This is a genomic window from Caballeronia sordidicola (assembly GCF_002220365.1).
GTDB classification, from domain to species: domain Bacteria; phylum Pseudomonadota; class Gammaproteobacteria; order Burkholderiales; family Burkholderiaceae; genus Caballeronia; species Caballeronia sordidicola_C.
The window spans coordinates 57,672-115,342 of sequence record NZ_MTHB01000032.1 but is presented as its reverse complement, the minus strand read 5'-3'; the positions used below and the strand labels follow the sequence as shown (position 1 = coordinate 115,342).

Genomic DNA, 57,671 nt, shown 5'->3' with positions numbered 1-57,671 from the left:
CGATCACCCGCGCGCTCGCGCCGGATGGCAAGCCTATACTGCCGATCCGCCGTTTTTCAATCTCATATGGATTACTGAATACTGGAGCAGCGGTCTCTGTCATCCCCATCGTTTCAATCACGCCAACACCGAAACGCGTCTCGAATGCCCGGTGATGCTCGACCGGAAGCGCCGCCGACGCACTGCGGCAGAACTTGAGCGCGGACAGGTCGAAGGTGTGATCGTCCTGCTGGTTGAGCAGATAAGCGACGATCGTCGGCACGACGTTGATCCAGGTGCAGCCGTGCCGCGTGACATCGCGCCAAAACGTTCGGGCGGAAAACCGCGGTGCTACGACGACGGAGCCGCCGTGATGCAACGGGGCCAGAAGCGTCACCACCAAGCCGTTGATGTGAAAAAGGGGCAACGAAGCGAGCACGCGATCGTCGGCAGTGAGCCGGTGCTCGGCTGTGATCGTGCGCGCGTTCACCACCAGGTTGTGATGCGTGAGGAGCACGCCTTTAGGCAGACCGGTCGTGCCGGAGGTGTACATCAGAAGCGCGACGTCTTCCGCACGCGGCGGATTTTCACTGACGGTAGCCAACTGCGAAGTAATAGGCCGCGTTGAAGGCTGCGTTGCAGCATCGGCGAGCGCGAGTTCCGGTGGTGCGAACACCGGTGCTTGAAGCGCGTCAGGCTCGGCGGTGATCACCAGGATCTCGCGGTTGAAACCTTCGTCGCGCAGCGCTGCAATGGCAGACGTAATCGCAGCTCGCGATTCCTCCGAGACAAATATTGCCCGAGTGTCGGAATGCTCGACGATATATCGCACCTGCGATGGCTGACACAGCAGGTTCAGGGGGTTCGCTACGAGCCCGCTGTACATCGCGGCGAGCAGCAGCGTGGCCGTCTGGATGCCGTTGCTCATGAAAACCGAGACCACATCGCCCGGCTTCAGCCCCACTTCGCGCAAGCGAACATCGAGCATCTGGCAAGCGTCACGCAATTCTCCGAACGTCAGCACGCCGGCGCGGCCAGCGTTAGAAGTTGTATTAGCGTCGTCGTCAGCGGGCGCAAGGAGGAAGGGTTTGTCGGGGAACTGAGCGGCGCGTTCGTCTATCAATGCGCGCAGTGTGGCGGGGGTGTTCATCGGCCGTACCTCCTGAAGAAATCGCCGAGCAGGTCGTCCATCTCCGGAACGCGCTCTTCGATGGGGTACGCAACCCGCGTGATGTTCAGGTAGTGTCGAAAGCCGAGGTTGTCTGAGAAATTATTGCGGCCCCAGGTGCCGCAACCCATCGACAGCGAAAAAGGCAGGCCGTTGTCGAAATTGCCCCCCGTTGCAAGGCAATGCGCCTGATTGGAGATAACGCGGGCAACCGGCAAGTTCATGCCGAGTTGAACGGCCTCGGCGGGATCGGCCGAATGCAGACCGACCGAGTGACCCGCGCCCATGTACGCGTAGATGCGCTGCACGACAGCGCCAGCGTCGTCGAAATCCCTCGCGCGGTAAACGGTCAGCACAGGTGAGAGCTTTTCGCCCGAGAACGGATGCTCCTCGCCGAATCCATCTTCCTCGACCATCAGGAAAGCGGGCGCCTTGGCCGCGACGTCGTCGAGACCTGCCAATCGCGCGATCTCAACTGCCGACTTCGCCGTGCAGTGCGCAGAGAGCTTGCCCCCCGTCCACATTGCCGCTTGCAGCCGTTCCTTTTGAGCAGCGTCGAGCAACACTCCGCCGTTTTCAGCGAGCGCTTTGAGTGCGCTCCGATACACCGCATCCACAATCACGACACTGTTTTCAGACGAACAACTGGTGGCGTTATCGAAGGTCTTGGAGAGACGGATTTTCCGCGCCGCATCATTCAGATCCGCCGATGCAGCAACAATCGACGCCACGTTGCCCGCACCTACGCCGAACGCGGGCGTGCCGCTCGTGTAAGCCATCCGAACGTTGGCCTGCGATCCCGTCGCGACCACGAGATCACACTGCCGCAAGAGCGCAGCCGTCGCCGCCTTGGTGATCGGCGGCGGCAGTACCTGAACGAGATCGGGGGACAAACCCGCCTTGGCGAATTGCGCGTGGATAAATTCGATCAGCAACGCGCACGACGAATACCCCTTCGGCGATGGCGCAACGATTACTGCGTTGCCGCATTTCAGCGCATTGATGATCTTGTTGGCTGGCGTGGCGGCCGGATTGGTCGAAGGCGTAATCGCCGCGACCACGCCCACCGCCCGCGCGATCTCGACAATCCCTGTGGCTGAATCCTCGCTGATCACACCGCAGGTTTTGGCATCGTGCAGATCGCGCAAGAGACCGAGCGTCTTCCGATAGTTCTTGCGGAACTTGTCGTCGGCGTTGCCTAGCCGCGTGTCGCGTACGGCGAGATCCGCGAGTTGCCGGTTGCGCCCCGGCTCCATGATCGCCCACGCCGCCGCAGCGGCCGCCGCGTCCAGCACTTCCTGTCCCGCGTGTCCGAAGCCCTTCTGGGCCTCGCGCGCCCGTGCAACCCGTTCCGCCACGTCGTGCTCAACGCTACTGGCGACGGCGGCCGCCTCCACTTCTGCTGCCCTCATGTGTCCATTCATTACGCGTCGCTCCGGCTAAAATAATCACGATGATTTGCAATTTACTCAGCCACGCGCACGGCGAAGTCCCGTTTTCCGATCTATCGCTCGCTACCCCTCCCACAGCCGGGAAAAATGCAGTTTTCGGGACGTTTCGTAGTCCCGAAAAGCGATAAAATCGATACAGTTTCTTCATAAAAAATTTACGGCGTTCAGGAGACGGAATGTCGACGTCCAATCAATCCAACGCAGCCGCCGTGCGTGCGTTTCGGGTACTCGAAACCCTGGCCCAGGCGGGCCGCCCTCTTTCGATGACCGATCTCGTCGATGCACTCGCGCTGCCCAAGCAGACCGTGCATCGCATCCTGGTGCAGCTGACGGATGCATACCTCATCACGCGCGGCGCGGGCGATCGGTTGTATGAATGTTCGCCGCGCGTGCGCATGCTCGCGGTCAACGTGCTGATGCATGCCGGTCCCGCAGCAGCACGCCATGCGCTACTCGAACAACTGGTGGAAAAGATCGGGGAGACGTGCAACCTGACAATGTTGTCGGGTAACGACGTGGTCTATGTCGACCGCGTGGAGACGGAGTGGCCGTTGCGCATGCATTTGCAGCCGGGTTCGCACGTGCCCCTGCACTGCTCGGCAAGCGGCAAGCTGCTGCTGAGCTTCATGCCCCGCGAACGGCGCGAGCGGATGATCGAGACACTGCCGTTACGCGCCTACTCGGAGCGGACCATTATTGACCGCGACGCTTTGCGTAAGGAACTGAGCACGACGCGCCGGCGCCTGCTCGCGATCAACAACCAGGAGCACTTGCAGGGACTGATCGCCATCGCGGTGCCGGTGATGCTTGATCGCAATCGAGCATGCGCTGCCATTGCCGTGCAGGCGCCAATCGGCCGGGTCGCGCTCGACGACCTGCTCGCGTTCGTGCCCGACCTGCGTCTCGCCGCAGAAGAAACGGCGAAGACATTCCATGATTGATTGACGTTGACTAACAACCCCGGACCCCGGACCCCGTGCGCCAAAAGCGACGCGCGGGCTACCGTGGATCATTCAGACGCTCAGTGTGCTCGAGTGACCGCGTCGAAGGTGTCCGCACGCGGTTCCATCTTGTGCGCGCACCACGCCGACAACAGCGCGGACAGCACTACATAGGCGCATACGGCCCAAGGCTTGCCATCGTTCAGACGCAGGAGCGCGGTTGCGATGATCGGCGTGAGGCCGCTCGCGAAGATTCCCGAGAACTGATACACGAACGAGATACCGGTGTAGCGGACTTCGGCATCGAACAACTCAGCAAACAGCGCCGCTTCCGGACCGTAGACCATTGCATAAAAGATACCGAACGGGATCACGATCGCGAGCCAGATGATCGTCGTGTTGCCAGCTTGATTTTCCATCAGCCAGAATGCCGGCAGCACTGAGAGGCCGCAAATCAGGGAGCCCCACCGGTACACGCGCGTGCGGCCCAGCAGGTCCGACATCTTGCCGAACAGCGGGATGAAAAAGCACATCACGATGGCGGCCATCATGACGCCCGTGAGCGCCTCAGTCCGACTCATTGCAAGATGCTGCGTGAGATAGCCGATCATGAACACGGCGAAGATGTTGAAGAAGACGCCGTCAATCCAGCGTGCGCCCATGCCGAGCAGCACAGAACGGCGATACCGCGTGATCATGTCAATGAACGGAACCTTCACGTCGCGCCGGGTACGCTTGAGCGCCAGGAATTCAGGTGTCTCCATGACTTTGACGCGGATATACAGGCCGATCACCACCAGCGCGAGCGACATGGCAAACGCGAGCCGCCAGCCCCACGAGAGAAACGCGCTCTCCGGCAGCAACTTCGAGATGGCGGCAACCACACCCGACGCGAGGCACAAACCAATCGACAAACCAATCTGCGGCAGGCTCGCGTAGAGCCCGCGCCGATTAGGCGGCGCATATTCATAAGCCATCAGCACGGCCCCGCCCCACTCTCCGCCAAGCCCGATGCCCTGCAGCACGCGCAAAGCGAGCAGCAGGATCGGTGCCCAGATGCCTATCTGCGCGTATGTCGGCACGAAGGCCACGCCCGCGGTCGAGACGCCCATGATGATGAGCGTGCAGATGAGCGCGGATTTGCGACCGACCTTGTCGCCGAAGTGGCCGAAAATAATGCCGCCGAGCGGTCGCGTGACGAAGCCGACAGCGAACGTGCCGTAGGCAAGCATGGTAGAGACGAGCGGGTCGTGTGCCGGAAAATACAGCTTGTTGAATACGATGCCTGCCACGACGCCGTACAGGAAAAAATCGTACCACTCGACGGTGGCTCCGATGACGCTCGCGAATGCAACGCGGCGGATGACCTTGTTATCGACTGCCATTCTGTCTTCTCCGATGGATGGTCGAGCGGCGACCTCAGCGTGTCGCCCGACGCAATGCCCCAAAACCTGTCTCCTGCGGGGCACGAATTACCCGGTATGCATGCTGTGTTATCAACTTTGTATCAGCGATGCGGACCGGGCTCGTTTTTACTTCTGATGCAACAACGGATCACACCGTTCACTGCAGCTTCAATGCGGCGCCAAGGCTTCTTCGAGAGGCGCGGTCCTGGAACGGTCGTCGGCGCGGGCATCGGCGAGAATCATGTCCGATGCCTTTTCGGCGACCATCACGATCGGCACGTTGGTGTTGCCCGAGACCAGCGTCGGCATGATCGAGCAGTCGATCACGCGCAACCCGCGTGTGCCGTAGACGCGCAGCCGCTCGTCGACCACGGCAAGCGGATCGCTCGCCACGCCCATCTTGGCCGTCCCCGACGGATGAAAGATCGTCTGGCCGTATTCGCGGCAAAACTGCAGTAGTTCGTCGTCGGTCTGCGCATCGGCGCCGGGACGCACTTCGCGTTTCATGAGCGATGCCATCGGCTGCGCGGCGGCAATCCGGCGCGCGAAGCGCACGCCTGCAACAGTCGTGCGGCGGTCGAGATCCGTCGAGAGATAGTTCGGCTGCATCGACGGCGCGTCGCGCATGTCGTTCGTGCGAATGCGCAAGACGCCTCGAGACTCCGGCCGCAGCTGACAGATTGAATACGTGCAGCCGGGAAACGAGTGAACGTCGCCGCCGGCGGAGTCGGCGGAGAGCGTTGAAAAATGGAACTGGATGTCGGGGGTCTTAGCCTCGTCGGGCAACGCACGGCAGAACAAACCACCCTGGTTGATGCCAACAGCAAGCGGCCCTTCGCGAAACAACGCCCATTGCAGGCCCATCTTCGCGCGGCCTCGCCAGGAATGCAGCAGGTTGTTGGTCGAGATCGGCCGCGTGACTTCGTAGATCAGCCGCACTTGCAGATGATCCTGAAGATTCTCGCCGACACCCGGCCGGTTCGCGACCACCGGAATGCCGAACTCGCCGAGCAGCTTGGCCGGCCCCACGCCCGAGACCTGCAGCAATTGCGGTGATTGAAGCGCACCGGCCGCAAGCAGCACCTCGCGGTTGGCGCGCACCTCTTGCATCTGGCCATGCTGCAAGTAGCGGATGCCGGCGGCACGCGTGCCTTCGAAAATGATCTTCGAAGCAAGTGCGTCGGTTTCCACGTGCAGGTTCGGACGCCGCCGCGCCGGCTTCAAGTAGGCCACCGCGGTCGAGCAACGCCAGCCCTTTCTCGTCGTCAGTTGGTAGTAACCAACCCCTTCTTGATCCCCGCTATTGAAATCATCGACGGTGGGCACGCCGGTCTTGTTCGATGCAGCAATGAACGCGTCCACGAGCTCGTGACGCTGCTTGATCGTGGAGGCCCATAGCGGTCCGTCTACGCCGCGAGTCGGCGACGCCCCCAACTCATTGTGTTCAAGGCGCCGGAAGTACGGCAGGCACTCCTGCCAGCTCCAGCCCCGGTTTCCCAGCGCACTCCAGTGGTCGTAGTCATTCTTCTGACCACGCACGTAGATCAGCCCGTTGATCGAACTGCTGCCCCCAAGTGTGCGTCCACGCGGCCAGTACAACTGACGATCATTCATGTTCGGGTCGGGGTCAGTCTTGAAGCCCCAGTTGTAGACCGGATGAAACATGGTCTTGCCGTAGCCGATGGGAATATGAATCCAAAGATACCGGTCAGGCGGACCGGCTTCAAGCAGGCACACCGAGTAGCGGCCGTTTTCCGAGAGGCGGTTGGCGAGGACACAGCCGGCCGATCCGGCGCCGACGATGACATAGTCAAAACTCCGTGCCATTACTGATGCCTCCCTTGTTTTCGTCTTTTGAATTTTTCGGTACGTTTCGTTGAAATTTATTGATAGTTCGTTCCGCCTTCAAGGAAATCCGGATACGATCGATGAAACCGGTTCAAAAAGAACCTTTTTGTTCCACTTTAAGGGCTGCGTTCAAGTGTTTATTCGGGTTCTCCCCGACCCGATTGCTCGCGTCGAACACCCTTCAGTCTTAATCAGAGGTGCCAATGAAAGACACCGTGAGCCCCGCGTCAAATGCTGCTCCAGATGCCCGGTCAATGACGGCTTCAAACGCCGCCTCCCATGCTGCCATGCAACAGGAACAGCCTCCCGAGGACACTCGCGTTTTGCGGGCGCTCATTGTGGTCGAGCACCTTGCCGCGGCCGGACAACCGTTTTCACTGTCGCAACTGTCTGCGCGCCTGCATATCCCGAAGGCGACCTTGACGCGCATGATCGAGTCGCTGGAAGCACTGGGCTATGTCACACACATACCGGATTCGCGCGGTGCGGACCGAGGCATAACGCTCGGTCCGCGCGCCACCCAGCTCGCACTGACCATGCTCGCGAACAGCACGTTTACCCGCTCCTGCCGCGCGTTGCTGCGCGGACTGGTCGATGTGCTCGGAGAGAGCTGCAACCTGACCGTGCTCGACGGCGACGCCGTGCTCTACGTCGAGCGTGTGGAGACGAATGAACCCCTGCGCCTGCACATGCAGCCCGGCATGTGCGTGCCGCTGCATTGCACGGCGAGCGGCAAGCTGTTCCTGTCGCAGATGGCGCCCGGCGAACGCGCGCGCATCCTCGCCCGGATGCAACTCAAGGCGCACACGTATCGCACGTTCACCGACTCGACCCTGCTCGGTGCGGAACTTGACCGGCTGGCTTCACGGGGTCTGGGTATCGATAATGAGGAATTCGTACGAGGGATGGTCGCGGTCGCCGTGCCCGTGCGCGAGCCCGGCGGTAGAGGCGTGTTGGCTTCGCTTGCCGTGCATGCGCCGACCGCACGGGCAAGCCTCGACGACCTGCTCAAGAACGTGCCGAAACTCAAGGAAACTGCGGCGCGCCTCGCCCCCTTGCTTCATGCGGACGCAACGCCGCAACGGTAGCGGCATGACGATGAAGCACGCTCCATGAGCGCCGTCCCTGCCACTGCTGCGCTAAGACCGGAATGGGGCGATATCGAAAACCGGAATGGTTCCAGTCAGGAATTGCACCCTGAAATCAAGCTGGGCCATCCCGTAGGGCGTTTCTGTACAATGGTCATCATCTATTTTTCGGAACGGCTGCGATGACTACTGCTGATACACCGACATTGCGTGCCTTCGCGCTGCTCGAGCATCTTGTCAATGCGGAAGGTCCCGTGTCGCTGGCTGACATCGCGCAAGATGTCGATCTGCCGAAGCCATCGCTGCACCGCATGCTGGCGTCCCTGGAAGCGGGCGGCCTCGTGATCCGCGATCCGGGCCACAAGAACGCCTATGTGATCGGGCCGCGCCTGGCGCAGCTCGGCTTGGGCGTTGTCATGCACTCCGGCGCACGGCGCCTGCGGCACGCCATTCTCGGGCGGCTGGTGGCGGACCTTGGGGAAACCTGCAATCTCACGATGCTGCACGAAACCGAAGTGCTGTATCTGGACCGCATGGAAGCGCCCTGGCCGCTGCGGCTCGACCTCAAACCCGGATCGAAAGTGCCGGCGTATTGCACTGCCAGCGGCAAATTGCTGCTGGCCATGATGCTCTCGCGCGAGCAGCGTTCGGCGCTCGTGCGCGCGCTCAAGATCGAACGCTTCACGCCGAACACCATCACCGACCCCGAAATGCTCGAGGCCGAACTCGACCGCACCGCGCACAAGCGCGTTGGCATCGACAACGAGGAATTTCTCGCGGGCATAGCCTGCGTCGCGGTGCCCGTGATGAACAAGGACGGCATGAGCATTGCCGCCATCGCCGTGCATGCGCCGGTCTCCCGTGCGCCGCTGTCCCGCTCGCTCGAATTCGTGCCGCGTTTGCAGGAAGCGGCGCGGGAACTGGCAAACACGTTCTAGGCGGCTCGTCGATACAACAGGCGCCCGAAGGCCGTCGTACCAGCCGGAGGCCCGCCTGAACCGCGTGCGGCACGCCATTGCCGCCCGTTGCCGCCCATCGGCGCGCTCAGGCGGTCTGCTTTGGGCGTTCCTTGCGAAACGCGCGTTTTACCGCAATCAGGCCGTCGCGGAACTCGAAGAGATCGCAGCCTTCGGCCTCAATCCGCCAGCCCTCTGCATGCGTACCCGTAAAGACCCATTCCGATACACCCCGTTCACCCGCTACGTAGTGTCGGCCGTGTCCCCAATGAGCATCGGGGAAAGTCTTGAAGACCGCTTCAAAGGCCGCTCGCACGGCTGCGCGGCCTTTGAAGCGAGTGCCGTGGATATCGTTTCCACCGGCGGCATCGAAGACGCAGTCTTCAGTCATGAAGCCCATCAGCGCAGCAGCGTCGTGACGGTTGAAGGCATCGGAAAAGGCCGCAAGCGTGTCGGCCGTCACTTCGGATCTCGCGGTGAGCGTGTCTGTCATACGTGTCTCCTGTCAGATAACTGGCGTTGCCGCACGCCAATGATGAAATCGGCAATGACTGCGGCAAGTTTCATCGACACGTTAAATAACTCTCGCGCCCCGCGGTAGCGCCAGTCGAGCAGACTCGCTTGGGCCAGCGCCCGCCCCAAGCGCTCACGCCTGCGGACATTGCGCACGCACGAGCTCCGCCAGCGCGCGCACACCGGGTTCGATCTTTTCGATCTTGATCGCCGAAAAACCCATCCGGAAGCATTGGCGCTGCTCCAGCCCCTCCATGAAAAACACGCTGCCCAGTTCGATCAGGATGCCGTGCGCCTCGGCTTCAGCCGCGAGACGCGTTGCGTCAAGCCACGGCGGACCTTCGACCCAGCACGAGGAGCCACCTGTAATCCGCGCGTGCCGGACTTCCGGCAGATGGGTGTCGAGCGCAGCCTTGAGCGCCTCTGCACGCTCCTTGTAGGCGAAGGCGAGCCGCCGCAGCAACGCATCGTGATGACCCAGCGAAAGGAAGGTCGCGAACGCGCGCTGAATATACGCAGCCGGATGACGCACCATCAGCCGCCGCAACGCCCGCAACTCACGAATCAGGTCACGCGGACCCACCACGTAACCAAGCCGCAAGCCCGGGGCGAAACTCTTCGACAAACTGCCCACGTAGAGCACGCGGTCGGCGGTATCGAGGCTCTTGAGCGCAGGATGCGGTCCACCGGAGAAATTATTCTCGCTCTCGTAGTCGTCCTCGATCACAACAAAGTCATGCTTCTGCGCCAATTCGAGGAGCGCGTGCCTGCGTTCGAGCGGCAAGGTCGCCGTGGTCGGGCACTGATGGCTCGGCGTCACGTACACGTAGTCGCATTGCGCAAGCAGATGGGCATCGGCGACCGGACGCACGCCGCCTTCATCGAGCGGCAACGGCAGCAGCGGCGCGTTGCGATTCAGGAAAATATTGCGTGCATCCGGATAGCCGGGGTTCTCGAAACCAATCGTCGTGCGCTCGTTCGCCAGCAAGTCGGCGATCAGATAGAGCGCCTGCTGTGCGCCCATCGTGACGACAATTTCGTCGGGCATCGCAAAGACACCGCGCCGCGGCAGCACCCGCGTACGAATCTGCTGGATCAGCGTGTCGTCGTCGCGTTCGATCAGGTCCGGCGCCCAGTTGCGGATCTCCATGACGGAGAGCGCCTTCATGCAGCACTCGCGCCAGTCGCTCGTTGGAAAGAGTGTTTGATCGAACTGGCCGTAAATAAAAGGAAACTCGTAGTTCTGCCAACTCGCCTGCTTGACGATATTGCGCTGCAGGGACGGCAAGCGCGCAATGCGCTGGGTCCAGTCGGGTCTTCCCACCGCTTCGTTCGCCGCAACGGTTTGCGGCGGCACAAAGCCGTGCCGGCCTTCGAGCATGGCCGGATTGACGAAGTGCCCGCTGCGCTCGCGTGAGATCAGGTAACCCTCTTCCACCAACTGCTGATAGGCGAGCACGACCGTATTGCGGGCCACGCTCAACTGATCGGCCAGTTCGCGACTCGACGGCAACGCGGTATCGACGGACATCTGCCCGTCGAGAATGGCGGCCACCAGCATCTGCCGAATCTGCCCTTGCAGGCTGATATTGGATTCAGCCGAACGCTGGAACCGCTGCGACCACATTGCCGACGACATCCGGCTAGCCATATTTCCTCCCAGATTGATTAATGCAATTTAGCGCGACGAATGTGGACTCAACGATCGGCTGCGTCTGGTACTAACTCGCCCTATTTTTAGTTGACGATACTCGATTCGACCGTGTTCCCGCGATCGGGACATGCCCCGGTCGATCCGACAAGACTTGCGTGCATTGCACGCTGCCCGCCAGGAGATCCGCCATGCAACACGATAAACGATCAAAACAGTCACAACTTTCGCGGCGGTGGTTGGCCCGCCCGATGCATCGCGTCATTGCCGCCGCAACCGTGCTGGCGGCGTTCGTCACCATCGTGGTGCAACCCGCGCGGGCCGAGGACAAGGACAAGGAGGTCACCATCGCGTACCAGCAGATCGTCGATCCGTGGGTCGTGGCGATCGCCAATGGGTCCATCGAAAAGGAGACCGGCTACAAGATCAACTGGCGGCAGTTCGAGTCCGGCGCCAAGGTGGCGACAGCAATGGCATCGGGCGATGTGAAGGTTGGCGTTATCGGATCCAGCCCGCTTGCAGCCGCCGTGAGCCAGGGCGTCGATCTGCAGCTTTTCTGGATCCTCGACAATATCAACCAGGCCGAAGCAATGGTCGTGCGCAAAGGCTCCGGCGTGACGAAGCCAGCCGACCTGAAGGGCAAGACGATCGGGGTCCCGTTCGTTTCGACGACCCACTATCACACGATGTTCGCGCTTCAACACTGGGGCATCAACCCGTCGGACGTGAAAATCCTCAACATGCAGCCGAACCAGATCGTCGCGGCGTGGGAACGGGGCGACATAGACGCGGCGTATGTATGGAATCCGGCACTCGCGGAGTTGAAGAAAAGCGGCAAGGTGCTGATCACGTCGGGGGATCTGTCGAAGCTCGGCAAACCGACGTTTGACGGTATCGCGGTCGATCGCAAATGGGGTGAGGAACATAAGGACTTCATGGCAAAACTGGTGAAGGCAATTGCTGATGCCGACGATCAATATCGTAGCAATGCCGCGCAATGGAACGCGGGTTCACCGCAGGCGGCAGCCATTGCGAAGATGATCGGCGGGACGCCCGGCGACGTGCCCGAATCGCTCTCGCTCTATGCGTTCCCCTCGCTTGCCGACCAGGTGTCCGCGCAGTGGCTCGGCGGCGGAAATTCGGGTCGCGCGACGCTCGCGCTGAAGGACACGTCGACGTTCCTCAAGGACCAAAAGCGCATTGACGCAGTTGCTTCCGATTACTCGGGCTTTGTCACGCCCGAGTATGCGCAAGCCGCAATGAAGCTCAAGTGAACAACGTCATGGTCGTCGACCAGGGGGATACATGGAAAGCATGAAGATCACGAATGTCAGCGTCACGTTCCCAGGACGGCGTGCGGGCGAGAGCGTGCACGCGCTGGACAACATCAACCTGAAGATCGATTCGGGTGACCTGGTGGTCGCGCTGGGCGCGTCGGGTTGTGGCAAGACGACCTTGCTGTCGCTGATGGCAGGGTTCATCGCACCGACAACCGGAGAACTGCTGCTCGGGGGTGAGACTATCGCCGGGCCCGGAGCCGATCGCGGAGTGGTGTTTCAGAAACACGCATTGCTGCCGTGGCTGAACGTGATTGATAACGCGGAATTCGGGTTGAAGCTGCAGGGGGTTGCGAAGGCCAAGCGTCGCGAGATCGCCGTGCGCAATCTCGCACTCGTCGGGTTGCAGGACTTCCACAAGCATATGATCTATCAGTTATCCGGAGGAATGCAGCAGCGTGTGGGTATTGCCCGTGCCCTGACCTGCGACCCCGCCATGCTGTTGATGGATGAACCCATGGCCGCACTCGATGCACTCACCCGCGAGACCATCCAGGAGCTATTGCTCGACGTCTGGAAGAAGACCAACAAAATGTTCTTCTTCATCACCCATAGCGTGGAGGAAGCACTCTTTCTCGCCAGCCGCCTGATCGTCATGTCGCCGCGACCGGGGCGTATCACGCATACTTACGAGCTCGACTTCAACCGCCGGTTTCTCGACACCCGCGACGCCCGGGCTGTCAAATCGAGCCCTGACTTCATCGACATGCGCGAGCGCATACTCAGCATCATCTACGGCGACGAAAAAGCTCACGGCGCGGCGGCGGAGGTGGCTCATGTCTAGTTCGAAGTCGATTGACGCGCTACCTCGCCGCGACGTGACCATGAGATCCGACACTTCAGCCGAACCGCCGCAACGGCCGCGCCGCCGTGCACGTATTCTCGCCAAAAAGCCTGTCAAGCCCGGCGACTCGTTTGGTGTGCCAGGACAAGGCAGCAGCCTTGCCGCAAGCATGTTCAGCATCCTCGCGCTGTTCGGACTGTGGTTCGCAGTGACGAACCTGCACATGATCAAGCCGCTCTTCCTGCCTTCGCCACAGGCCGTTTATGCAAAATTCATCCTGGTGGCAACGGACGGCTTCGCCAACTCTACCCTGGCGCAACATACCGGCATCAGCCTGTTGCGCGTGTTCGGCGCCTTCGCGCTGGCGTGCCTGAGCGCCATACCCGTGGGGGTGATGATGGGTGTGTCACGGATTGCGCGCGGCCTGTTCGATCCGCCGATCGAGTTCTATCGTCCTCTGCCGCCGCTTGCCTACTTGCCGCTCATCATCATCTGGTTCGGCATTGGTGAATTCTCGAAGGTGTTCCTGATCTACCTCGCGATCTTCGCGCCACTGGCCATTGCGGCGCGAGCCGGGGTGCGTTCAGTGTCGATCGAGCAGATTCATGCGGCTTATTCGATGGGGGCATCGCGCACGCAAGTGGTGCTTTACGTGATTCTCAAATCCGCCATGCCGGAGATATTCACGGGCATGCGCATTGGCATTGGCGTAGGCTGGACCACGCTGGTCGCCGCCGAGATGGTGGCATCCACAAGCGGGCTGGGTTTCATGGTGCTCAATGCCGCCGAGTTTCTCGCAAGCGATGTCGTCATCATGGGCATTATCGTGATCGGATTCTTCGCGCTGTGTTTCGACATGCTGATGCGTTATGTAGAGCAGGTGCTCGTGCCCTGGAAGGGCAAGGTTTAGTCCTCGAACATGCCGCCGCTTCCGAGCGGTGGCATGTGGACTTAGCGATTTACCGGCACTGGTACTACTCGCCCTTATTTATGGCTTGCCATACTGGGTTCGTGCTGTTTGCGCTTACCGCGCACGCGATTCAACTGCGGATTGCCCGCACGCCACGCGAAGGGTTGTATCCAGAAAAGCCCGCCCGGGAATCCGCAACAAACGGGCAACATACGGGAGACGACATGCTCAAGCTTTTCATCGGGATCGGTATTCCCTATATAGGCGTCATCGGCCTGCTGCCGTGGGTTGCATCGGTCGACATGACCGTGCTGGGCGTGCCTTTCATCTACGCCTGGATCTTCGGATGGTTCGTGCTGACCTCGGGCTGCCTGATGCTCTGCTGGCGTCTGTTCGACTGCCATTTCGACGATGCACATCCCGACAACAACTGAAGGAGGATGACGGATGGCTACCGCCGTATTTCTAGGCTTCATCGTCTTTTCGCTCTACCTGGCGATCCGATCCAAATCAGGCCGCGGCCCGCAAAGCGTGCACGATTTCTTTGTTGCGTCGCGGCAGTTCGGCGCGTACCTCGTGTTCTTTCTCGCCGCGGGTGAGATCTACAGCATCGGCACGATGGTCGGCTTTCCCGGCGGTATCTACGCCAAGGGACCAACCTACGGCGTCTGGTTCCTCGGCTATATCCTGCTGGCGTATCCGGTCGGCTATTTTATTGGGCCAAAGATCTGGCAAGCGGGCAAACGCTATAACGCGATCACCCTGCCCGACCTGTTCAAAGGACATTTCCAGAGCCGCACGCTTGAACTCGTCGTGGCCGCGTCCGCCATTCTGTTCTTGCTGCCCTGGGGCCAATTGCAATTCACCGGGCTAGTGGCCGCGCTCAAGGGCCTCGGCTGGAATTTCCAGCCGTTCTATCTGATCCTGATATCGGCCATGCTTGCGTTCACGTACATCGCGATTGCGGGCGTGCGGGCATCGGCTTACATAGCCGTGTTGAAAGATATTCTCATGGTTGCCGCCATTGTTATCACTGGGGTCGCGGTCTCGGCGGAAGTCGGCGTCACCGAAGTCTTCCACGCAGCAAGCCTGCACGTCAGCAACCGAATGGACGCGCATCAGTTGACGTTCTCGATGAGCACCATGCTGTTCCAGTCACTCGGCTTCTATGTCATGCCCTTCGCGGTGCAGAATTTCTTCACGGCAAAAAGCGCGAACACGATCCGGCGTACGCAGGTCGCCATGCCGCTCTACATGCTGATGTATCCGTTTCTCGTGGTCGCCTCCTACTATGCGATCAGCCAGAACCTGCATCTTGCTTCGCCCAACGAGGCGTTCTTCGCAGCCGCGATCCGTTTGCTGCCGGGCTGGTTGCTGGGCCTTGTGGCCGCCGGCGCATCGCTGTCCGGACTGCTCGTGCTGGCCGGCATCTGCCTGTCCATTGGCCCGATCGTCACGCGCAACTTGCTGCCGAACATGCCCGAGAACAAGCAGAAAGCGAGTGCGAAAGTCGTGATCGTCATCTACCTGATCGTGTCGATCGTGATGACACTGCTGACGCCGAACCTCATGCTCACGCTCATCAACACCACGTACTACGGCGTCACCCAGTTCTTCCCCGGTGTTATCGCGATTCTGTTCGGACTTCGCGTACGGCCGGCCGCAATAGCTGCCGGCATGCTTACCGGACAAATCCTGGCGATCATCCTGTATGTTTTGCAGGTTGACCTGGGCGGCTTGAACCTGGGCCTTGGTTGCCTCGCCGTCAACGTTGCCGTGCTCGCTGTGGTACATCTGGCGATGAAGCGGCCTCACGTGCACGCTCTGTCCTGAGCGGCGCATCAACTGCCAATTTAACCAACGAGCACTCATGAACGATGCAGCAAGAAATCCCGTCCAGGTTCTGGTCGCCAAGAAAATCCTCACGATGAACCCGGCGCAACCGTACGCCACCCATGTCGCGATTCGCGATGGCAGGATCCTGTCTGTCGGAAGTCGTGACGACGTGAAACAGTGGGGCGATGCGGACATCGACGACACGTTCAAAGACAAAGTGCTGATGCCAGGGTTGGTGGAAGGCCATTGCCATCTGATGGAAGGTGCGATGTGGGACGCGGTTTATGTCGGCTATCACGATCGCCGTGGCCCCGATGGCGTTCGTCGTCCCGGTTTGCAAACCCTCGACGCGGTGATCGACCGGCTCAGGGCCGCCCACGATCTGATGAAGGACGAGCAGGCACCTCTTCTCGCCTGGGGTTTCGATCCGATTTTCTTCGGCACGAAGCGCTTGTCGGTGAAGGAACTCGATACCGTCTGCACCGGGCGGCCCATCGTCGTACTCCATGCCAGCGTGCACCTCATGAACGTCAATTCGTCAATGCTGGCGCTCGCGGGCATTGATAGCGAGACGGACATCGACGGAATCGGCAAGGATGCCGACGGCGAACCGACCGGCGAACTGCAGGAATTCGCCGCCATGTTCCCCGTGTACCGATTGATCGGTGGCGGACTTTCTATTGCGGCCAGCGAGAAGAAGGAAGCCATCTGGAATTTCGGCCGGGTCGCCCAACTGGCTGGTGTCACAACCGCGACCGACCTGGTCAACGACTTCTCTGAACGGGGCAATCAGAACCTGAGAGACATTACGAACGATCCGGCCTACCCACTTAGGATCGTTCCCGCATTTGCGCCGCAGCGCTGCCCCAAAGGCGGCCCGCAGCGCGTGTTGTCGGCTATCGGCGACAACACGGACAAGCTGCGCTTCGGGCCGGTCAAATTCATCGTTGACGGATCGATTCAGGGCTTCACCGCCCGCCTCAAGTGGCCCGGATATCTGAACGGCAAACCGAATGGACTGTGGCTGATTCCGCCAAGCCAGTTCGTCGATGTATTTTCGCCGTTCCATGAAGCCGGGCTGCAACTGCATATTCATACGAACGGCGATGAGGCAACCGAACTGGTCCTCGATGCGCTCGAAAAAATTCTCGACAGCCACCCTCGCCACGATCACCGGCATACGCTGCAGCACTGCCAGATGGCCGACGCAAGTCAGCTCGCACGAGCGGCGAAACTGGGTCTGTGCATCAATTTCTTCTCGAACCATCTCTACTACTGGGGCGATGCGCACTATGAGCAGACCATGGGCGCCGATCGGGCGAATCGCATGGACGCCGCTGAATCGGCGCGGCGCCTGGGTATTGCGTTCGCCTTTCATTCCGATGCGCCAATCACGCCATTGAATCCCTTGTTCACGGCGTGGTGTGCTTCGCAACGCGAGACATCTTCGGGGCGAGTGCTGGGCGCAAGCGAGCGTGTTCCAGTGGCGGACGCGTTGCGGGCAATCACACTGGGTGCGGCCTATACGCTCAAGATGGAGCATCTTGTTGGCAGTATCGAGGTGGGCAAGTTCGCCGACTTCGCCGTCCTGGAGGATGATCCAGGTGAGGTCGCGCCCGAGCGGTTGAAGGATCTGCAAGTGTGGGGAACCGTGCTCGGTGGCCGCATCTTCCAGGGGCCGGCAGGATGACAGCAAGCGGCGTCAGGAAGCCAATTCCGCTGATCGTCGTCGGTGGCTATCTGGGCGCGGGCAAGACGACGCTGCTCAATCATGTGCTGGCGAATGCCGGACAGCGCCGCATCACCGTGCTCGTCAACGACTTTGGTGCGATCAATATCGATGCTGCCCTGATCAGGGAGCGCACTGACGATGTCATCAACCTGGAGAACGGTTGCGTCTGCTGTTCGATTGGCGGGCGGCTCGTCGACGCATTACTCGCGATCAGCAACCGGCCCGATCCGCCCGACTTCCTGATTATCGAGGCGAGCGGCGTATCGGATCCCGTGCGCATCGCGCAGATTGGACTGCTCGATCGCGCGTACCGCTTGTATGGAATCATCGTTGCGGTGGATTTGGCGTGCATCACGCAGACACTGCTGGACCCGTATGTAGGCGATATTGCGCGGCAACAGGTCGCCGGGGCGACAGCAATACTCCTGACCAAAACAGACTTGATCGACGAGCAGAAAAAAGCCGTTATTGTCGCGGAACTAGCGACGGTGGCTCACACCGGGATCATGCTGGAAACGACTAACGGCGCGGTTCCCCTCGAACTCTTCTTCGATGACAACATCACGGGCCAGCCTCGCGTCGGCCGGCCGCGCCCGCTGACCGATTCAAACCCGACACTGCCGGTGGACTTCTGCAGCTTTCTCTTTCGAACCGACACACCCCTGGATCGCAAGAAGCTCAAGGACGCATTGCGAAGTGTGTCCGGTCAACTATTGCGAGCGAAAGGCCTGATCCTGCTGAAAGGTGAAGCCGGGACACAAGAGCTTCATGTGGCGGGTGGCCGAATCCTTATCACACGATTTCCCGGAGCAGTCGTCACGGAGTCCGTGATCGTTCTTATCGGCATCTTCGACAATGAAACAAAACAGGCAACGCTCGACGTGCTCACTGCAGCAACATCGACGCCACGCTGACGCCAGAGATTGCCGCTTAACGACGCCGACGGATCAGTCGAACCGCAGCGAGCATTGGCCAGGCTTCCAAGCTAAGCGCGCGCAAGTCGCGCATAAGTCGTTCCGCGCGCTCTGATCATGGCTTCTCATCGCGCCTGAAATACAACTGATAGAGCATCCGTTGCCCCATCCGGCGGAACGGCGCGAACGGGTGGCCGGGTAACGGCGACGTGAAAATCGGCAATGTGTGCTTCCCTCCCTTCCCTGCTATCTGCTCGGCCAACCGCCGGCCCGCCTGCTGCGAATACGATACGCCGTTGCCACCGTAACCCAGCGCGTAATAGACCGATTGCTTCGGATCCGGCTGACAGATGCGCGGCATCATGTCGTGAGCGACATCGACCCAGCCCCACCACGAGTAATCAATCGCAACGCCGCGCAACGCGGGGAACTTGCGAACCATGCCTTCCACGAGCAAGTCGTAGTGGCGAGAATTCGGCGCATCGGCGCCTGTGATTGCGCTGCGGCTGCCAATCTGCAGCCGGTTGTCCGGCAAGAAGCGGTAGTAGAAGCGCAGGGTACGCGTGTCGGTTAGCACCTGTGTCGTGCGGAAGTTGCATGCTGCAATTTCCTGCTGCGTGAGCGGGCGCGTCACCATCGAATTGGACAGGATCGGCATGACACGGCTCGTCAACGACGGATGAAGATCAGGGGCCGTATAGGCACCCGTCGCAATGCCAACCGATCGCGCCCGCACAATGCCACCAGGCGTACGCAGATGGTGGACCCCGTTGATGGTTTCCCACCCGATCACCGGACTTGCAGGATGCACCCGTGCTCCCGCCTCGCGGGCAAGCCGCAAGTAGCCGAATGCGAGCTTCAACGCATGGATACCGATGCCCTCGGGTTCATGGAGCGCGCCGGCCGCTTCAGCGTCGTTCACATACTCGCGACGAAACGTTTCCTGATCGAGCAACTCGGACGGGTAACCGAAAACGCTCTTCCATACCTTCGCCTCGGCGGCGAGCTTTTCCATCATACGAGGACGATGCGCAATCAGGAAGTGACCACCCGGCTGCGGATCGCAATCGATTTCGGCCACCAGCGACTTGAAATTCTGAAAACCTTCCAGGATCTCATCGTGCATTTTCAGGGCGACATCTTTGCCCCATCGCTCGATCCATTGGGAACGCGACAGGCGCCCGGAAGCGTTCTGTCCTTGACCACCGTTGCGACTGCTGCAGCCCCAGCTCGTCTTGTTGGCCTCGAGTACTACTGCCTTGATGCCATGCTCGCGTGCCAGGCACAGCGCCGTGGCGAGGCCTGTGTAACCCCCGCCGATGATCGCCACGTCCACGTCGATGTCCTGGGTGATCGGCCCGTCGTCGGGCGGCGGAGCGCCGGCAGTGGCGACCCAGTAGGTAGGTGCATATTGCTTGCCATGACCCGGGCCGGGGGAAACCAGCGGGTCGTACATAGGATCGTATTGCGTAGCGCTGCTTCGTTCAGCAGACACGCTCGGCGCAACCCGTTCGATTGCACTGTGCTCCATTCGACACTCCTCGTCGGGATCAAAAGTTCTGCTTTGGACGTTCATTGAGGAACGCACGTTGGAAGGCCATGAGTCGTAGCGAAACTCGAAGCGCTGGCACCCTTCTGCTTCGAGGCGTTCGCTATAGGGATCTGTGCTCTACAAGCCTGATGACGTCGCCCCGACCGCCGATTCACTTGTGAAGATTGTAGAAAGACCACGTAGCCGACGGTAGGTCCAGTCAGTTGCTTTCGTTTGGTGCAAGCGAGGAGGTGGGGATGGTCAGAAAGATGTGTTGCGCAAGGGGGGCGAGCTGTTGGCGAGCTGTTTTGCGATGTGCGCAGAACCGACGGGTTACTGATTCATTCGGCTCACCTCAACTGCGTTGATACGCTGCGCGACTTCTATCGGGTTTCTGCCGCATATCGGCACCTGGGTAAAACGCAATTTAACGGCGACACGGTTTGAGACGCGAGCCACAACCGTCAATTGGACTACCTGGTCATCTGTTTGCCGCAGACAATAGCCGGATGAGAGACCGGGAAAATTGCCGGAGCAAACCCTTCGCAATCTAAGCTTTCGGTCAGAAAGCGCTAGCGAGAGTCCGGGACAATGCGCTCGCCTCTTCGGAGGACCTGACATTGGTGAATCCGGTCAACAGTCCTTGTTTTGATGCTGCTCCGGCGTACCAGGTCGACAACGCCTGCACCGATAGTCCAAGGCGTCGCGCGCGCAAAGCAATCGCACCATCATCCAACCCGTTTTCGAGCATTGCAAGAAGATGCATGCCGCCGGCTTGCAAACGAATTTGCGCACGCTTACCCAATGCTGCACTCAGCGCATCCGCGAGCATCGCCCGGCGATCCGCGTAGACGCTCCGCATTTTAGTAATATGCCGTGCGAAATAGCCTTCTTCGATGAACCTTGTCAGGGTCGCCTGAAGCAAACGCGGACACTGATTCTGCATCCGATCAGCGGTTTCAACGAACCGGGCTACCTGCTCTTGCGGCACTACCAAATACGATAGACGCAACCCCGGCGCGAGCACCTTGCTAAAGGTGCCCGTGTACAGCACTCTCCCTGGCCCGCCTGTATCAAGACTTTTCAACGCAGGAAGTGGCCGCCCTCGATACCGGTATTCACTGTCGTAATCATCCTCAATGATCCAGCGGTCACCCGCTCTCGCCCAATCCAGTAATGCGTATCTGCGTGAAAGGGATAACGACACGCCCAGCGGACTTTGGTGACTGGGAGTAACCAACGCAAAACGCGCATTTGCGTCCATTGTGATACCGGCCTCGACATCCAGACCGTCGTCATCGACTGGGACCGCCAGCAATTTCATTCCCGCATTGCTCAGGAAGCGCCGCGCCATGAGATAGCCGGGATCTTCAAACCAGCATGCATCTCCACTGCGCAATACACTGCGACAGATCAAATCCAGGCTCGCACGATATCCGGCACAAATAAAAACCTGATCCGGCGAGCAGGCAACGCCTCGCGATACGCCCAAGTACCCGGCAATGGCCGCACGCAGCGGCGGATGACCCCGGGGATCGGGATAAATCAGGTCGTGAAGACCGCTTTGTCGCATCTCACGCGCCGCCAGGCGGTTCCAGACCTTGCTTGGGAAAGCATCCAGCGCGGGAAGGCCAATCTGCAGAGGCAGCGGCATCGAACCGGTATGTTCCGACCACGGCACGGTCTCCGGCACGACGACGGCCCGCCCACCCGACTCGGGCAATTTGATCTGTGGTGAGACCACCGTACCGGCCGGCCCACGGGCGATCAGATAGCCCTCACCGATCAAGAGCTGATAAGCCGATTCAACAGTCCCGCGTGCCAGATTCAATTCCGACGCCAGTCCCCGCACCGATGGCACGCGGTCTCCCGGTTTCAACACCCCGTCCGCAATGGATTGGCGAATACGCAGATAGATCTGGCGATAAAGCGGGCCGTCTGTCGCGGCATTGATGGGGCTGAATGGCAAAGTCATGTCTCACTCGTCGCGTTACTCTTCATGTTACTCGTCATGTCCCACTCGAATTCACGTTTCTTGGCTCTACAGTGTATGACATCAATCGCTTAAAGTGCGTCAACGATGACAAACAAAGAGGTACAGCGATGACACCGGCCACGAAACTTCGAGAATTGGACAACCCTATGCTGCAGCGGGCAGGCTTCTCGCTGATGCGCGAACTGCGCCCTCACCTGACCGACGAGGCCGCGTTCGGCGAACAGATCGCACGTCAGTACGCGCACGGATACCGGCTGCTTGGCGCATATATGGGCGAGCGAATCGTGGGCCTGATCGGTTATCGCGCAATGGAAAACACGCTGTATGGCCGCTTCGTCTATGTCGACGATCTGGTCGTCGACACCGGCGAGCGTCAGCAAGGACTCGGTGCAATCCTGATCACGGCGGTGCGCAACGAAGCGACACGCCTCGCATGTCAGCATCTTGTCCTGGATACCGGCCTGCATATGGCATTGGCACAGCGCTTTTATTTCCGTCAGGGCTTGTTGGCGCGCGGCATGCATTTTGTCCAGCCGTTGACGCAACACCAGCGGGATGCGAAATGAACAAAATAAACGACTTTCTATTCTTGAGCGCGAGCCCGAATCAGCAAGCTTCGCACGCATACCGTTTTGCCGATGCGTTGCTCAAAACGCTTGGCGAAAGACACCCGGCAATGAGCGTGAATCGACGCGACCTCGCGGCGAATCCACTGCCGCCGCTGAGCGCCGCATACGGGGCGGCGCTGACCAAACGCACCCCCTTCGATGACCCCGCCTTTCGGCAATCGGAGCAGTTGATCGATGAGTTGGAGCAGAGCCGCCACCTCTTGATTGCCACCCCGATGCATAACTTCACCGTGCCGGCAACGCTGAAGTTGTGGATCGATCACGTGCTTCGGATTGGACGCTCTTTTTCGTCGGGGCCCGAAGGCAAGGTCGGCCTGTTAGCTGATCGTCCTACCTACATCATCGTGAGTTCCGGCGGATTTCATCACGGGCCGCAAGCGCGACAACCTGATTGTTTGTCCGACTACTTGAAACTTGTACTGCGGACAATCGGCATTGGTAACACTCACTTCGTCTATCTGCAGGGGCTGGTGGGTGGTGCAGAGGCGGTGAGCTCCGCATTCTCCAGCGCGCGCCAGCAGTTATCGCAAACGCCACTCTTTGCCACGGTCGAACCAGAGTCGACCCCGTCTGTGCCATCGGCATGAACTTTTTGCCTCACGTCTTTTCGCGCTTTTCTACCAGCTTTTTTTACCACCTTTTCTACTATTCAAGAGTCCGATCATGAGCCAACTTCGCCTTCCTTTTACGACACTATCTCCGGCCGCGTACCACGGGCTCCTCGCGACAAGCAAGGCACTTTCCGAAAGCAGCCTCGGTCTGCCAATGGTCGAACTGGTTTATCTACGCATCTCGCAGATTAATGGTTGTGCATTCTGTCTCGACAAACATTCGTCGACGCTGCGGGACTCCGGTGTCGCACAACGCAAACTCGATCAACTCGCGGGTTGGCGTGTCAGCGAACTGTTCGACGCACGGGAACGCGCCGCGCTCGCATGGGCAGAGACGTTGACGCACGTCGACGAACAAGGCGCTCCCGACGAACGCTACGCCCCGCTGAAGGCACTTTTCTCCGATGCAGAAATCTCGGATTTGACATTGGCCATCGCGTTGATGAATGCGTTCAATCGTCTCGCTATTGGCATGCTGCTGTAGGCATTGCGATTGTCCCCGTACGAGTTTCGAACGGCTCCGCTCGGCAAATGTGCCGTGGAGCCGCCGCGGGTACTACCTGTACAGGTGGCGACAGCGGGCCTACGTCCTCGGCATGAAGGACCCGCGTCATGCCGCTGTGCCTCACTCCTTCTGGGCGGTCAACTTGTCCTGTGTCCTGGTTTCGAAATCGGCGGCGTCATGGCGCTCGTGAAGTTGACTGGAAAGCTCGCCGAAAACCCGGTTGACCATCCGTCCACGCCGCACGGCCGGGCGCTCGCCTATCGCATCGGCCCAGCGCTGAACATGTTTGTAGTCGTGTACGGCCAGAAACTCCGCCGCCTCGTATAGCCAACCTTTTACCAAGCCACCATACCAAGGCCAGATTGCCATGTCGGCTATCGTGTACTCGCTGCCAGCCACGTATTCGTTGCCGGTGAGCTGCTTATCGAGCACATCGAGCTGACGCTTCGTTTCCATCGCGAACCGGTCGATGGCATATTCGATCTTAGTCGGCGCGTAGGCATAGAAATGGCCGAAGCCTCCTCCCAGATAGGGCGCGCTTCCCATCTGCCAGAATAACCATGACAGGCATTCGGCCCGCGCGCCCGCTTCCGTCGGCAGGAAAGCGCCAAATTTTTCGGCAAGGTATAGCAAAATCGCGCCGGACTCGAACACCCGGATTGGCTTCGGGCCACTTTGATCCAACAGCGCGGGGATCTTGGAGTTCGGATTCGCTTCGACGAAGCCGCTACCGAACTGCTCACCCTCGCCAATCTTGATCAACCAGGCATCGTACTCCGCACCGCTGTGGCCGAGAGCCAACAACTCCTCCAGCATCGTCGTTACCTTCACGCCGTTCGGTGTCGCCAGTGAGTAGAGCTGGAGTGGATGGCGGCCGACCGGCAGGTCCTTGTCGTGGGTCGGCCCCGATATCGGGCGGTTGATGTTCGCGAAGCGGCCACCACTGGATTGATTCCAGGTCCAAACCTTCGGCGGCACGTAGTCGGAAGAATCGGTCATGCTCAAAGCTCCTTTCGTTTCATGGAATAGGCATCACGAAGCGAGAGTAGCAAATTGACGCCGGGCATGCCGGAACGCCCCTTCCGTCCGGGTCGATTGATTTCGGCCATACATGCAAACGGGTGAAAAGCGGGCGATACCGCGGGTGATACCGCGGGTGATACCGCGGGTGATACCGAATTGCGCCGGGCGCCTATGCGGCGTTCAAGCCCCGGCCAGAGATTGGCTCTTGCCGGACTCTCATCTGCCACTTGGATAGCTGCCGTACGGATCAGCCTGCGGTGTGCCGTTGAACGATTCGAGATGGTGCTGCGGGTGCCTTCTTGACTACCTGTGCAGATCCAGTCGCTGAAGGACGCGGCGCCGTTCGACGCGGGCCTGTGCCCTCTTGGGCGGCTGCTGGCGCCGCCGCCCAGGATGGTTTAATGACAGCGGGTTTGCCAGTGGCCATGCACCTTCACTTTGTGGCATACGCGATGGTGATGATCTTCCGCAAAAGCGGATGAAAAGGCGCCAAGGGTAAGAGCGGCGGTGATGACGGCGAGAATAGTCTTTTTCATATGAAGATATGACGTAGAAAGGGAATTGGAATCCTAGCAGCATTAGATTACAGTACCCCGAATTGCGCGCTGCGGCGACACGCACCAAACGTGCAGGGATCATTCGCGGCAAAGACCGCGGTCGGCGGTCGCTTCAACTTCAACGGATGCAATGCCGCCTTGAGCTTCGACGACGATCGGCATCATGCATGCCGCACGATTGCGGCATGGGGGTGGCCGCCGATCTCGCGGTAGCGGGTTTCGACGATTCCGATTGGACCGATGCGGTCGCGCTCGCCTCACTACCATGTTTCAGCGCTGCGATGAGACCGACCGGATGGCAGCGACACCGGTCAAGCGAAAAACCGATTTCGCAACGGGAGAAACCGAGACGATCCGGCTGACCCCGACCTTCACGACCACGACTGCTTTTTAACCGACGTCCCACAGAGCGACGGGCTCATACTTCAAGCTGCTCGAGCACTCGCCCTTTCGTCTCGACGCCCAGAAGATGAACTGCTATTGCGGCCAGCATCGGCACGATTGCGAGCAGGTACAAAGCCGTATCGAGATGACCACCGACAAGCGTTTTTCCGACCATCGCGGGAGCGAGGATGGCGGCCAGCTTTAACCACGCACCGGCTACGCCGCAACCGAACGCGCGGATGCTGGTCGGATACAACTCGGGCGTATAGACGTAGGCGGTGATGAACCCGCACGACATAAAACCGATCGCAAATGCGCAGCACGTCGCGACTACATATACAGACTCGTTGTGAAACACGCCGGCGAGCGCCAGTGAAACGGCACACAACACGAACGCCACGTTGATGACCGGCTTACGGCCCACCCTGTCCACTATCAGCGCACAGATCACGGACCCCACCACGCCGAGGAGCGACGCCGCCACGGCCAGATTCAACGCCAGTTGCAAGGGTGAGTGATAGACGGTCTTGTAGATTGTCGGCAGCCAGGTCGACAGACCATACTGGATCACGCCGCAGGTCATCCACAGCAACGCAACCGCGATCGTCCGCTTGATATAAGCAGCTCCGAAGACATCACGTGCACGGCGCTTGGGGTGACGATGCGCCATTGCGTCGAACTCGATCGTGGCCGACAGGGGCGGCAACGATCCCTTGACCGTGGCTTCGAACGCCTTGAGCGCGTGATCGGCATCGTGCATACGATCTTTCGATGCGAGCCAGCGCGGCGATTCAGGAACAATCTTGCGCAACGCGAAGAACAGCAGCAAAGGCACACCGCCAATGATATACATCACCTCCCAGCCAAAACGCGGCACGATCCAGGCACCCAGTGCATTCGATGCCAGCAAGCCGATCGGGAACACGATTTCATAGAGCAAAACGAAACGTCCCCGGCCGTGAGCGCGCGTGATCTCGTTGATATAGGTTGCAGCAACCGGTAATTCACCACCTAGTCCCAGCCCTTGCGCAATCCTCAGCGCGACAAAAATGGCGAACGTCGGTGCGAATCCGCAGGCAATGCTCGTAACGCCGATGATCCCGGAGCTCCATGCAATCGAGCGAACGCGACCGAAACGTTCGGCCAGCGCCGGAAAGAGGAATGCCCCGATCAACTGACCAATCGAACCCGAAGCAATCAGGAATCCGATCTGTCCGGGCGTAAGACCCCACTTCTGGATCAGCAGTGGCAGCGTGGTCGCGATGGTGATGACGTCGAAGCCATCGAAGAAAGTCGCAGCACCGATCAGGAAGCGCGCGCGTACCTGCATCGGGTTGGTCGGCAGACGCTCGATCCGCGCGATGATCGATCCGGCGGTAAGCGCCCCCGAGGCACTCGCCCCGCCCTGCGCTGCAATCGTATTGCCAAACGTTCTCATGTCTGTACCTCGTCCTCGTATGCCGTCCATGGAGTTAAGCAAGCGCTTTGGCCGTGTCGGCCAGGGTCGCGACGTCAATCGCACGACCCTGGCTCATCCACTTGCGCGCGAGCTTCAGGTCACGCGGCATGTTGATCGAAATCACGCCGCGAATGACGCCCGCTTCCAGAAAGAAAAGACTCGCGCGGCGAGCGTTCAAGTCGCCACGTATGACCGGTTCGATGCCTGCGGGAATGTCGCCGAGGATCTGCAGGTTCACGTCGTATTGATCGGACCAGAACCACGGGATTTCCGCGTAGGGTTCGCGTTTGCCCATCAGCGCGCGTGCGGTTGCTATCGCCTGGTTTTGCGCGTTGGCCCATGATTCAAGCCTCACGCGACGCTTGAGCCACGCGTTCGGATGGTTCGAGACATCGCCGCAAGCAAAGATGAACGGGTCTGAGCTCGCGCCGAATTCATCGACCTTGATGCCGTCGTCCACGACGAGTCCGGCCTCTTGTGCGAGTGCCGTGTGGGGCGTAAGTCCAATCCCCGCGACTGCGAAATCCGCATCGAGCGTGCTGCCATCCGCGAACGTGGCGCGTATGCCTTGCTCGTGATCGTCCAGCGCGACGAGCGATGCATCGAGCCTTACATCGACCCCATTCGATCGATGCAACGCCAGCAGGAAATCCGACACGCTGTTCGGCAACGAACGGCCGCAAAGACGCGACGCGCCCTCGATGACGACGGCTTGCACGCCGAGCTTGCGCGCTGTTGCCGCCACTTCCAATCCGATCCAGCCGCCGCCGATCACGAGCACACGCTCGCTCTTGCGAAGTCTCGCGCCAAGCGACACGGCGTCGTCGAGCGTGCGCAGATACTTGATATGCGATGTCTTCACGAGCGATTCCGGCAAGCGCCGCGCGGCGCCGCCGGTCGCGATCACCAGCCGGTCATACCGCACCTCCCTGCCCTGCGACGTACGCACGACCCGCTGCTCGCGATCGATCGACATCGCGCAATCCGGCTGCCATGTTTCCACATTCAGCGCCGCAAAGTCATCCGATGACACCAGCCGAACGCTATTGATATCGGCATCGCCGGAGAGCACCGCCTTTGAAAGCGGCGGGCGCTCGTAGGGCAAATGAATCTCGTCAGCAATCATCACAAGGCGCCCCGTGAAACCCTCTTTGCGCAGCGTCTTGACGATCCATCCTGCCGCCTGACCGCCGCCGATCACCACGACCGTATGCGGCTCGCCCAATGCCAGATCGTCAGCCATTTTTTCGCTCCGTCATGAACTTCCCTTCGGGCGCCTTCGCGTTCTTTTGCCGGCGCGTGTTGCCGTCGAGACCACCGTCGACGGCCCATTCCGCGAACACGGTTGGGCCGGGTTCGAAATCACGCGGTTGCCAGTCGGGCGTGAGCACGTCTTCGTCGGCGTAATACTCGATCAAGCCGCCAGCCGGATTCTGGAAGTACCAGAAGTACGCCGATGACACCGGATGCCTGCCTGGCCCGAGTTGCGTCGTCCAGCCGCATCGGCTGATATGCAGGCCGCCGCCGAACACTTCATGAATATCGCGCACGGTGAACGCGACGTGATTCAGGCCGCGGCGGCCGTCGGGGAGTTGCAGCAGGAACAGGTCGTGATGACCGCCGTGCGGCGCGCAACGCATGAACGCGCCGCGCCCCGGATAGCGATCCGACGTCTCGAAGCCAAGCAGGTCGTGATAGAACTTTTCCTGTTCGGCTACGCAATTCGTGAAAAACACGACATGACCGACTTCAATGGGTTCCGCGCGTTCATACACGGGACTCGGCGTATTGATGCGCAGATCCTGACCCCACACATTCGAGGGCGAGCCCTTGATATCAAGCGTGCGCTTGCGCGTGACTTCGACACGGATAGCCATGCCGTTCGGGTCGGTGCAACCTACCGCACCGCTGGTTTCAAAGTGGCCCGGCTGAGCTGCGAACTTCCCGCGCAAAGCATCGAGTTCTGCGGCGGTCGCGACACCCCATGTCACTTCACGCAGCGTCGGGCCAGCCTCGAAAGCGGGCGAGAGCGCCGGGTCGCTTGCGTCGACGAGCATGATCGTGCAGCCGTTCTGCGCTTCAAAACGCGCATGGGTTTCGTCGTGCGCGACTTCTTTCAGGCCCCAGTCGCTGAAGAAGGTCCTGCATGTCGCGAGGTCGGTCACGCCGTAGGTGACCTGTTCAATGCCGAGAATAGTCATGACTCGTTTCCTAGTTGGCCCACGGCAGCGGGGCGTCGTTCATGCCCCAGTAAAGGCTCTTCTGCTGCATGTATTCGCGAATGCCGAGGTGGCCTTTTTCGCGTCCCATGCCGCTGTCCTTCCAGCCGCCGAATGGCGTCGAAATCGAAAATTGCTTGTATGTGTTGATCCAGACGGTGCCGGTTTCAAGCGCCCGCCCCACTCGCCAGGCGCGCTTGTAGTCGTTCGTCCAGATGCCGGCTGCGAGCCCGAAGACGCTGCCGTTGGCTTCGCGCATGAGCGAGGCTTCATCGTCGAAAGGCAGCACGGCGAGGACCGGCCCGAAGATTTCTTCCTGGCAGATGCGCGCTTCGTTTGTCAGCCCGTCGAGAATCGTGGGCGAGTAAAAGAACCCTTGTTCGCGGTTGTCGCCTGCGGGACGTTCACCGCCGCACAACAGCTTGCCGCCTTCTTCCAGTCCGAGCGCCACGTAGCGCTCAACTGATTCCCGATGCTGTCCCGTGATGAGCGGTCCCATCTGGGTGTCCTCGCGCGACGGGTCGCCCACGCGCAGGCGTTTGGCGCCTTGCACCAGCCGCGCGACGAACGTGTCGTAGATCGAGCGCTGCACGAACAGACGCGAACCCGCGATGCAGGATTCGCCCGATGAACTGAAGATGCCGTACAGCACGCCATTCACGGCATGGTCGATATCGGCATCCGCGAAAACGATGGTCGGTGACTTGCCGCCCAGTTCCAGCGAGACCGGCATCAGCTTGTCCGCGGCCAACCGCGCGATCCCACGTCCCACCTCAGTCCCGCCGGTGAACGCGATCTTCCTGACCAGCGGATGGCGCACCAGCGCGTCACCGACGATCGATCCCTTGCCCGGCAGGACGCTCAGCACGCCCTTCGGCACGCCGGCTTCCTCGCAGAGTCGGGCAAGCGCCAGTGAAGCCAGTGGCGTCACCTCAGCGGGCTTCAAAACGACTGCGTTGCCTGCGGCCAGGGCTGGTGCAAGTTTTTGCGCATCGGAAGCGATGGGCGAATTCCACGGCGTGATAGCGGCGACGACGCCGAGCGGTTCATGCACGCTCATCGTCATGAAGTCACCGCGCGAAGGCGTGAGCGACTCTTCAAGCGTCTCGACGCACGCCGCGAAGTAGCGAAACGTGTTGGCCGCGCTCGTGACCAGTCCGCGCGTCTCGGTGATCGGCTTGCCGTTGTCGCGGCGTTGCAGTTGCGCGAGCGCTTCATGGCGCGCGGTGATCAGGTCGGCAATGCGATGCAGGACGGCCGCGCGCTGATGCGGTTTCAACCCCGCCCAGTTCGACTTGCGCCACGCCGCATCGGCCGCTTCGACGGCCTCGCGGGCGTCATCCGCATTGGCGGCGCTGATCTCGGCGTTGATCGACTGGTCGGCCGGGTACAGGCTCGCGTAAGGCGTGCCGCGGCCGGCGCGCCATTCGCCGCCGATCAGGATGTCGCTCGATACGAGAAGACTGGATTCTGCGGAGTTCATTAAAGTGTCCTTCAGATCATTCAAATCACGCAACGTGCTGCACGGTTGCGCAAAGCACGAATCGCGCTGAACGCGGTCAGCGCGGACGTCTTGGGATTGTCAGGAAGCGGCTTGCCGCACATTTCCAGCGACATCTCGCCGAATGCGCCCCGCGCCACGATTCGATGCACGTTGCGCACCACACGCGGGTCCGCAATGAGCCGCACGATGGTCCGGTCGAGACCGAGACCCGCCAGCGCAATGGTCGCCGCGACATTCGCGTTCCTCGGATAGAGACGCGCCGCATCACGCGCACTGCCTTCGAAAATCACCCGCTCATCGGCCAGGCTCAGCAGATCGAACAACTCTTCTGCCGGCGTGCCGAGCCAGCCTGAGGGCGGTTTGCGTCCCGTGTACAGGACTTCATCGAGGCCGCCTTCGCGAGCGGCAGCCAGCGCATCGACGCCACCTATCGCGCCGGACAACAGCGTCAGCGTGGCCTCGCCTTCGTCGGCGGCGCTCGACAACGCGTCGAGTAGCTGCCCATCCGACAAAGCACCAATCGATGCCACCGCGCAGTCCGTCCCCGCTTTCAGCAGCGGCACCACGTGATCGAGCAGCGCGCCGTGTCCCGCGCATTCCAGCGCGAACTGCGGACGGCAGCTGAGCGCATCGACGGACGACACGACATCGACGTCCCGGCCGACCGCCGCGCGCACCTCGTCCGCGTGGCGCGACGGCACAATCACGTGCGACACGCGCACCATCGGATCAAACGCCATCGCGCGATACACCGCCGAGCCGATCGCGCCAAAGCCGATCATCGCGACATCGACGGGTACGGTGTGGCCGTTGGCGTCACGCATATTCGGGCTCCTTCGGCTCTTCCTTCTTCACCGGCGGACCTGCGAATGCGGTGGCAAACGAGCCGACGGACACCATGTCCACCTCGATCATCACCGGCCCGGTTTTCTCGTAACCTTGACGGATGATTTCTTCGGCACGATCCAGTGAGGTAATGCGGTGATGCGTCATGCCGAAGCTCGCGCAGAACTGTGCGAAGTCCGGCTGATGCAGATCCACGAACATGCGCCGGCCGCCGTATTGCGCGTCCTGGATGTTGCGGATCACGCCATAGCACTGGTCGTTCATCAGGACGATCATCACGTTCGCATCTTCCTGCACGGCGGTCACGAGTTCGCCGACGTTCACCATCAAGCCACCGTCACCGACGAGACATACCGTCTTCTTCGCCGGGTGCGCCAACGCTGCGCCGATCGCCATCTGCATCCCCTGACCGATGCCACCACCGAGTGCATGCACGCCCGCGCGCGGCTCGAAGACCTTCAGAACGCGATTGCCCCACGTGCTGTTGGAAATCGTGACATCGCGCACCCAGTTGTAATCGCGGCCAATCACCCGTTGCAGCGACTCCACGAGGCGCTTGTAGGGGCCCAGGCCCTTCGCCACATCGGCTGTCGCGATCTCGCGCGCGGCCACCAGATCGCCAGCGAATGACGGATCGATTTTCACGCGGCCTTCGAGCCGCGTCGCGAGTTCATCGAGGATGGAGAGCGAATCGCCATGCACGAACAGTTCGTTCCGATAGCCCCGGTTGTCAGCACACGCATCAGCATCAATCCGATACAACGGCTTAGGCAACGCCAGCTTGTACTTGAGCGTCTCATTGCCACGCAGGCGCGAACCGACGACAAGCATGGCGTCGCAGGTCTTGTAGAAGCTTTCCACGGCCGGGTGCACGTTGAACGCGCCGAGCGTGGCCGAGTGATCTTCAGGCACCACGCCGCGTCCCTGCACGCTCGTCACCACGCCAAACCCGAGCGCCACGAGCCGGTCCACGGCGGCACGTGCGTGCCGCGTACCGCCGCCAAGCCACAACAATGGACGCTTCGCGCGCATCAGCGCCTGCGCCAGTTGTTCGACACGCGCGCTGTCATGCGTAAGCGTGCTCACGTGAGGCGCGGCGAGATCGGCCGGCCATTCAATTTCAGCCGCCTGGATATCGATGGGGATCTCGACGCTCACCGGCCCGCTCGGCGCGGTGAACGCGACGCGCACGGCCTCACGCACGGTGGCGAGCGCCGTCTCGACCGAGCGCACGCGAAACGCCGCCTTGGAGATCGATGCCAGCATGGAAAGCTGATCGGGCGCTTCGTGAATGTAAGCCAGGTCCTGATCGAGAAATTGCGTCTCGATCTGGCCGGTGATATGCAGCAGCGCCGTGCCTGCCGTCAGCGCTTCGACCATCGCACCGGCAGCGTTGCCGGCCGCCGTTCCCGTCGACGTGAACGCGACGCCGAGGCCGCCGGAGACACGCGCGAGGCCATCGGCCATGTTCAGCGCGCCTGCTTCGCCGCGTGCGCCGACGTAGCGAATCTTGCCGCGCGTACCAATGGCATCGAGGATCGGCATGTTGTGGATCGAGATCACGCCAAAGGCCGTGCGAACGTCGCATTGTTCGAGAAAAGCGGCGATCACTTCGCCAACGGTAGTGGTGTTAGACATGACGAGCAAAACCTCCGGAAACATCGATATGGCTTCCTGTCGTATAAGACGACAGGTTCGTGGCCAGATAAAAGAGTGCCTGCGCCGCTTCTTCGGGACGTCCGAAGCGGCCAAGCGGAATGTTTTTCTTGCGCGCCAGTTCAGCCGACCATGCTTCCCAGCTCTGGGCGTCCTGCGCCTGCGCCGCGTGCCGGCGGCGCCATTGACCCGACTCCACGATGCCGATCAGGATCGAATTGACGCGAATGCGCTGCGGCGCGAGTTCGGTGGCGAGCGACTTGACGAGACTCAGCACCCCGGCACGTGCCGACGATGTCGCGACCATATGCGGCTCGGGCTGCAGCGCGAGCAGCGAATTCACGCAGACAATTGACGGCGCGGGTGCGTCGCGCAGCATCGGCAGGAACGCGCGGGTCGGACGAATGATGCTGAAATACTTGAGGTCGAGTTCATCGCGCCAGGCTTCGTCGGTGGTATCGGCGAAAGTGGACACGCGGCCCTGCCCCGCGTTGTTCAGCAGCATGTCGACACGGCCGAATCGCTCAGAGACCGTCGCTGCAAATGCTTCGACATCCTTTGCATCGAGTACGTCGCATTGCACGCCGAGCAATTGGGCATCGGCGAACTGACTGGTCAATTGCGCTTTCGCGGCTTCGAGCCGCGTGGCGTCACGTCCGCAAATTGCGACCGATGCCCCGGCGCGCAGGAACAGTTCCGCTGTCGCCAGGCCGATGCCCGACGAGCCGCCGGTAATCACGGCCACCTGGCCGGTGAGGTCGATCTGGATCATGATTTCAGTCCTAGCGATTTCAGATATTGGCTTTGCGCGCCCGGCCGGTAGTTCAGGCGCGAAGACAGTTCGGCCGCAGCATGGCGCACCTTGTCCACCAGGCCGGTATCCAGCAGCGTTGCATCGATTTCCGGCCGCGGAATCGTGGTCGTGAGCACCGCGACAATGCGCCCCGTGTCGTTGCGCACCGGCGCCGTGACCACGGATATGCCGCGCTCGAACGATGACTGGCTGATCGCATAACCGCGCTCGGCATCGGCTCGAACCATGTCGTACAGCGCCTCGACCGTTTCCGGCGTGAGCCGCGTAAAACGCTCGAGCACGGGCTCGGGATACAACGCGCGCAGCTCATCGAGGGAAAGATCTCCCATCAGCACGTGACCGTGCGTGGTCGCGTGGGCAGGCAACCGCGTACCGACATTGACCTTCACCGAACTGAAGATCGGCTCCTGGCTTTGAGCCTTCGCCACGAACACGACATCGCGGCCATCGCGAATCAGGATGTGGCTCGTGAGCCCGGTCGAGGTGCGCAAGGCTTCGATGATCGGCAAGCCGAGATCGGTCAACTCCAGCGAGCTGAGATACTCGAAACCCAGCCGCAACACCGCAACGCCCAGTCTGTAGTTGCGATCCTTGTCCGCCCGTTCCAGGAAACCGAGCGACTCAAGCGTCTGTAATAGCCGGAACACGGTGGTGCGCGGAATCTTCAGGCGTTTCGATAATTCCGGCGCGCCGAGCACCGGCTCGCGCGGTGAAAACTCGGCCAGGATCTTCAAGCCGCGCTCGAGTCCCGGCACGATGTAGTTGCCATCATCCTTGTCAGCGTCGTCAGCTATCCTGGCGAGGGTTCCGAGTGTCATTGCATGGCTCCCTTACTCTGCTTGCACTGTGCGGCGAAGGCCTCGATCAAGGCGCTATAGCGCACTGGCGCTTCGATGTAGCCTGCATGACCCGCACCGGGAATCACTTGCAGGTTGACGTTGGCTGCCTTCGCTATCAGTTCGCAGGCAGCGGGCGGCGTGATCGTGTCTTCAGCACCGACCGCCACAGCTACGCGGCCTTTGAAGTGCGTCAGGTCAGACGCCAAGTCCGCGTTGGCGAGAAGATGCGTCGCCTGCGAGTAGCCGGCCGGGTCTATGCGCGCCATGATCGAGCGCACCCACTCCCTCGCGTCTTCACCGGCACCGGCCGACAGCATGTTCGCGCTGCGCTTATCAGCCAAGCCCTGCGGCCCGAGTTCGGCGAGCATCGCAAGCCGCGCATCACGCTTCTCCTCACGCACGTGCGCCGGTGCCGCGCCGTATCCTCCCGCCGGCGACAACAGCAGCAGTCCCGCTACCCGCGCCGCCTGACGGATCGCAAACGAACCCGCGATGAGTGAGCCGAGCGAATGGCCCACGAGCACGCAACGTTCGATCTCGAGTGCATCGAGCCAGTCGCTCAGCGCGTCTGCATAGTCGGATGCCACTGGCGATACAGGCTCAACGTGCGTCGACTGTCCATACCCTGGCGCGTCCCACGCAAGTACCGGATGGTTTTCCCCCAACGTCTCCAACTGGCGTACCCAGGAGGCGGCACCCGAGCCAATACCATGCAGCATTACGATCGGCATGGTGAGCAGGTGCCTGTCACCTGCCCTGCGATAACCGATCGTGCGTCGCGCGGTATCGACGCGTTGCTCGGGGAAACGAACAAGCGCGTCAGCGTGAGCAAGTGTGAAAGCGGGCGTGAAAGCGGGCGATGTCATCGGCTTAGCGCTTAAGCCGTGCCAGCGGGGAATCGGGCGGATACGTCGGCGTGATCGGCTTGGCCGCGCCGAGCATCACGCACATGAGCGCGTCTTCGTCGCCAATATTGATTTCCGTGCGATACACGCCCGGCGGCACCGAGATCAGGTCACGCTCGCCGACCACCGTCTCCCACGACTCGCCGTCCTTCTCGCACACCACTTTCATCTTTCCGCGAATCACGAAGAAAATCTCTTCGACATCCATATGAATGTGGCTCGGACCGATGTTGCCCGCCGGAATGACCATGGTGGAGAAAGTAAAGCCACCGGCCGGAACTGTGTTCACATCCTTCGCCACACCCGTGCCACCCGTGCCGACATAACGCATCTGCGCCCGGCGATACTTCGGGTCGTAATCCGCCTGGAACTTCAGTGCGTCCCAGTCATACTTACGCGTTTCAAGACGCGCGACGCGTGTGTCCATCCATTGGGCGAAGCTCGTTTCTTCCGGCTGTTCCCACGACTTGCGTTCGATATCCGCATCGGCCATTGATTGCTCCTTCAACACGTTGAGTTTGTTACTGCTTGAGTGACTGAATCAGTTCATGACGAAGCCGCCGTTCACCGGCAATAGCTGGCCAGTGACGAAGCGTGCTGCATCGGACAAGAGAAACAGGACGGGACCGTTGACATCATCGGGAACCTGCGCACGATTGAGCGCGCGTCCCAACCGGTAATACTCGTGGCGTTCAGCCGGCACGTAGGCGGTCGCTTCGACTTCGGTCAAACCGGGTGCAATGGAATTCACCGTGATGCCATGGGCACCGAACTCGCGGGCGAGCGAACGGGTCATCGCGATCACGGCGCCCTTGCTCGCCACATACGCGAGCAGTTTCGGCGCGCCCCACAGGGCAGTATCGGACGCAATATTCACGATGCTGCCCCGCCCTGAGTCACGAAGATGCGGCATGGCCGCAACGCTCATGAGCCAGGTTCCGCGAACGTTGACGCTCATGACCGCGTCCCAAGTCGTGGTGCTCAGTTCGCCGGCGGCCTTGCCGCCCGAATTCGTGATCGCCGCATTATTGATAAGCCCATCGATACCGCCCATCAACTCCGCGCTCGTCGCAACGCACGCCAGAATGCTCGCCGGATCGTTCAGATCGAGCGACACGAAGTCCACGTGATGGCCTCCTTCGTTCAGCGTCTTCGCAAGCGCCCCGCCTTCGTCTTCCAGCACGTCGCCAAACGCCACCCGAGCGCCCGCTTGAGCCAGCGATGTGACGAACGCCGCGCCCAATCCGCGCGCGCCGCCGGTGACAAGAATGCGGCGTCCGGCGAGCGCGTCACGCATGACCATGCTCCGGCTGTTGGGCTTTTAGCGCATCGAGCGCGGCAAGATGTTGTTGCGCGCGTTGCTTGAACAGGCGGCGCACGCGCGTCATGCCGACATCGTGCTGATACAGGAACTCGTGGTCGCGCGCATTCGGCGCCATGCTTTCGAGGACGTATCGATCCTGTTCCAGCACCGCCCAGTGCAGGCCTTCGAGACGATTGCGATACATGAATTTCCATGCATCACGCTGCCAGCCCGAGACCTTGCGGGTGCGCCAGAAATAAACCTGGCAATGGTTGTCATCGACAGGAACGGCGAAGCCGATGATTCCAAAGTTGCCGCCCGGACCAAACTTCTTCTTGTATGGAATCGCCAGGCGCATCCACAGGCAACCCGTTTCACCGATCTCGACCCAGTCGAAATTCACGTCGCGCTGGCCGACCTTTTCGAACATCAAGCCGGTGTCCGTCTTGCGCACGCGCATGTCGGCCTGCTTGTCGCCGTCGGCCATGGAATGGGACGTGGCGTGCAGGTAGGCGCCATGCATCGGATCCATGACGTTGTCGATTGCGTACTGGTAATTGCACTTCCAGTTCGACATGCACAGGAAGCTCGCGTACTCCTCGCCGACCAGTTCTTCCGGCAATTGAAGCGGTGCCGGTTCCTTGTTCGCGTCGTCGCCGAACCAGAGAAAGATCGCACCCGCGTGTTCTTGTGCCGGGTACGATTTCACGCATGTCTGCCCTTCGAGCGGACAAGCGGAGACAGCCGGCACCTTCTGCACAGTGCCGCTGCCATCCACCTCGATGCCGTGATACCAACATGCCACGCTGCCGCCGAGGTTCCATCCGAGTGACAGACGCGCGCCGCGATGCGGGCAACGATCTTCAAGCGCATGAATGTGGCCGACGTTGTCGCGCCACAGCACGATCTGATCGCCTAGCCGCGTCAGACCGATCGGCGCATTCGCCACTTGCCAGCTCGGCGCGACGGGGTACCAGTAATTACGCAAGCCGCGATCGAGATATGCCTGAACCGGTTCGATCTCAACGTTGGCGTTGTTTGTATTGGGGGAAGTCATTCGCTGCTCCTGATATCGGTTGATGCGGCGTTCAATCGGCCAGCGTGCGGAACTCGGCGGCGAGCCGCTCTCCGGTCCACGCAGCACCCTCGGGCGTGCGAAAGCCGATACCGTTCAAGCCGTTGGCAACCTGATCGAGCTCGACCGCGCCGGTATCGAACACGCGTTCGAGCGCGTCGCCGAAGTCGTTTTCGTATTGCGTCGGCTCAGCCTTGCGCGTTTGCCAGATAAAGTTTTCGGTCTCGCCCGGCTTTTCAATCACGCCTTTGCCGGCCACGTTGTTCGGCTGCGGCGCAAGCCACGGCTTGAGCGAGGGATTGAAGTTGACGGTTGCTTCGCGAGGAGCGTCATTCGTTGCCATGTCATTCCACCTTGATCTGGATTTCTTCGCCGGCGAGTCGAACCGCGTAGGTCTTCAAGTCGCGGCCACCGGGCTCTTTCAGGCACTTGCCCGTCGGAATATGAAAAACGGCTTCGTGTAATGGACATTCGACCATGTCGCCATCGACAAAACCTTGCGTCAGCAGCGCATAAGCATGCGGACACACGTTCTCAAGCGCGTACAACTCGTCGCCCACGCGATAGATACCGACCTCCGCGCCGCCCTCGATCTTGTATTCGATCGGAGAGTCCTCCGACAGATCACCGGCATGTCCGGCGCAACGCCATTGCTCAGCCATTGCTCACTACCTCCGGGATTTTATTTGTTCCACATACGGAACGTTGATTTACATGTGGTCATTATAGAAGCGGTTTCTCGCTGATCAAAAAGAAAAATCACGTTCTCAGTGAAAACACTGATTGGACCGAAGAATGGAAAATTCACCGCGCTTGCAGACCGCGCACGCTTACCGAGCTTCTTCTTTCAAAACAGTCAGTTACCGCTCATTTTGGTGCCTGAGCAGTTCGCCTCGTCACAATTTCCGAATCGCACGAATTTATTTTTTCCCAGCTTGAAAACTCAATATACTCTCCATAGGCAAGACGTTGATCCATAGATGGAACAAACCGATTGGTCATCGACTTGAGGGAAACGGGAATGTGCTGCGGGAGTTATCGGCGCTCGCGAATCAATCAAACAATTAGGAGAACGTAAGGTGAAACACATCATCGCGGCGGGGTTGATCGGGGCCGGCGTTGCATCGGGCGCGTGGGCGCAAAGCACCGTGACGCTGTACGGCAGCCTGGATGCCGGGGTTGCGTACATCAGCAACAGCGGCGGCCATGCCAAATGGATGGAAGAGCAAGGCAACATGCAGCCGGACCGCTGGGGTATTCGCGCAGTCGAGGATCTGGGTGGCGGGCTCAAGTCGATCGTGCAATTGGAGAACGGCTTCTACACGAACACCGGCACCTTTGCGAAGGCCGGTGTGGAGTGGAACCGGCAGGCTTTCGTGGGCCTCAGTTCTGACCAGTTCGGCACGCTCACCTTAGGCCATCAAACGCCGTTTTCGTTTGACTACCTCGGGCCGCTGTCGACGGCGTATCAAGCGGCAAGCTGGTATGCGATGCATCCGGGCAATATCGATGAGCTCGCGGACACCGGCGTGGTTCCCTACGACAACTCGGTGAAGTTCACCTCGGCGAACTATCACGGGCTCACCTTCGGCGCGATGATGGGTCTGGGCAACACGACCAACTTCTCCACGGGCAAGTCAGATGGCTTCGGCGTGAGTTACGCGAACGGACCCTTCACTGCGGCCGCGACCTATTCGAATGAACATAACCGCACGGTCTCCGTCTCGACGCTTGGGCTTGCGACCTTTCAGAATCAGCCGGCGGCGACCTATACCGCCGATAAGGTCGAGAACATGGGCGCAGGGGTTTCCTACACGATCGGCAACGTGGTAACGCACGCGTTGTACACGCGCGTGAAGCTGGAATCGAATGGCATGTCCAACCTATTCCAAAGCTACGATGCGGGCGCGACGTGGAAGATGGTGCCGGATAACTGGATCTCGGGCGGTGCAGCCACAACAACATTCGCAGGCGCTCGTTATACGCAGTTCGAGATTGGTGACATCTATCTGCTCTCGAAGATGACGCAGGTGTATGTGAATGCGTTGTACGAGCGCGCCAGCTCGGGGGCAAATGCGGCGCTGTTCACGGCGGGTGTATCGAGCAATCGCAATCAGGTCGCATTGCTCGCCGGCATCCATCACTCGTTCTAAGCCGGTGGCAAGAGGCGTCGCGCATCTACGCGACGCGAGCCTTTCAATCCGTTTTTTCAGTGCGGCGTGCGGCCAGCTTCGCGGTGGGATCATCGTCATGGGGCCGGTATCCCATTCGCATCGATAATTCGATCGCCGCGCCACACACGGCGGCAATCAAGTCCTCCTTCTCACGCGCCGTTCCGATTTCCGAACGCGGCACCGTGACCGTCACCGCGGCGACTATGCCGCCTGAGCGTTCGCGCACCGGCGCAGTCACCACCGAGATTCCCCGCTCGAACGCCCCCTCGCTCGATCCATATCCCTGCGACGCGCACATGCGCACCCGCTCTTCCAGTTCGCTTACCGTGCCCGGTGTCCGGTCCGTGAACTGCTCAAGACGTTTTTCCGGATAAAGCGCACGGAGGTGCGGCAAATCAAGGTCGCCCATCAGCACGTGCCCGTGCGTGGTTGCATGCGCAGGAAAACGCGTGCCGACATGCACCCTCACCGAGCTGAACATGGCGTCGTGACTCTGCGCCTTGGCGACGAACACAACATCACGCTGATCGCGGATAAGCAAGTGGGCATTCAGGCCGGTTGCGTCCCGAAGACGTTCTAGGATCGGCGCCGCGAAGTCGGTCAGCTCGAGCGAACTAAGGTACTCGAATCCAAGCCGCAGCACCGCAACGCCCAGCCTGAAATTGCGATCGTCATTGACTCGCTCCAGGAAACCAAGCGATTCGAGCGTCTGGAGCAAGCGGAATGTCGTGGTACGCGGAATGCCAATACGCTTCGATAATTCCGGCGCACCCAGGATCGGCTCGCGGGCAGAAAACTCCGCAAGGATTCGCAAGCCGCGCTCGAGGCCTGGGACCAGATAGGACGCGCCGGCGGCGCTGTCCTCAGTGCTTTCGGCAGCGTCGCTCTGCCCGTCAGGAGCCGACGTTTTTTCGGTGGTGGGTTGTTTGGGCATACCGTCTTAATCGGAATCTAGTCGGCAACTATCATAACCGACGCGATTGTCTTGATCGGTCGAGCGCTGCATGTGTGATAAGCAACCCGGGGTTCGTCGGTTGACTGGAATAGGAACACATTCCGTAACCCCGCATTCTATACGCGCGAATGGCGTTTTTTAACAGGACATTTACGCTCGATCCGATAGGCTTCGTTTGATCCAATTTAATGGAACACGAAGCAAATCATCATGAAGATCGAAGATGTCTTAACACGCATCCACGCGGGCCAAGCATCGCGCCCCGCAGCGGTTTCAAACGCCGTGAACCATCTGAATTCCTCGCGTGCAGCCGGTTGCCGCGCGCAGCGGAGTTGAGCATGGTGTCTGGAATATGGTTGCCTATTGTCACGCCGTTCAAGGACGGACAAGTCGACGTCGACGCGCTCCAGCGCTTGGCCGAACGCTATCTGAGCCAGGAGATCAGTGGTTTCGTCGCGCTGGGTACGACCGGCGAAGCGGCGCTGCTCGATCATAGCGAGCGGCTCAAGGTCCTGCGCTCCTTGTTCGAGGTGGTCGGGACACGCCTGACGGTGGTAGTCGGTGTCGGTGGTACCAATACGCGCGACATGGTGCAGGAAATCCGCGAACTGGACCGCTGGGATATCGGCGGATATCTGGTTTCAGCTCCTGCCTACGTTTGCCCTGATCAAAACGGTATCCGCTGGCACTTCGACGAAATTGCGCGCGCTACCGAGCGGCCCGTCATTTTGTACGACGTGCCGCATCGCACCGGTGTCTCCATCGAGACGAGCACGGTTGAGCGCCTCATCGAACGCGCCAATATTGTCGCCATCAAGGCGTGCGTACCGGCGACTTTCCAAAAGCTCTGCCAATTGCCGATCAGCGTACTGTGCGGCAACGACGATGCCTATGTCGACTGCCTGATCGCAGGCGGATCGGGCGGCATCCTGACGAGCGCCCATCTTTTCGCCGATATTCTTGCCGAGATCCACGAACGCGTTTTATCGGCGAGAACGGACGACGCTGTTGTGTTTTTCGAAGCGCTCAAGCCAGTGATCAAACTCTTGTTCAGCGCTCCGAATCCAGCGGGCGTGAAGGCAGCACTGGCGATCGACGGCGCGATTGGAAGCGAGACGCGCTTGCCGATCATGGAAGCGTCGGTCACGCTCAAAGAGCAGCTCCGGATCGCACTCGACACCTGCAACCGGCAGCTCGCCGTCATGGCCTGAACGCGGCCTTCTCCCCTTGTTTGACTACCCGATTACCCGATGTCTGTTTGCGCCTGGTCGAAGCTTCGACCGGGCGGCAAGCGGTTTCAAAGCGCGCTCAGCGCCGTAACACCATGGAGTTGTGAATATGAATAAATCCCTGAACACGTCTTTCCTGGCCGCGGCTTTATCCGCAGGCTGTGTTGTTTCAGCGCATGCACAAAGCAGTGTGACGCTGTATGGCGTAATCGATGCCGGCCTTATCTACACGAACAACCAGGGCGGCCACAGCGCCTGGCAGGAAACGAGTTCTGCAACCGAAAACACCGTCTTCGGACTCAAAGGCACGGAAGACCTGGGCGGGGGCCTTCAGGCTGTATTCAAGCTCGAGAACGGCTTCAACCTGAACAACGGTACGCAGTTCAACAGCGGCGATGCCTTCGGTGAACAAACGTACGCAGGCCTCCAAAGCAGTCAGTTCGGCACCGTGCTGCTCGGCCGCCAGTTCGATTCGGTGAATGACTATCTCGGCCCGTTGTCGGCGGCCGGAAGCGGCTATGGGGGTAATCTTTCGGCGCATCCGTTCAATAACGATAACCTCGCTGCTGACTCGCTGAGCCTGAACAACACGGTGAAATACGTGAGCACGTCTTATGCGGGAGTCACGTTCGGCGGTGCGTATTCATTCAGCAACAACGCGAACAGTTTCTCGAACAATCGTGCCTATGGGTTTGGTGCGACCTATGCGCATGGCCCGATCAACGTGGCGGCAGCCTATCTGCAGATGAACAATGCGGGTGGCGGTGTGTTGGGCACGAATCCCAACGGCGCGGTGTCATTGGCCGACGGCAGTGCGGATTTTGTCGCAGCACGTCAGCGGATCTGGGGCGTGGGCGGCAACTATGTGTTTGGCCCGGCGACAGTCGGCTTGTTGTGGACGCATTCGCAGATCGACAACATGGCTAGCGTGTTTGCCGGCAGTGCGGGAAATGTCGCGTTGAACGGTGGCTTGCGGTTGAACAACTACGAGGTCAATGCGCGTTATGCGTTGAGTTCCGCGTTGAGTCTGGCAGGTGCCTATACCTTCACCGATGGCGCCTATAGCACGGGTGGCACATCGTCATCGCCGAGGTGGCACGAGGTGACGCTGCAGACAGATTACTCGCTCAGCAAGCGCACGGACCTGTATGCCGAAGGCGTCTATGAGCACGTTAGTGGTGGTACCAATGGCTCGGCGCTTAACAATGCCACCATCAACACGCTGTCGCCTTCGTCGACCAACAGCCAGGTTGCTATCACTGTCGGCGTCAAACACGCGTTTTAAGACTGCGTAGTGCCGAAGGAGCGCCGCGCATCGGGGGCAAGTGCGAATACCCCGATGCACGGCGCCTTGTGCAGGTTTCAATCTCCCCTATCCTGGCGTTGCTGCAGGTGCGGATATCGCCTCTTCTTAATCCCGATCGCGTCCATGTCGTGCGCGGTTGCGGCCTGAATCGGCGACGTACGGGCGCGATGGTCAACAATCTCGCCGCGATTATCGAATGACTGTTCGTGGCCCGAACCATGTCAACGGCAAGGGAGCCTTAAGCGTTGACGCGCACAGCTGGCCGTCAGTTATCGCGCGTGACGCCTGCGCCAAGCCGCGATCATGCGCAGCGACAGCAAGACCAAGACTGCGATACCGGCGCCGCTGGTGACCGGAATGAATGTCGCCAAAAAGGGATCGAATTTGCTGGAGACCGTCCTTACCCAGTATTTCTCGATCAACGCTTCCAGCGTGGCCCCCAACGAGAGCAGAAACAGGACTGTTGCCAGGAGAAGCAACCCCGCAAGCACTGCGCTGACAGCACCGCGGGGGGCGATTGCGTCTCGCCCGGATGCTGATGATTGCCCGTTGAGCGGAACTCGAGTGGTCATGGTGATTTCGATCTGTTCGTTCGTGCCGTAAGCGCGGCACAGGTACCCTTTCCACGGGAAATGCCAAATCTTGCAGCGGCCGGAATCACGCCAAACAGCGCTGCGTCATTGTCAGATTAACTGGAATAATAATCGAACTCCATCCTGAGCTCTTGCAGCAGGAGGTTTTTAATGCAGGTCTTCGCCTTTTAGTCAGGCTCGGTTCGCTGAAGTAATTAAGCAAACGCAGTCATCTCTGCATGGCTCATCACCTCGATCTATGCGCATGCCCGCGATACTTGCGGCGCGTTTGATTCCATGCGCCCGGTTTTCCCCAGCATAAGGCGCGCTAATAGATTGCAGAAGCACGCCGGCCCTTTCGGTGCAGTGCCGCACCAGATGCAGTAAACGATGCACCGACGTTAGCGCTTGAAGCTGATGAGCCGGGCTGGCATCGGATACGACAACACCTATAAGAGTTTATTGACAGGAAGTTTTGATTCATTTCAATAAACTTGGCACGGTCATTGCATTTGTCAGCGTGAAGGAGTCGACGTCTTGATCTGCATTTCCGGTCCGTCTGGGACGTCGCCCTGGAAAGGCAGGGTTTGGTGACATCAAGCATGCAGGTTTGCTGTCCGGTGCGGTATTCAATGACGCTCTTGAACATGTGGATGAACTTGGCGCCCGAGTGGACGAAAACAGAGGGGCGCAGTTTATTTCGAGATTTTTGACTGTGGAAAAGTTGAGCGCAGCGCATTCAGCTTTGATTCACCAATCTATCAGGAACCCAACATGAGCACTCCGCAAAGCACTCCACAAAACAGCACGCAAGCACCGCCGGCACCATCCGGCGGCTTGCGTACCGGTACGTTAGGTTTTCCTGAGGTAATCGGCCAATCCATCGCAAACCTGTCTCCGACTTTCACGCCGTCAATCAACGTGACCGCGATCGCGGCGCTGGCCGGCGCGGGGACCTGGTTTATTTATGGTCTTTCGACGATCGGGCTGCTGCTGGTAAGCATGAGCATCATCGCGCTCTCGAGCCGTATCGCGTCGGCAGGTTCGTTCTTTATCTATATCTCGCGCGCGCTGGGCCCGATGGCGGGGGGCATTGCCGGCTGGGGCTTGATCGCGGCTTACGTGGGCACGGCGATGGGGGTCGGCGCCGCAGGCGTCGTGTTCGTGCAGAACGCCTTTTCGGCCTGGGGCGTCAATATCCCGTCGTGGGCGGTCTACACGATCTTTGTGGGCTTGGCCTGGTTCTTCTCGGCACGCGACGTGAAACTCTCCTCGCGCCTGTCTTTGGGCATCGAAGCCGCTTCCGTGGTGATCGTGGGCGGTGTGCTGATCTATGTGCTCGCGCTGCATCCGGACCATATCATCGACCATACGCAGCTGGGGTTGCAGGGCGTAAGCGGCAAGGGCATGGCGCAGGGCATGGTGCTCGGCATCTTCTCGTACGTGGGTTTCGAAAGCGCGGCCTCGCTCGGCCAGGAAACCAAGAACCCGCTGCGCGTGATTCCGCGTGCGGTGGTCTGGAGCGTGATCCTGTCAGGCCTGTTCTTCATGTTCGTGGCCTATTCGATGACGATCGCCTATCACGGCGACGTTGCCAAGCTCGGCGCCGATTCGGCCGTGCTCAGCACCTTGCTCACGAGCGTCGGCGCCTCGCCGCTCGGCCCGGTGTTTTATCTTATCGCCTCGGTCAGCGCGTTCTCGTGCGTGCTTGCGTGCATCAACTCATCGAGCCGCCTGCTGTATTCGATGGGCCGCTATCAGTTCGTGCACCGCTCGATGGGCATGGTGCACCGCACGCACCAGACGCCTTACCTGGCTGTTGCGTTTTCCTCGATCGTGACCTTCGTTGTGTGCATTGCGATGCTCGGCACGGGTCCGCTCAACACGTTCGGCTACACCAGCACGTTCGCGACTTTCGGCTTCCTGGTCACGTATTTCCTGGTCGCGATCGCGGCGCCGATCTACCTGAAGAAGCAGGGCGAACTCAAGACGATCAACGTCGTGTGGGGCGTGCTTGGCGCACTGGCGATGGTCGGTGCGGTGATCGGCAGCGTGTATCCAGTGCCCGATTATCCGTATAACATCCTGCCTTATCTATTCGTTGCGTATATGCTGGTTGGCGCAATCTGGCTGTTGATGCTCAAGAAGCGCTCACCGCAGGTGCTCGAAAAAATCGAGCACGATCTGGAAACAAGCGACGTGATGACCCACGGCAAAAAGTAAATGAGTGAACCCTTCTCCCTGGATAGCTTGCCCGCACCGGACACCGACCGGATGCCAGGTGATCCAGAGGGAAAGCTCGCTAGCCGTCGCGGCATGGGCGGCCAGGAAATCGACCTGCAGTTGCGGCCGGAGCGCGGCGAGTGTGCCGCCCTCGAGATCGGTTGTGTCTCTTGCCCTGCCCGCGTCCGCGGGCAGGATCACATCAATGAAGACTACGTCGGTGTGATGCTCGGCGATCTGGCGGAACGCGCCGCGCGTGGCAGCGTGATCGCCCTGGCCGACGGCGTGAGCGGCAGCAAGGGCGGGCGCGTCGCGGCCGAACTCTCGGTGCGGACGTTTATCGATGCCTATTACGGGCTCCCCGACACCTTGCAGCCCGGCGTAGCCGCTGCGCGCGCGCTCGAGGCAATACACGGCTGGCTGCACCAGATCGGCCGCGTCGATCCCGCACTGAACCAGATGGCCGCGTCCTTTGCAGCGCTGATCGTGCGCCGCGCTACGGGGTATCTGGTGGCGGCGGGCGACGTGCGGCTCTATCTGCTGCGCGATGGCCAACTGACCCAGCTCGGTGACGACGACGTGCTGCCGGTCGCCTTTGGTTCTTATGTAGCGCATGCGGTCGGCATGCATCCGACGCTGGTGACTCGCATCGAAACCCTTGAGCTGCGTGAGGGCGACCGCCTGCTGATGTGTTCCGACGGGCTTTATCGCCGCGTGCCGATGCGCGAGCTGCAGACGGTGCTCGCGGCGCGTGGCAGTGCGCTCGACACTGCCCGCCGGCTTGGCGCGCTAGCGTTGACGCGCGGCTCGCAGGACGACGTGACGAGCGCGGTGCTCGATGTGGGCGGCCTGCCTGTGCTCGATGTCGGTTACCTGGAGCGGGTGGTCGGCGCCTTGCCGATTCCGGCGGTGCCCGACGCGGGCAATGTTGTCGATGGATATCTGCTCAAGAGCGTGTTGAGCGATGGCTTCTATTCACGGATTTTCTCGGGCTACGATCTGACCGATCCGACCACGCCGCTGGCGCTCAAGTTTCCCAAACCGCGCGTCGAGCAGGACGAAAACGTGCGCCAGTCGATCGTGCGCGAGCGCTGGTTGGCCGGCAAGATCGGCGACGAAGGCGTGCTCGCGCCAATTCCGGTCGATGCAAACCGGCAAACCCGCCTCTATGTGGTGATGCCGCTCGGCGCCGGCGTCACGCTCGAAAAACTCCTGACGGCGCCTCAGCCCATGGCGTTGCCGCGTGCGCTCGAGATCGCGCGGCATCTGGGCCGTTCGATCGACGCGCTGAATCGCCGCAATATCTTCCATCGCGATATCAAACCGGAGAACGTGCTGGTGATCCAGGGCAATGGCACACGCCTGCTCGATCTCGGTTTCGCTTATATGCCGGGCATGCAGGTGCCGGGCCCCGATGCCGCACCGGGCTCGCCTGCCTATATGGCGCCTGAATTGATGAAAGACTCGCAAGGCGATGCACGCTCCGAGGTCTTCGCGTTTGGCGTGACCCTGTACCGGCTGTTCAGCGGCGGCAAGCTGCCCTATGGCTTCAATGGCCGCGTGCCGCTCTATCAGTACCGGCTCGACGCGCCGCAATGGCTCGACCTGGTATTGGAAAAAGCCCTGCAACCCGATCCGGCGCGCAGGTATCAGGACGTGCTCGAAGTCTGCGCCGATCTCGACCGCTTTTCGAACGGTCGAGACGCGATGGCACCGGTTCGGCGCAAGCCCTTGCTCGAAAGCGATCCGGTGCTGTTCTGGCAGTTGGTCGCGGTGCTGTTGCTGGCGCTGCTGCTTTGGTCCTTGATGCGGCATTGAGCGAGGCTGGTGGTGCGGCCGCGCTGCGCCACTCAGTTCGAAATGGCTTGTGAGGTTCGACAAGAAACATAGGTATCCTCAGGTTCAGATTGATATCCACGATCGTATCTCCGAGACTTCGGCCAGCCCACTGCCGCAGCGCGTAAAGCGCGTCACTCAGCCTTCCAGGCAATGCAAGCGGTTCGCTTCTTTCTCTCGACCGTGCACGAGCCCGGTTTGGCGACGCGCAGCTCACTCGCTTGCGTAGACTAACGCTGCGTATCGTGCAATCGATCGGGAATGAACAGCGCGGTTACACCGCTTAGAAAGAAAACCGCACCGACTACCAGGAAGCCGATACCGATCGAAAACTGCGTAGCCAGGTAACCGATAACGACGGGCGCCGCGCCCGAGCAGAAACGACCGAGATTATAGGAACCGCCTACAGCCGTGCCGCGGATCGAGGTGGCGAAACTCTCCGACATGAAGGTTCCGATCGTCCCCAACGGCACGCCGTACATGAAGCCGAAGAAGAACATCAGATAGACAATGTTCTCACGTGTGTGCCAAAAAATAATCACGGGAAGGAAAAGCGCGGCGCCCATGCAGCCAAGGACATAAACACCGCGTCGGCTCCAGCGATCACCCAGCCACCCAGCGATGATCTTGCCGGCGAACGCGACCACGTACGTGCCAATCATGTACCCGGCCATCGCGCTGAACTTGATGTGCAGTTCCTTTTCCAAGTAAGTCGGCAACCAGTTGTTCAAGCCATAAAACCCGGAAAGCGCAAACACCGAGGCCAAGGTCCACAGGATGAACAGGGTGCGTGATTGTCGATGACTGAAAATCAGGTAATAGCGATTGTCGACCAGCCCGCGCTTGTTCTCGCGCGCAGCAGCGCGGCTCGCTTGCCAGCTTGCCGGTTCGCGCACCGCGAATTTTATGGCCAGCGCCAAGAGCACCGGCAGTGCGGATACGTAATACAACGTTCGCCAGCCATAGTGCGGCAAAATCCAGTTACTCAGCGCAATGACGACGATGTAGCCAGCCGAAATGCCGGTTTGCAGGGCACCGAGAATCAGGGAGCGCCGTTCCGTGGGCACATATTCGGCAACAAGTGTAGTGACCAGCACCATGGAGCCGATGCCCAACGAACTGATAAATCGCACGACCGCGAATTCCAGGAAGTTATGGGTAAATCCAAGCATCCCGGCACCCAGCGAAAAAAGCGCCAGCGCCCACGCGACCACGCGTACCCGTCCCAGACGATCGCTTGCCCAGCCGCCGAAAATTCCGCCGATAGCCATGCCAACCAGCGTCAAACTCCCCAACGCCCCTGCTTGGACGTTGCTCAGAGCGAACTCATCCTTGATCCGCGTGAGCGTCAAGCCGTACATCATGACGTCTGCGCCATCCGCTATCAGCGCAAGATAGCCGAGGGCAAAAACAAGTAGCCAGGCGCCCTGGGCCTCGAAGGTTTTGGCCGGCGTGGAAGCAGTCGTGACCCGATTGGTCGTGTTCATGTCAGCGACCCGTGAAGTCGCCGGCCGGCATGGTATTGCGCATAAGGAGTGCAGCGGCAAGGAAGGAGCCGATCAGCAGGCCAATTCGTTCATGCGTGGCCGTATACCACCCTTCCCTATGCGTCATGTTCATCGTACCCACGCATACTCCATCGTAGGCGATCGGGATGTTCAATATCGACCCCAGGCCCATGCCGGTCATCACCGCGTGATCGTCGAATGCATCCTGAATGCCTTGCGGCGTTTCTGCGCGAAACGGCTTGAGATCTAGCAGGACCTGGCTGGCCCACGCGGTACCCTGCTTTCGCTTACGCCCTCCCGTTGGATAGACGTCCGGCATGTTTGTATAAACGCGCTCGACCTCAAGGCGCTGCGCGTCGTAGGACATGATCGTGAACAGGCTAAGGCCTATCGTGCGTTGCGCCACTGCGTGAACTGCACGAAAAATCTCCATGGGCTGATCTTTCAGCCGCAGGGCAATTGCCAGATGCTCAAGGTCCCGAATATCCAGCGCTCGCGTGGCTAGCGCCTCAGGCGCGATCTCATTGTTTTGCATGGCCTTGACGTAAAAGTGATGCGGGGATGAGCAGGACGTTCAGCCGTTCATCTCGGTGGAACTGAGCGGGCCGCGCACATCCTGCTGCGCCGGACCACCCTCCCCGATGTCTTCCAGTGACCGGTTGCGGGTCTCGATGCCGAGAAAACCTACTACGCAGGCTCCAATCAACAAAACGGTCGTGGTCATCGCGAACACGCCCAGAAAACCGAGCGTGGGATAGACAAGTCCGACCAGAATCGGCGCGCTCACCGAACCAATGCGACCAAACGATGAAGACGATCCGGTACCGGTTGCGCGAACGGCTGTCGGAAAGACTTCCGGGGTGTACGCATACACCCCGGCAAACGCACCGTTCATGAAGAACGACAGGAAGATGCCCGCGCCCATGATTTGCAAGCCGCTGTGAGAGAACGCAAGGGTGATGGCCGCAACCCCACCCAGCAGCATGTAGGACGCCACCACAGCCTTCCGGCCAATCCGTTCATTGAGCCATGCCGCGGAAAAATAACCCGGAATCTGCGCTCCATAAATGGCGATCGAATAGCCGAAGCTTTTCGTCATGGTGAGCCCCTCCTTGAGGAGCAGACTCGGAATCCAGGAGAAGAACGAGTAGTACGCAAACGCGACCGAGAACCACATCAACCAGCTCACTGCGGTTGTGCGCGCGAGGCGCGGCGACCACAGCGTCAGGACGTTGTGCAACGCGCTGCTTCTTATGGGTGCCGATGCGGTTATCTGGCCGACAGACGCGACGGGCGCCAGATGAATACCCCTGTCGCTGAACCATGACTCAATTGCACTCACTATACGATTCGCCTCGGCGGTTCGGCCCTGGCTCTCCAGCCAGCGCGGTGACTCGGGCAGCGTCCTTCGCCACCACAGGAGCATGACAACGGGCAATGAAGTCACCACTGCCATGTATCTCCAGCCATCGGCAAAGTTTCTCACCACGGTGAAGCCAACTATGGACGAACCCAGATAACCAAACGACATGAACCCGACCAGCGCCCCGCAAAAGATACCCCGGTAACGACGAGGCACGAATTCGGCGAGAAATGGCGCGATCACCACGGTCTCCGCGCCAGAGCCAAAGCCTGCCACGATTCGTAACGCAAAGAACGTGTGCCAGTCGTTGGCACAGGCGCTCGCGAGCGATGCAACGCAGTAGATCGCGAGTGCGGTCATCATGATGCGACGACGACCGATCAAATCAGCCAGTACTCCTGAAAGGAATGCCCCGAAGAAGTATCCAATATAGGTGCTGCTTGCGACCAGGCCCGTTTCGGCACTTGTCAGGTGCCAAAGCTTGCTCACGACCGGCAGCAGAAAGGCAAGTGACGATGAATCGAGTCCATCGAACAGGTAGCCCAGCCCGCCAATGAGCAGGAGTTTCCGATGAAAACCCGACAGAGGCAGTCTTTCGAGACGGTCGGCGATAGCGGACACGGCATGTTCTCGCTGATGGAATTGGGTAGTGTCTCAGGATGCGAAACGGGGATGCGAACGTTATCGTCCGATAGCGTATGCCTGCATCTGGCGAGGTGTGGCCGCGCCGCGCATCAGCCCGCTCCGGATCCCAACCGCGCAGACCCGGCCTAACGACCAGGGCTCGGCGACAGTCAGGTCATGCCCTCGCGCGCGTAACTCGGCAAGCGTGCTCTCGGGAAAGCGCGACTCCGCGGACATCTTGCCCAGTTGCATCGAGCGCGGATAGAACGAGCCGGGAAAGTGAGCAGTCTGGAACGAGGGTGCCTCCGCAGCGGCCTGGAAGTTCATGCCGGCGTGCACATGCCTGAGAAACAGCTGGATTGACCACTGATCCTGCTGGTCGCCGCCGGGCGTGCCGAACGCCGCATAAGGCTTGTCTTCCCGCGTGACAAGCGTGGGCGAAAGCGTGGTGCGGGGACGACGCCCGGGCCCGAGCGACGATGGCAGACCTTCTTCCATCCAGAACATCTGCGCGCGCGTGGTCACATTGAAGCCGAGACCGGGAACGGCGGGCGAGGCCTGCAGCCATCCACCCGATGGTGTTGCCGAGACCATGTTGCCCCAGCGGTCGACCACGTCGAGATGAACCGTATCGCCACGCAGTTCAGGCAAGGGAGCGAACGTCGGTTCGCCCTGGCCAAAGCCGCCAGACTGCTGTTTTCCCGCATTGGCCATGATCAGTGCGGCACGCAGTTCGCTGTCGGCCAGCCTGCCGGGACGGAATTCAAACGACGCGCGGCCGGGATCGATCAGCCGGCGCCGTTCGTCGTTGTAGGCGTCACTCAGCAGCATTCCCATGGGCACTTGCGCGAATAGAGGATCGCCGTAAAACACCTCGCGATCGGCAAACGCGAGCTTCGAGCATTCAATTATTGTGTGGACGAAATCCGGGCCCATTGGATCCATCGCGGTGAGATCGAAGCCCTTAAGGAGCGCGAGTTGCTGCAGAAACATCGGTCCTTGACCCCATGGGCCGGTCTTGTGAACGCGCAAGCCCTCATAGTCGTATGAGACCGGATCTTCGTAGGACGGCTCCCAGCGCGCAAGATCGTCCGCGTTGAGCAGGCCATGGTTACGCTGGCCGGAAGTGTCGAGAACCGCGGTCGACCGGAAGTAACGGTCAATAGCTTGTGCCACGAATCCGCGATAAAAAACCTGGCTGGCCACTTCGCATTGCTCAGCACGATCACTGCGGGTATTCGCCTCTTCCAGGATGCGCTTGTACGTGTGCGCAATCGCCGGATTGGCGAACAACTGGTTCGGCGTCGGTGCGTCGCCATTGCGCAACCATTGCTCAGCCGACGTGGGCCACTCAGTCTGGAAGAAATCCTTGATTGCAAGGATTGACGACGTCATTCGCGGGAGAACGGGATAGCCGTTTTCCGCGTAGCCGATCGCGTAGCTCATCACGTCTGCAAGTGGCAACTGGCCGTAGTCGCGCAGCATCAGCATCCAGGCGCCAAATGCTCCGGGCACGACCGCTGGCAACAACCCCGTACCTGGAACGACCTCCAGACCCAACTCACGCATGCGCGATATCGTCATTGCCGCGGGCGTCACGCCCTGCCCGCACAGTACGCGGACCCGTTGTTCGCGTGCACTGTAGAACACCACCGGCAGTTCGCCGCCGGGTCCATTCAGATGCGGCTCAACGATCTGCAAAACGAAACCTGCCGCGGCTGCCGCATCGAAGGCATTGCCCCCTCTCTCGAGAACGGCCATCGCCGACGCACTGGCCAGCCAGTGCGTCGAGGACACCATGCCGAATGTGCCAATCAGTTCCGGTCGGGTTGTGAACGACATGCGCAACTCCATTTGCGACGACGGAGGATCATCGATCGAACCAATTTTGATTGGTTCACATAAAAAAATACAATGCTATGCCTAGCGATACCGGGATGCAGCTAGTTATAACCCTTCAATCAGGCGATTTTAGTCGATACAAAATATATTCGGTTGCGTGAAAGTAAGTCACATTCTGGTATTTTTGTACCAATGATGATTGGTACAAAACAGTACAACAATCGGTACGAAAAAACGTTCAAAGATGAAAATGGATAAACCACTATTGGACAGGCTGCAGGAATATATCGTCGACCACCAACTCAAGGACGGCGACGTGTTGCCTCCTGAAAGACGTCTCGCCGAAGACCTGGACGTTACCCGGAGGGAATTGCGCACGGCGCTTGCCTCGCTGGAGGCCTCGGGCCGTGTGTGGCGAGGTGTCGGCCGCGGCACTTATCTGGGTGCGCGACCACTCAAATTTGCACCGACCCTACGCGGGCTCCGCGCGGGAGCCAGCCCAGCGGACATCGCAGAAATGCGGCTGCTTTTCGAGCCGGCACTTGCCGGACTTGCCGCGACGAAAGCGAGCGGGGATGACTTGCTTGAACTTGAGAAATGCGCGCGGAAGAACGCTGCCGCAAAGAACGATGAGCAGTGGCAACAATGGGATCATCGATTTCATTTACTGATCGGACAGGCCACGCGCAACCCCGCTCTCATCGCCCTGATGGAAGTCATCAATGGCATGCGGGTCAAGCCGGACGTGCGTGAAAAAACCGCTGCTCAGGAGACCCGTCGCTATTTCGCCCAACAGCACGAGAATATTGTCAGCGCCATGAAAGCCCGCGATAGCGAATTGGCTTCACGGACCATGCGGGAACACCTGCTCAGCGTTCAGTGGCGCACGTCCGTCGGGCGAGACGACGCCACTGAACGCGGCGGCTGAGGTTTCCTGCCGCAACGCCCAGCTACCGGGTTGTCGAGCAAGCGCCTCTTTCCTGAAGAAACCAGAATCGCCACGTCAGGGTCAGGGTCACCATGCCCCAGCCGGCTTTGTCAGTTTCGGTTGCTTCAGTTGAGCCGCTTCAACTGACCATCGTCGGCGTACCAGTCGACTGTGATGCCGCTGGTATTGACAGTCACCGCACGCGGCTCGCTGAACTGGTCGAAGGATTCGATCCCGGTTTCCCGTCCCACGCCGCTGTTCTTGAAGCCGCCCCACGGTGAAGCCGGATCCAGCCGATGGTGATCGTTGATCCAGACCATGCCGAACACCAGTTTGCTCGCCACGCGATGCGCCCGCGCCACGTCTGTTGTCCAAACAGAGGCCGCGAGGCCAAACTGCGTGTCGTTGGCAATGCGCAGCGCGTCCGCTTCGTCCTTGAACGGCATGATCACGGTGACGGGACCAAACACCTCTCCCTGCCCCAATTCCGACTTCGGATCGACGTCGTAGAACGCTGTAGGCTGCAGATAAAAACCCTCGCTCAGATGCGCCGGAATACCGCCGCCCGCGAGCAGCTTCGCCCCGTGCGCGATGCCCCGTTCCAGCATACCGAGGATGCGCGTACGCGAACGCTCGGAGATCACAGGGCCTAGTTGCGTGTTGAGATCGGCGGGATTGCCCACGCGAATTGCCTCGACCTTGGTGCGGAATTTCTCGAGAAACTTCTCGTAGATAGACTCGTGCACGAGCAGGCGCGCACCGCACACGCAGGTTTGCCCCGCGCCGATAAACGCGGCAAACGCAGCGCCGTTCACCGCGCGATCGATGTCCATGTCGTCGAACAGGATCACCGCGCCCTTGCCGCCCAGTTCGAGCGTTGTCAGTGCGAAAGTTTGCGCCGCTGCCTCGCCTATGGAACGCCCCACTTCGGTACCGCCGGTGAACACGACCTTGGCGATCAGCGGATGACGCGCCAGCGCAGCGCCCGCTTCCTTGCCCTCGCCGTTGATCACATTCACCACGCCGTCAGGAACACCCGCCTGCTGCAATAACGCGACCAGCCGCACCGTGGTGAGCGGTGTCTGCTCCGACGCTTTGATCACGACGCTATTGCCGGTTGCGAGTGCCGGCGCGAGGCTCTTCGACAAAATCATCAACGGATGATTGAACGACGTCATCAGCGCACACACGCCAAGCGGTACGCGCTGGGTGTAGCAGAGGTACGGTCCTTCAATTGGGATCACGTCGCTACGGCGCGTAAGTGCAAGCGCCGCGAAGTATCGATAAAACTGCGGCAAGCGCGAAATCTGCGCGCGCGTCTCGACGATCGGCCGGCCATTGTTCAGGGTCTCCAGCTTGTAGAAATTCTCCAGGTCGGCTTCGAACAGATCAGCGAAGCGGTTCAGCACGCGAGCCCGTTGCTGGAAAGCCATGTCGCGCCATACGCCGCTTTCGAACGCGTCGTGCGCGCATTGCACCGCACGGCCCACGTCCTGCGCTGATGCCTTCGACAACGTCCCGATCGTAGCGCCGTCCGCCGGATTGATGATGTCCATGGTCTCGCCCGACGCGGCATCGACGAACTTTCCGTCAATAAACAACTGCGCACTCAGGAACTGCTTGTTCACTGCATCCATCTTGCTTTCTCCGTGATTACTTGAGCGGGGAAACCCGCGTATCGGCGCCGATGTCGAGGCGCTCGGGCGCGTCCGTCGGCTGAATGTCTTCCAGGCGCTGGCCGGTCGGCTCGACGCCAAGCCATGCCACCACCACAATTTGAATTGCCAGCAAGCCGATCATCAACGCAAGCACGCCGACCACGCCGTAGCGTCCAAAGAGCGCGACCACGATGAAAGGCGTGACGATCGTCGCACCTCGACCGAGCGTGTTGCAGATACCCGATGCACGAAGGCGCACTTCGGTTGGAAACAGCTCCGGCACGTAGATCGCGAACAGCAGGGCGACCAGCACATAAATAGGGATCACCAGCAGCAAGCCGACGACCGGCAACATGACCGGGTTGCTCACGAACGGATAGATCGCACCGAAGATAATGGCCAGGATCGATGCGCCAATAATGGTCGGCTTGCGACCCCATCGATCTGCCGTCAGCGCGCCTATACCCGAGCCAATAGGCGCACCGAGCGACATCACGAGCGCGTAGCCGAACGACTTCGCAATGCTGAATCCTTGATGCACGAAGAAGGTCGGCAACCACGTCACGAAGCCGTATAACAAGGTATTGATCACCACCAGCGTCACGCACCCTACGATCATGCGCGGCAACATTGCGCCCATGAAAAGCGAGCCAAGCGCACGGGATGGCGCGACCGAGGGCTTGGGCGACGGCGTTGGCAACGAGCCACCGTGTTCGGCCCGTACCTCGTTCTCGATCTTCGAAAGAATCGCTTCGGCATCCTGATGACGACCCACCGACTCAAGCCAGCGTGGAGATTCCGGCAACGACTTGCGCGCATACCAGACGCCAAGTGCGCCAATTCCACCGAGCACGAACATGGCTCGCCAGCCCATCGAGGGGATCAGCACAAGTCCGATCAGTCCCGCTACCGGTAATCCCGAGACGACGAACACGGCCATCAGTCCCTGCATCTTGCCACGCGATGCGGGCGGCGCAAATTCGGTGAGCGTGGAATATCCAACGACGTTCTCCGCGCCAAGCCCGAGGCCCATCACAAAACGGAACGCGATCAGGACCAGCATGTTCGGCGCCATCGCGGCAC

At 60.3% G+C, this 57,671-nt stretch carries 50 protein-coding genes (2 of these 50 cut by a window edge); 19 read left to right on the top strand and 31 right to left on the bottom strand.

The window, feature by feature from the left end; translation table 11 throughout:
- Both BSU04_RS05385 and sauS read right to left on the bottom strand, forming a co-directional pair.
- Positions 1 to 1,129 carry the 5' portion of an AMP-binding protein gene (locus tag BSU04_RS05385; protein WP_089159624.1) on the bottom strand. Its footprint begins 497 nt before the window's first position, so only the first 1,129 of its 1,626 coding nucleotides appear in the window; it begins with the start codon at positions 1,127 to 1,129; its stop codon lies off the left edge, out of view.
- Positions 1,126 to 2,559, bottom strand: a complete 1,434-nt coding sequence (gene sauS, locus BSU04_RS05380; protein WP_256982187.1) for an acylating sulfoacetaldehyde dehydrogenase — start codon at positions 2,557 to 2,559, stop codon at positions 1,126 to 1,128. The genes BSU04_RS05385 and sauS overlap by 4 nt, the downstream gene beginning before the upstream one ends.
- Positions 2,560 to 2,774: 215 nt before the next feature.
- Here sauS and BSU04_RS05375 point away from each other — a divergent pair, with 215 nt between their 5' ends.
- Positions 2,775 to 3,539, top strand: coding sequence for an IclR family transcriptional regulator (locus BSU04_RS05375; protein ID WP_089159622.1), 765 nt, complete (start codon positions 2,775 to 2,777; stop codon positions 3,537 to 3,539).
- Between the two features lie 80 nt (positions 3,540 to 3,619).
- Here BSU04_RS05375 and BSU04_RS05370 read toward each other — a convergent pair whose 3' ends face one another.
- On the bottom strand, positions 3,620 to 4,924 hold the full coding sequence (locus BSU04_RS05370; RefSeq protein WP_089159621.1) for an MFS transporter: 1,305 nt from the start codon (positions 4,922 to 4,924) through the stop codon (positions 3,620 to 3,622).
- A 189-nt stretch (positions 4,925 to 5,113) separates the two neighbouring features.
- The gene (locus tag BSU04_RS05365; protein ID WP_089159620.1) at positions 5,114 to 6,772 is read right to left on the bottom strand and encodes a GMC family oxidoreductase; all 1,659 of its coding nucleotides are present in this window, start codon (positions 6,770 to 6,772) and stop codon (positions 5,114 to 5,116) included.
- Positions 6,773 to 7,047: 275 nt separating this feature from the next.
- Here BSU04_RS05365 and BSU04_RS05360 point away from each other — a divergent pair, with 275 nt between their 5' ends.
- Together BSU04_RS05360 and BSU04_RS05355 are read left to right on the top strand one after the other, a co-directional pair.
- Positions 7,048 to 7,881 (top strand): IclR family transcriptional regulator, encoded by an 834-nt coding sequence (locus BSU04_RS05360; protein WP_256982178.1) that lies wholly within the window; start codon positions 7,048 to 7,050, stop codon positions 7,879 to 7,881.
- 182 nt (positions 7,882 to 8,063) lie between these two features.
- Positions 8,064 to 8,819, top strand: a complete 756-nt coding sequence (locus BSU04_RS05355; protein WP_089159618.1) for an IclR family transcriptional regulator — start codon at positions 8,064 to 8,066, stop codon at positions 8,817 to 8,819.
- 106 nt (positions 8,820 to 8,925) lie between these two features.
- Here BSU04_RS05355 and BSU04_RS05350 read toward each other — a convergent pair whose 3' ends face one another.
- The gene (locus BSU04_RS05350) at positions 8,926 to 9,330 is read right to left on the bottom strand and encodes a nuclear transport factor 2 family protein (protein WP_089159617.1); all 405 of its coding nucleotides are present in this window, start codon (positions 9,328 to 9,330) and stop codon (positions 8,926 to 8,928) included.
- 153 nt (positions 9,331 to 9,483) lie between these two features.
- A complete protein-coding gene (gene pdxR, locus BSU04_RS05345; RefSeq protein WP_089159616.1) occupies positions 9,484 to 11,001 on the bottom strand; it encodes a MocR-like pyridoxine biosynthesis transcription factor PdxR in 1,518 nt (505 codons plus the stop codon).
- A 251-nt stretch (positions 11,002 to 11,252) separates the two neighbouring features.
- On the opposite strand from pdxR (BSU04_RS05345), the gene tauA reads away from it, so the two are divergent.
- The 7 genes from tauA to BSU04_RS05310 all read left to right on the top strand — a co-directional run bounded on the left by tauA (position 11,253) and on the right by BSU04_RS05310 (position 18,514).
- Positions 11,253 to 12,275 (top strand): taurine ABC transporter substrate-binding protein, encoded by a 1,023-nt coding sequence (tauA, locus tag BSU04_RS05340; protein WP_089159641.1) that lies wholly within the window; start codon positions 11,253 to 11,255, stop codon positions 12,273 to 12,275.
- A 31-nt stretch (positions 12,276 to 12,306) separates the two neighbouring features.
- A complete protein-coding gene (locus BSU04_RS05335) occupies positions 12,307 to 13,122 on the top strand; it encodes a taurine ABC transporter ATP-binding protein (protein WP_089159615.1) in 816 nt (271 codons plus the stop codon).
- Positions 13,115 to 14,032: an ABC transporter permease subunit gene (locus tag BSU04_RS05330; protein ID WP_089159614.1), complete on the top strand. Its 918-nt coding sequence runs from the start codon at positions 13,115 to 13,117 to the stop codon at positions 14,030 to 14,032. The genes BSU04_RS05335 and BSU04_RS05330 overlap by 8 nt, the downstream gene beginning before the upstream one ends.
- Positions 14,033 to 14,256: 224 nt before the next feature.
- Positions 14,257 to 14,466 carry a DUF3311 domain-containing protein gene (locus BSU04_RS05325; protein WP_089159640.1) on the top strand — a complete coding sequence of 70 codons (210 nt, stop codon included), beginning with the start codon at positions 14,257 to 14,259 and terminating at the stop codon, positions 14,464 to 14,466.
- Between the two features lie 13 nt (positions 14,467 to 14,479).
- A complete protein-coding gene (locus tag BSU04_RS05320) occupies positions 14,480 to 15,865 on the top strand; it encodes a sodium:solute symporter family protein (protein ID WP_089159613.1) in 1,386 nt (461 codons plus the stop codon).
- Between the two features lie 37 nt (positions 15,866 to 15,902).
- Positions 15,903 to 17,558 carry an amidohydrolase gene (locus tag BSU04_RS05315; RefSeq protein ID WP_089159612.1) on the top strand — a complete coding sequence of 552 codons (1,656 nt, stop codon included), beginning with the start codon at positions 15,903 to 15,905 and terminating at the stop codon, positions 17,556 to 17,558.
- The gene (locus BSU04_RS05310) at positions 17,555 to 18,514 is read left to right on the top strand and encodes a CobW family GTP-binding protein (RefSeq protein ID WP_089159611.1); all 960 of its coding nucleotides are present in this window, start codon (positions 17,555 to 17,557) and stop codon (positions 18,512 to 18,514) included. Before BSU04_RS05315 ends, BSU04_RS05310 begins: the two co-directional genes overlap by 4 nt.
- Before the next feature lie 115 nt (positions 18,515 to 18,629).
- On the opposite strand, the gene BSU04_RS05305 is transcribed toward BSU04_RS05310, so the two are convergent.
- Positions 18,630 to 20,045, bottom strand: coding sequence for an NAD(P)/FAD-dependent oxidoreductase (locus BSU04_RS05305; RefSeq protein WP_089159610.1), 1,416 nt, complete (start codon positions 20,043 to 20,045; stop codon positions 18,630 to 18,632).
- A 562-nt stretch (positions 20,046 to 20,607) separates the two neighbouring features.
- On the bottom strand, positions 20,608 to 22,020 hold the full coding sequence (gene pdxR, locus BSU04_RS05300) for a MocR-like pyridoxine biosynthesis transcription factor PdxR (RefSeq protein WP_089159609.1): 1,413 nt from the start codon (positions 22,018 to 22,020) through the stop codon (positions 20,608 to 20,610).
- A gap of 128 nt (positions 22,021 to 22,148) precedes the next feature.
- Here pdxR (BSU04_RS05300) and BSU04_RS05295 point away from each other — a divergent pair, with 128 nt between their 5' ends.
- From BSU04_RS05295 to BSU04_RS05285, 3 genes are all read left to right on the top strand, one after another.
- Positions 22,149 to 22,607, top strand: coding sequence for a GNAT family N-acetyltransferase (locus BSU04_RS05295; RefSeq protein WP_089159608.1), 459 nt, complete (start codon positions 22,149 to 22,151; stop codon positions 22,605 to 22,607).
- Positions 22,604 to 23,257, top strand: coding sequence for an FMN-dependent NADH-azoreductase (locus tag BSU04_RS05290; protein WP_218827236.1), 654 nt, complete (start codon positions 22,604 to 22,606; stop codon positions 23,255 to 23,257). The genes BSU04_RS05295 and BSU04_RS05290 overlap by 4 nt, the downstream gene beginning before the upstream one ends.
- Positions 23,258 to 23,333: 76 nt before the next feature.
- Positions 23,334 to 23,765 (top strand): carboxymuconolactone decarboxylase family protein, encoded by a 432-nt coding sequence (locus tag BSU04_RS05285; RefSeq protein ID WP_089159607.1) that lies wholly within the window; start codon positions 23,334 to 23,336, stop codon positions 23,763 to 23,765.
- A gap of 141 nt (positions 23,766 to 23,906) precedes the next feature.
- Here the strand turns inward: BSU04_RS05285 and yghU are convergent, their stop codons facing one another.
- From yghU to BSU04_RS05210, 15 genes are all read right to left on the bottom strand, one after another.
- Positions 23,907 to 24,785, bottom strand: coding sequence for a glutathione-dependent disulfide-bond oxidoreductase (yghU, locus tag BSU04_RS05280; protein ID WP_089159606.1), 879 nt, complete (start codon positions 24,783 to 24,785; stop codon positions 23,907 to 23,909).
- Between the two features lie 999 nt (positions 24,786 to 25,784).
- Positions 25,785 to 27,188, bottom strand: a complete 1,404-nt coding sequence (locus tag BSU04_RS05275) for an MFS transporter (RefSeq protein ID WP_089159605.1) — start codon at positions 27,186 to 27,188, stop codon at positions 25,785 to 25,787.
- A 34-nt stretch (positions 27,189 to 27,222) separates the two neighbouring features.
- Positions 27,223 to 28,452, bottom strand: a complete 1,230-nt coding sequence (locus BSU04_RS05270; RefSeq protein ID WP_179258210.1) for an NAD(P)/FAD-dependent oxidoreductase — start codon at positions 28,450 to 28,452, stop codon at positions 27,223 to 27,225.
- Positions 28,445 to 29,410, bottom strand: coding sequence for a VOC family protein (locus BSU04_RS05265; RefSeq protein WP_089159604.1), 966 nt, complete (start codon positions 29,408 to 29,410; stop codon positions 28,445 to 28,447). Before BSU04_RS05265 ends, BSU04_RS05270 begins: the two co-directional genes overlap by 8 nt.
- Positions 29,411 to 29,420: 10 nt before the next feature.
- The gene (locus BSU04_RS05260; protein WP_089159603.1) at positions 29,421 to 30,911 is read right to left on the bottom strand and encodes an aldehyde dehydrogenase; all 1,491 of its coding nucleotides are present in this window, start codon (positions 30,909 to 30,911) and stop codon (positions 29,421 to 29,423) included.
- A 20-nt stretch (positions 30,912 to 30,931) separates the two neighbouring features.
- Positions 30,932 to 31,756, bottom strand: coding sequence for an aspartate dehydrogenase (locus BSU04_RS05255; RefSeq protein ID WP_089159602.1), 825 nt, complete (start codon positions 31,754 to 31,756; stop codon positions 30,932 to 30,934).
- The gene (locus BSU04_RS05250; RefSeq protein WP_089159637.1) at positions 31,749 to 33,416 is read right to left on the bottom strand and encodes a thiamine pyrophosphate-binding protein; all 1,668 of its coding nucleotides are present in this window, start codon (positions 33,414 to 33,416) and stop codon (positions 31,749 to 31,751) included. Before BSU04_RS05250 ends, BSU04_RS05255 begins: the two co-directional genes overlap by 8 nt.
- Positions 33,409 to 34,206, bottom strand: coding sequence for an SDR family oxidoreductase (locus BSU04_RS05245; protein WP_089159601.1), 798 nt, complete (start codon positions 34,204 to 34,206; stop codon positions 33,409 to 33,411). The genes BSU04_RS05250 and BSU04_RS05245 overlap by 8 nt, the downstream gene beginning before the upstream one ends.
- Positions 34,203 to 35,066: an IclR family transcriptional regulator gene (locus BSU04_RS05240; RefSeq protein ID WP_089159600.1), complete on the bottom strand. Its 864-nt coding sequence runs from the start codon at positions 35,064 to 35,066 to the stop codon at positions 34,203 to 34,205. The genes BSU04_RS05245 and BSU04_RS05240 overlap by 4 nt, the downstream gene beginning before the upstream one ends.
- A complete protein-coding gene (locus BSU04_RS05235) occupies positions 35,063 to 35,953 on the bottom strand; it encodes an alpha/beta fold hydrolase (protein ID WP_089159599.1) in 891 nt (296 codons plus the stop codon). Before BSU04_RS05235 ends, BSU04_RS05240 begins: the two co-directional genes overlap by 4 nt.
- A 4-nt stretch (positions 35,954 to 35,957) precedes the next feature.
- Complete coding sequence (locus tag BSU04_RS05230; protein WP_089159598.1) at positions 35,958 to 36,485, bottom strand: cupin domain-containing protein; 528 nt, start codon at positions 36,483 to 36,485, stop codon at positions 35,958 to 35,960.
- A 48-nt stretch (positions 36,486 to 36,533) separates the two neighbouring features.
- Entirely contained in the window at positions 36,534 to 37,289 is a 756-nt protein-coding gene (locus BSU04_RS05225) for an SDR family oxidoreductase (RefSeq protein ID WP_089159597.1), read from the bottom strand.
- Positions 37,282 to 38,352: an aromatic ring-hydroxylating oxygenase subunit alpha gene (locus BSU04_RS05220; RefSeq protein WP_089159596.1), complete on the bottom strand. Its 1,071-nt coding sequence runs from the start codon at positions 38,350 to 38,352 to the stop codon at positions 37,282 to 37,284. Before BSU04_RS05220 ends, BSU04_RS05225 begins: the two co-directional genes overlap by 8 nt.
- 31 nt (positions 38,353 to 38,383) lie before the next feature.
- A complete protein-coding gene (locus tag BSU04_RS05215) occupies positions 38,384 to 38,713 on the bottom strand; it encodes a recombinase-like helix-turn-helix domain-containing protein (protein WP_089159595.1) in 330 nt (109 codons plus the stop codon).
- Between the two features lies 1 nt (position 38,714).
- Positions 38,715 to 39,032, bottom strand: coding sequence for a non-heme iron oxygenase ferredoxin subunit (locus BSU04_RS05210; protein WP_089159594.1), 318 nt, complete (start codon positions 39,030 to 39,032; stop codon positions 38,715 to 38,717).
- Between the two features lie 417 nt (positions 39,033 to 39,449).
- Between BSU04_RS05210 and BSU04_RS05205 the strand changes: the two genes are divergently transcribed.
- Positions 39,450 to 40,523, top strand: coding sequence for a porin (locus BSU04_RS05205; RefSeq protein ID WP_089159593.1), 1,074 nt, complete (start codon positions 39,450 to 39,452; stop codon positions 40,521 to 40,523).
- Between the two features lie 43 nt (positions 40,524 to 40,566).
- On the opposite strand, the gene BSU04_RS05200 is transcribed toward BSU04_RS05205, so the two are convergent.
- Positions 40,567 to 41,478: an IclR family transcriptional regulator gene (locus tag BSU04_RS05200; RefSeq protein WP_089159592.1), complete on the bottom strand. Its 912-nt coding sequence runs from the start codon at positions 41,476 to 41,478 to the stop codon at positions 40,567 to 40,569.
- A gap of 359 nt (positions 41,479 to 41,837) precedes the next feature.
- On the opposite strand from BSU04_RS05200, the gene dapA reads away from it, so the two are divergent.
- Together dapA and BSU04_RS05190 are read left to right on the top strand one after the other, a co-directional pair.
- Positions 41,838 to 42,710, top strand: coding sequence for a 4-hydroxy-tetrahydrodipicolinate synthase (gene dapA, locus BSU04_RS05195; RefSeq protein ID WP_089159636.1), 873 nt, complete (start codon positions 41,838 to 41,840; stop codon positions 42,708 to 42,710).
- 127 nt (positions 42,711 to 42,837) lie between these two features.
- Positions 42,838 to 44,013, top strand: a complete 1,176-nt coding sequence (locus BSU04_RS05190) for a porin (protein ID WP_089159591.1) — start codon at positions 42,838 to 42,840, stop codon at positions 44,011 to 44,013.
- 290 nt (positions 44,014 to 44,303) lie between these two features.
- Here BSU04_RS05190 and BSU04_RS05185 read toward each other — a convergent pair whose 3' ends face one another.
- The gene (locus tag BSU04_RS05185; protein WP_089159590.1) at positions 44,304 to 44,606 is read right to left on the bottom strand and encodes a hypothetical protein; all 303 of its coding nucleotides are present in this window, start codon (positions 44,604 to 44,606) and stop codon (positions 44,304 to 44,306) included.
- 774 nt (positions 44,607 to 45,380) lie between these two features.
- On the opposite strand from BSU04_RS05185, the gene BSU04_RS05180 reads away from it, so the two are divergent.
- Positions 45,381 to 46,829, top strand: coding sequence for an APC family permease (locus BSU04_RS05180; RefSeq protein WP_089159589.1), 1,449 nt, complete (start codon positions 45,381 to 45,383; stop codon positions 46,827 to 46,829).
- The gene (locus BSU04_RS05175; protein ID WP_089159588.1) at positions 46,830 to 48,647 is read left to right on the top strand and encodes a bifunctional protein-serine/threonine kinase/phosphatase; all 1,818 of its coding nucleotides are present in this window, start codon (positions 46,830 to 46,832) and stop codon (positions 48,645 to 48,647) included.
- Between the two features lie 248 nt (positions 48,648 to 48,895).
- Here BSU04_RS05175 and BSU04_RS05170 read toward each other — a convergent pair whose 3' ends face one another.
- Genes BSU04_RS05170 through BSU04_RS05155 form a run of 4 tightly spaced genes read right to left on the bottom strand, consistent with a single transcriptional unit; the run spans position 48,896 to position 54,002 of the window.
- Positions 48,896 to 50,152, bottom strand: a complete 1,257-nt coding sequence (locus BSU04_RS05170; protein ID WP_089159587.1) for an MFS transporter — start codon at positions 50,150 to 50,152, stop codon at positions 48,896 to 48,898.
- A gap of 1 nt (position 50,153) precedes the next feature.
- Positions 50,154 to 50,708, bottom strand: coding sequence for a GAF domain-containing protein (locus BSU04_RS05165; RefSeq protein ID WP_089159586.1), 555 nt, complete (start codon positions 50,706 to 50,708; stop codon positions 50,154 to 50,156).
- Between the two features lie 39 nt (positions 50,709 to 50,747).
- On the bottom strand, positions 50,748 to 52,157 hold the full coding sequence (locus BSU04_RS05160) for an MFS transporter (RefSeq protein WP_089159585.1): 1,410 nt from the start codon (positions 52,155 to 52,157) through the stop codon (positions 50,748 to 50,750).
- 60 nt (positions 52,158 to 52,217) lie between these two features.
- Complete coding sequence (locus tag BSU04_RS05155; protein WP_089159584.1) at positions 52,218 to 54,002, bottom strand: gamma-glutamyltransferase family protein; 1,785 nt, start codon at positions 54,000 to 54,002, stop codon at positions 52,218 to 52,220.
- A gap of 250 nt (positions 54,003 to 54,252) precedes the next feature.
- On the opposite strand from BSU04_RS05155, the gene BSU04_RS05150 reads away from it, so the two are divergent.
- The gene (locus BSU04_RS05150; RefSeq protein WP_089159635.1) at positions 54,253 to 54,930 is read left to right on the top strand and encodes a FadR/GntR family transcriptional regulator; all 678 of its coding nucleotides are present in this window, start codon (positions 54,253 to 54,255) and stop codon (positions 54,928 to 54,930) included.
- A gap of 125 nt (positions 54,931 to 55,055) precedes the next feature.
- On the opposite strand, the gene BSU04_RS05145 is transcribed toward BSU04_RS05150, so the two are convergent.
- Both BSU04_RS05145 and BSU04_RS05140 read right to left on the bottom strand, forming a co-directional pair.
- Complete coding sequence (locus BSU04_RS05145) at positions 55,056 to 56,567, bottom strand: aldehyde dehydrogenase (protein ID WP_089159583.1); 1,512 nt, start codon at positions 56,565 to 56,567, stop codon at positions 55,056 to 55,058.
- Positions 56,568 to 56,583: 16 nt separating this feature from the next.
- On the bottom strand, positions 56,584 to 57,671 hold the 3' portion of the coding sequence (locus tag BSU04_RS05140) for an MFS transporter (RefSeq protein WP_089159582.1). The gene runs 301 nt beyond the window's last position; the window shows 1,088 of its 1,389 coding nt (coding positions 302-1,389); the start codon falls outside the window, past its right edge; it ends in the stop codon at positions 56,584 to 56,586.

Bases quoted from the DNA above. Each gene is read 5' to 3' on its own strand.
- BSU04_RS05240 (WP_089159600.1), bottom strand. From the start codon at position 35,066: ATGACACTCGGAACCCTCGCCAGGATAGCTGACGACGCTGACAAGGAT.
- BSU04_RS05145 (WP_089159583.1), bottom strand. From the start codon at position 56,567: ATGGATGCAGTGAACAAGCAGTTCCTGAGTGCGCAGTTGTTTATTGAC.
- BSU04_RS05220 (WP_089159596.1), bottom strand. From the start codon at position 38,352: ATGACTTCCCCCAATACAAACAACGCCAACGTTGAGATCGAACCGGTT.
- BSU04_RS05210 (WP_089159594.1), bottom strand. From the start codon at position 39,032: ATGGCTGAGCAATGGCGTTGCGCCGGACATGCCGGTGATCTGTCGGAG.
- BSU04_RS05265 (WP_089159604.1), bottom strand. From the start codon at position 29,410: ATGACTATTCTCGGCATTGAACAGGTCACCTACGGCGTGACCGACCTC.
- BSU04_RS05315 (WP_089159612.1), top strand. From the start codon at position 15,903: ATGAACGATGCAGCAAGAAATCCCGTCCAGGTTCTGGTCGCCAAGAAA.
- pdxR (WP_089159616.1), bottom strand. From the start codon at position 11,001: ATGGCTAGCCGGATGTCGTCGGCAATGTGGTCGCAGCGGTTCCAGCGT.
- BSU04_RS05305 (WP_089159610.1), bottom strand. From the start codon at position 20,045: ATGGAGCACAGTGCAATCGAACGGGTTGCGCCGAGCGTGTCTGCTGAA.
- BSU04_RS05330 (WP_089159614.1), top strand. From the start codon at position 13,115: ATGTCTAGTTCGAAGTCGATTGACGCGCTACCTCGCCGCGACGTGACC.
- BSU04_RS05350 (WP_089159617.1), bottom strand. From the start codon at position 9,330: ATGACAGACACGCTCACCGCGAGATCCGAAGTGACGGCCGACACGCTT.
- BSU04_RS05150 (WP_089159635.1), top strand. From the start codon at position 54,253: ATGGATAAACCACTATTGGACAGGCTGCAGGAATATATCGTCGACCAC.
- BSU04_RS05360 (WP_256982178.1), top strand. From the start codon at position 7,048: ATGACGGCTTCAAACGCCGCCTCCCATGCTGCCATGCAACAGGAACAG.
- BSU04_RS05235 (WP_089159599.1), bottom strand. From the start codon at position 35,953: ATGACATCGCCCGCTTTCACGCCCGCTTTCACACTTGCTCACGCTGAC.
- BSU04_RS05335 (WP_089159615.1), top strand. From the start codon at position 12,307: ATGGAAAGCATGAAGATCACGAATGTCAGCGTCACGTTCCCAGGACGG.
- BSU04_RS05215 (WP_089159595.1), bottom strand. From the start codon at position 38,713: ATGGCAACGAATGACGCTCCTCGCGAAGCAACCGTCAACTTCAATCCC.
- BSU04_RS05310 (WP_089159611.1), top strand. From the start codon at position 17,555: ATGACAGCAAGCGGCGTCAGGAAGCCAATTCCGCTGATCGTCGTCGGT.
- BSU04_RS05375 (WP_089159622.1), top strand. From the start codon at position 2,775: ATGTCGACGTCCAATCAATCCAACGCAGCCGCCGTGCGTGCGTTTCGG.
- sauS (WP_256982187.1), bottom strand. From the start codon at position 2,559: ATGAGGGCAGCAGAAGTGGAGGCGGCCGCCGTCGCCAGTAGCGTTGAG.
- BSU04_RS05200 (WP_089159592.1), bottom strand. From the start codon at position 41,478: ATGCCCAAACAACCCACCACCGAAAAAACGTCGGCTCCTGACGGGCAG.
- BSU04_RS05270 (WP_179258210.1), bottom strand. From the start codon at position 28,452: ATGGCTGACGATCTGGCATTGGGCGAGCCGCATACGGTCGTGGTGATC.
- pdxR (WP_089159609.1), bottom strand. From the start codon at position 22,020: ATGACTTTGCCATTCAGCCCCATCAATGCCGCGACAGACGGCCCGCTT.
- BSU04_RS05225 (WP_089159597.1), bottom strand. From the start codon at position 37,289: ATGCGTGACGCGCTCGCCGGACGCCGCATTCTTGTCACCGGCGGCGCG.
- BSU04_RS05185 (WP_089159590.1), bottom strand. From the start codon at position 44,606: ATGACCACTCGAGTTCCGCTCAACGGGCAATCATCAGCATCCGGGCGA.
- BSU04_RS05255 (WP_089159602.1), bottom strand. From the start codon at position 31,756: ATGCGTGACGCCAACGGCCACACCGTACCCGTCGATGTCGCGATGATC.
- tauA (WP_089159641.1), top strand. From the start codon at position 11,253: ATGCATCGCGTCATTGCCGCCGCAACCGTGCTGGCGGCGTTCGTCACC.
- BSU04_RS05295 (WP_089159608.1), top strand. From the start codon at position 22,149: ATGACACCGGCCACGAAACTTCGAGAATTGGACAACCCTATGCTGCAG.
- BSU04_RS05230 (WP_089159598.1), bottom strand. From the start codon at position 36,485: ATGGCCGATGCGGATATCGAACGCAAGTCGTGGGAACAGCCGGAAGAA.
- BSU04_RS05325 (WP_089159640.1), top strand. From the start codon at position 14,257: ATGCTCAAGCTTTTCATCGGGATCGGTATTCCCTATATAGGCGTCATC.
- BSU04_RS05155 (WP_089159584.1), bottom strand. From the start codon at position 54,002: ATGTCGTTCACAACCCGACCGGAACTGATTGGCACATTCGGCATGGTG.
- BSU04_RS05175 (WP_089159588.1), top strand. From the start codon at position 46,830: ATGAGTGAACCCTTCTCCCTGGATAGCTTGCCCGCACCGGACACCGAC.
- BSU04_RS05180 (WP_089159589.1), top strand. From the start codon at position 45,381: ATGAGCACTCCGCAAAGCACTCCACAAAACAGCACGCAAGCACCGCCG.
- BSU04_RS05365 (WP_089159620.1), bottom strand. From the start codon at position 6,772: ATGGCACGGAGTTTTGACTATGTCATCGTCGGCGCCGGATCGGCCGGC.
- BSU04_RS05245 (WP_089159601.1), bottom strand. From the start codon at position 34,206: ATGATCCAGATCGACCTCACCGGCCAGGTGGCCGTGATTACCGGCGGC.
- BSU04_RS05290 (WP_218827236.1), top strand. From the start codon at position 22,604: ATGAACAAAATAAACGACTTTCTATTCTTGAGCGCGAGCCCGAATCAG.
- BSU04_RS05250 (WP_089159637.1), bottom strand. From the start codon at position 33,416: ATGTCTAACACCACTACCGTTGGCGAAGTGATCGCCGCTTTTCTCGAA.
- BSU04_RS05320 (WP_089159613.1), top strand. From the start codon at position 14,480: ATGGCTACCGCCGTATTTCTAGGCTTCATCGTCTTTTCGCTCTACCTG.
- BSU04_RS05165 (WP_089159586.1), bottom strand. From the start codon at position 50,708: ATGCAAAACAATGAGATCGCGCCTGAGGCGCTAGCCACGCGAGCGCTG.
- BSU04_RS05260 (WP_089159603.1), bottom strand. From the start codon at position 30,911: ATGAACTCCGCAGAATCCAGTCTTCTCGTATCGAGCGACATCCTGATC.
- BSU04_RS05370 (WP_089159621.1), bottom strand. From the start codon at position 4,924: ATGGCAGTCGATAACAAGGTCATCCGCCGCGTTGCATTCGCGAGCGTC.
- BSU04_RS05275 (WP_089159605.1), bottom strand. From the start codon at position 27,188: ATGAGAACGTTTGGCAATACGATTGCAGCGCAGGGCGGGGCGAGTGCC.
- BSU04_RS05285 (WP_089159607.1), top strand. From the start codon at position 23,334: ATGAGCCAACTTCGCCTTCCTTTTACGACACTATCTCCGGCCGCGTAC.
- BSU04_RS05355 (WP_089159618.1), top strand. From the start codon at position 8,064: ATGACTACTGCTGATACACCGACATTGCGTGCCTTCGCGCTGCTCGAG.
- BSU04_RS05170 (WP_089159587.1), bottom strand. From the start codon at position 50,152: ATGAACACGACCAATCGGGTCACGACTGCTTCCACGCCGGCCAAAACC.
- dapA (WP_089159636.1), top strand. From the start codon at position 41,838: ATGGTGTCTGGAATATGGTTGCCTATTGTCACGCCGTTCAAGGACGGA.
- BSU04_RS05190 (WP_089159591.1), top strand. From the start codon at position 42,838: ATGAATAAATCCCTGAACACGTCTTTCCTGGCCGCGGCTTTATCCGCA.
- yghU (WP_089159606.1), bottom strand. From the start codon at position 24,785: ATGACCGATTCTTCCGACTACGTGCCGCCGAAGGTTTGGACCTGGAAT.